General features: G+C 46.9%; 63 protein-coding genes (1 of these 63 only partly in view). 46 read left to right on the top strand and 17 right to left on the bottom strand.

The features are described 5' to 3' along the window. On the top strand, positions 1–1,068 hold the 3' portion of the coding sequence (locus tag AAIH57_RS23180) for an erythromycin esterase family protein (protein WP_430023156.1). The gene continues 324 nt to the left of window position 1, outside the view; only the last 1,068 of its 1,392 coding nucleotides appear in the window; the start codon falls outside the window, past its left edge; the stop codon is at positions 1,066–1,068. Between the two features lie 232 nt (positions 1,069–1,300). Here AAIH57_RS23180 and AAIH57_RS23175 read toward each other — a convergent pair whose 3' ends face one another. Beyond that, positions 1,301–2,263 carry an NAD(P)-dependent alcohol dehydrogenase gene (locus AAIH57_RS23175; protein ID WP_430023155.1) on the bottom strand — a complete coding sequence of 321 codons (963 nt, stop codon included), beginning with the start codon at positions 2,261–2,263 and terminating at the stop codon, positions 1,301–1,303. A gap of 110 nt (positions 2,264–2,373) precedes the next feature. Here AAIH57_RS23175 and AAIH57_RS23170 point away from each other — a divergent pair, with 110 nt between their 5' ends. The 7 genes from AAIH57_RS23170 to AAIH57_RS23140 all read left to right on the top strand — a co-directional run bounded on the left by AAIH57_RS23170 (position 2,374) and on the right by AAIH57_RS23140 (position 8,109). Next, a complete protein-coding gene (locus AAIH57_RS23170; protein WP_430023154.1) occupies positions 2,374–2,946 on the top strand; it encodes a Crp/Fnr family transcriptional regulator in 573 nt (190 codons plus the stop codon). Between the two features lie 269 nt (positions 2,947–3,215). Beyond that, positions 3,216–3,914 (top strand): response regulator transcription factor, encoded by a 699-nt coding sequence (locus AAIH57_RS23165; RefSeq protein ID WP_430023153.1) that lies wholly within the window; start codon positions 3,216–3,218, stop codon positions 3,912–3,914. A 3-nt stretch (positions 3,915–3,917) separates the two neighbouring features. Beyond that, positions 3,918–4,856 carry a sensor histidine kinase gene (locus AAIH57_RS23160; protein WP_175394995.1) on the top strand — a complete coding sequence of 313 codons (939 nt, stop codon included), beginning with the start codon at positions 3,918–3,920 and terminating at the stop codon, positions 4,854–4,856. Positions 4,857–5,035: 179 nt separating this feature from the next. Continuing rightward, positions 5,036–5,950 (top strand): ABC transporter ATP-binding protein, encoded by a 915-nt coding sequence (locus AAIH57_RS23155; RefSeq protein ID WP_175394994.1) that lies wholly within the window; start codon positions 5,036–5,038, stop codon positions 5,948–5,950. A gap of 7 nt (positions 5,951–5,957) precedes the next feature. Continuing rightward, entirely contained in the window at positions 5,958–6,656 is a 699-nt protein-coding gene (locus tag AAIH57_RS23150) for an ABC transporter permease (RefSeq protein ID WP_430023152.1), read from the top strand. A gap of 393 nt (positions 6,657–7,049) precedes the next feature. Next, on the top strand, positions 7,050–7,616 hold the full coding sequence (locus tag AAIH57_RS23145; RefSeq protein WP_430023151.1) for a sigma-70 family RNA polymerase sigma factor: 567 nt from the start codon (positions 7,050–7,052) through the stop codon (positions 7,614–7,616). Further along, positions 7,606–8,109: a DUF3600 domain-containing protein gene (locus AAIH57_RS23140; protein ID WP_175394991.1), complete on the top strand. Its 504-nt coding sequence runs from the start codon at positions 7,606–7,608 to the stop codon at positions 8,107–8,109. The genes AAIH57_RS23145 and AAIH57_RS23140 overlap by 11 nt, the downstream gene beginning before the upstream one ends. A gap of 202 nt (positions 8,110–8,311) precedes the next feature. Here AAIH57_RS23140 and AAIH57_RS23135 read toward each other — a convergent pair whose 3' ends face one another. After that, the gene (locus AAIH57_RS23135; RefSeq protein WP_430023150.1) at positions 8,312–8,725 is read right to left on the bottom strand and encodes an Lrp/AsnC family transcriptional regulator; all 414 of its coding nucleotides are present in this window, start codon (positions 8,723–8,725) and stop codon (positions 8,312–8,314) included. A gap of 139 nt (positions 8,726–8,864) precedes the next feature. Between AAIH57_RS23135 and AAIH57_RS23130 the strand changes: the two genes are divergently transcribed. The 5 genes from AAIH57_RS23130 to AAIH57_RS23110 all read left to right on the top strand — a co-directional run bounded on the left by AAIH57_RS23130 (position 8,865) and on the right by AAIH57_RS23110 (position 12,761). After that, positions 8,865–9,629 (top strand): MBL fold metallo-hydrolase, encoded by a 765-nt coding sequence (locus AAIH57_RS23130; RefSeq protein ID WP_430023149.1) that lies wholly within the window; start codon positions 8,865–8,867, stop codon positions 9,627–9,629. A 61-nt stretch (positions 9,630–9,690) separates the two neighbouring features. Next, positions 9,691–10,878 (top strand): MFS transporter, encoded by a 1,188-nt coding sequence (locus AAIH57_RS23125; protein WP_430023148.1) that lies wholly within the window; start codon positions 9,691–9,693, stop codon positions 10,876–10,878. Positions 10,879–10,903: 25 nt separating this feature from the next. Further along, the gene (locus AAIH57_RS23120; RefSeq protein WP_430023147.1) at positions 10,904–11,416 is read left to right on the top strand and encodes a GNAT family N-acetyltransferase; all 513 of its coding nucleotides are present in this window, start codon (positions 10,904–10,906) and stop codon (positions 11,414–11,416) included. Between the two features lie 395 nt (positions 11,417–11,811). Beyond that, entirely contained in the window at positions 11,812–12,207 is a 396-nt protein-coding gene (locus AAIH57_RS23115) for a VOC family protein (protein ID WP_430023146.1), read from the top strand. Positions 12,208–12,236: 29 nt separating this feature from the next. After that, complete coding sequence (locus tag AAIH57_RS23110) at positions 12,237–12,761, top strand: DinB family protein (RefSeq protein WP_430023145.1); 525 nt, start codon at positions 12,237–12,239, stop codon at positions 12,759–12,761. Positions 12,762–12,932: 171 nt separating this feature from the next. On the opposite strand, the gene AAIH57_RS23105 is transcribed toward AAIH57_RS23110, so the two are convergent. From AAIH57_RS23105 to AAIH57_RS23095, 3 genes are all read right to left on the bottom strand, one after another. After that, complete coding sequence (locus AAIH57_RS23105) at positions 12,933–13,214, bottom strand: GNAT family N-acetyltransferase (RefSeq protein WP_175394990.1); 282 nt, start codon at positions 13,212–13,214, stop codon at positions 12,933–12,935. A 2-nt stretch (positions 13,215–13,216) separates the two neighbouring features. After that, complete coding sequence (locus AAIH57_RS23100) at positions 13,217–13,459, bottom strand: (4Fe-4S)-binding protein (RefSeq protein ID WP_413036724.1); 243 nt, start codon at positions 13,457–13,459, stop codon at positions 13,217–13,219. 412 nt (positions 13,460–13,871) lie between these two features. After that, positions 13,872–14,504 carry an FMN-dependent NADH-azoreductase gene (locus AAIH57_RS23095; protein WP_430023144.1) on the bottom strand — a complete coding sequence of 211 codons (633 nt, stop codon included), beginning with the start codon at positions 14,502–14,504 and terminating at the stop codon, positions 13,872–13,874. A gap of 133 nt (positions 14,505–14,637) precedes the next feature. On the opposite strand from AAIH57_RS23095, the gene AAIH57_RS23090 reads away from it, so the two are divergent. Continuing rightward, on the top strand, positions 14,638–14,997 hold the full coding sequence (locus AAIH57_RS23090; protein WP_175394988.1) for a winged helix-turn-helix transcriptional regulator: 360 nt from the start codon (positions 14,638–14,640) through the stop codon (positions 14,995–14,997). 187 nt (positions 14,998–15,184) lie between these two features. Here the strand turns inward: AAIH57_RS23090 and AAIH57_RS23085 are convergent, their stop codons facing one another. Continuing rightward, complete coding sequence (locus AAIH57_RS23085) at positions 15,185–17,134, bottom strand: ATP-binding protein (RefSeq protein ID WP_430023143.1); 1,950 nt, start codon at positions 17,132–17,134, stop codon at positions 15,185–15,187. A gap of 1 nt (position 17,135) precedes the next feature. Then, the gene (locus AAIH57_RS23080; protein WP_430023142.1) at positions 17,136–17,849 is read right to left on the bottom strand and encodes a response regulator transcription factor; all 714 of its coding nucleotides are present in this window, start codon (positions 17,847–17,849) and stop codon (positions 17,136–17,138) included. Positions 17,850–18,054: 205 nt separating this feature from the next. Here AAIH57_RS23080 and AAIH57_RS23075 point away from each other — a divergent pair, with 205 nt between their 5' ends. Continuing rightward, on the top strand, positions 18,055–19,413 hold the full coding sequence (locus tag AAIH57_RS23075) for an ABC transporter substrate-binding protein (RefSeq protein ID WP_175394985.1): 1,359 nt from the start codon (positions 18,055–18,057) through the stop codon (positions 19,411–19,413). Positions 19,414–19,634: 221 nt separating this feature from the next. Here the strand turns inward: AAIH57_RS23075 and AAIH57_RS23070 are convergent, their stop codons facing one another. Continuing rightward, positions 19,635–20,696 carry a substrate-binding domain-containing protein gene (locus tag AAIH57_RS23070; protein WP_430023141.1) on the bottom strand — a complete coding sequence of 354 codons (1,062 nt, stop codon included), beginning with the start codon at positions 20,694–20,696 and terminating at the stop codon, positions 19,635–19,637. 232 nt (positions 20,697–20,928) lie between these two features. Between AAIH57_RS23070 and modA the strand changes: the two genes are divergently transcribed. From modA to AAIH57_RS22970, 20 genes are all read left to right on the top strand, one after another. After that, entirely contained in the window at positions 20,929–21,801 is an 873-nt protein-coding gene (gene modA / locus AAIH57_RS23065) for a molybdate ABC transporter substrate-binding protein (protein WP_430023140.1), read from the top strand. Further along, positions 21,798–22,481, top strand: a complete 684-nt coding sequence (gene modB / locus AAIH57_RS23060) for a molybdate ABC transporter permease subunit (RefSeq protein WP_430023139.1) — start codon at positions 21,798–21,800, stop codon at positions 22,479–22,481. The genes modA and modB overlap by 4 nt, the downstream gene beginning before the upstream one ends. Positions 22,482–22,802: 321 nt before the next feature. Next, positions 22,803–23,135: a hypothetical protein gene (locus tag AAIH57_RS23055; RefSeq protein ID WP_430023138.1), complete on the top strand. Its 333-nt coding sequence runs from the start codon at positions 22,803–22,805 to the stop codon at positions 23,133–23,135. 274 nt (positions 23,136–23,409) lie between these two features. Beyond that, positions 23,410–24,249, top strand: coding sequence for a transporter substrate-binding domain-containing protein (locus tag AAIH57_RS23050; protein ID WP_430023137.1), 840 nt, complete (start codon positions 23,410–23,412; stop codon positions 24,247–24,249). 25 nt (positions 24,250–24,274) lie between these two features. Next, positions 24,275–25,018: an amino acid ABC transporter permease gene (locus AAIH57_RS23045; RefSeq protein ID WP_175395065.1), complete on the top strand. Its 744-nt coding sequence runs from the start codon at positions 24,275–24,277 to the stop codon at positions 25,016–25,018. Between the two features lie 4 nt (positions 25,019–25,022). Further along, positions 25,023–25,733, top strand: coding sequence for an amino acid ABC transporter permease (locus AAIH57_RS23040; RefSeq protein WP_175394979.1), 711 nt, complete (start codon positions 25,023–25,025; stop codon positions 25,731–25,733). Continuing rightward, complete coding sequence (locus AAIH57_RS23035; RefSeq protein WP_430023136.1) at positions 25,730–26,482, top strand: amino acid ABC transporter ATP-binding protein; 753 nt, start codon at positions 25,730–25,732, stop codon at positions 26,480–26,482. The genes AAIH57_RS23040 and AAIH57_RS23035 overlap by 4 nt, the downstream gene beginning before the upstream one ends. Before the next feature lie 121 nt (positions 26,483–26,603). Further along, the gene (locus tag AAIH57_RS23030) at positions 26,604–26,891 is read left to right on the top strand and encodes a nucleoside-diphosphate sugar epimerase (protein ID WP_175394977.1); all 288 of its coding nucleotides are present in this window, start codon (positions 26,604–26,606) and stop codon (positions 26,889–26,891) included. 23 nt (positions 26,892–26,914) lie between these two features. Beyond that, a complete protein-coding gene (locus tag AAIH57_RS23025; protein WP_175394976.1) occupies positions 26,915–27,253 on the top strand; it encodes a restriction endonuclease subunit S in 339 nt (112 codons plus the stop codon). Next, complete coding sequence (locus AAIH57_RS23020; RefSeq protein WP_430023135.1) at positions 27,250–27,549, top strand: hypothetical protein; 300 nt, start codon at positions 27,250–27,252, stop codon at positions 27,547–27,549. The genes AAIH57_RS23025 and AAIH57_RS23020 overlap by 4 nt, the downstream gene beginning before the upstream one ends. Before the next feature lies 1 nt (position 27,550). Next, on the top strand, positions 27,551–27,892 hold the full coding sequence (locus AAIH57_RS23015; protein ID WP_413036703.1) for a hypothetical protein: 342 nt from the start codon (positions 27,551–27,553) through the stop codon (positions 27,890–27,892). Between the two features lie 254 nt (positions 27,893–28,146). Next, positions 28,147–29,241, top strand: a complete 1,095-nt coding sequence (locus AAIH57_RS23010) for a CgeB family protein (protein ID WP_312884234.1) — start codon at positions 28,147–28,149, stop codon at positions 29,239–29,241. A gap of 50 nt (positions 29,242–29,291) precedes the next feature. Next, positions 29,292–30,431, top strand: a complete 1,140-nt coding sequence (locus AAIH57_RS23005) for a CgeB family protein (protein ID WP_430023134.1) — start codon at positions 29,292–29,294, stop codon at positions 30,429–30,431. A gap of 19 nt (positions 30,432–30,450) precedes the next feature. Further along, the gene (locus tag AAIH57_RS23000) at positions 30,451–32,046 is read left to right on the top strand and encodes a glycosyltransferase family 4 protein (RefSeq protein ID WP_430023133.1); all 1,596 of its coding nucleotides are present in this window, start codon (positions 30,451–30,453) and stop codon (positions 32,044–32,046) included. A gap of 14 nt (positions 32,047–32,060) precedes the next feature. Continuing rightward, positions 32,061–33,152, top strand: a complete 1,092-nt coding sequence (gene wecB / locus AAIH57_RS22995; protein WP_430023132.1) for a non-hydrolyzing UDP-N-acetylglucosamine 2-epimerase — start codon at positions 32,061–32,063, stop codon at positions 33,150–33,152. Continuing rightward, complete coding sequence (locus tag AAIH57_RS22990) at positions 33,145–34,131, top strand: polysaccharide biosynthesis protein (protein ID WP_430023131.1); 987 nt, start codon at positions 33,145–33,147, stop codon at positions 34,129–34,131. The genes wecB and AAIH57_RS22990 overlap by 8 nt, the downstream gene beginning before the upstream one ends. Beyond that, positions 34,128–34,955 (top strand): dTDP-4-dehydrorhamnose reductase family protein, encoded by an 828-nt coding sequence (locus tag AAIH57_RS22985; RefSeq protein ID WP_175394972.1) that lies wholly within the window; start codon positions 34,128–34,130, stop codon positions 34,953–34,955. Before AAIH57_RS22990 ends, AAIH57_RS22985 begins: the two co-directional genes overlap by 4 nt. After that, positions 34,937–35,878 (top strand): NAD-dependent epimerase/dehydratase family protein, encoded by a 942-nt coding sequence (locus AAIH57_RS22980; protein WP_430023130.1) that lies wholly within the window; start codon positions 34,937–34,939, stop codon positions 35,876–35,878. Before AAIH57_RS22985 ends, AAIH57_RS22980 begins: the two co-directional genes overlap by 19 nt. Continuing rightward, the gene (locus AAIH57_RS22975) at positions 35,875–36,591 is read left to right on the top strand and encodes a glycosyltransferase (protein WP_175394970.1); all 717 of its coding nucleotides are present in this window, start codon (positions 35,875–35,877) and stop codon (positions 36,589–36,591) included. Before AAIH57_RS22980 ends, AAIH57_RS22975 begins: the two co-directional genes overlap by 4 nt. A 161-nt stretch (positions 36,592–36,752) precedes the next feature. Beyond that, the gene (locus AAIH57_RS22970) at positions 36,753–37,469 is read left to right on the top strand and encodes a glycosyltransferase (protein ID WP_430023129.1); all 717 of its coding nucleotides are present in this window, start codon (positions 36,753–36,755) and stop codon (positions 37,467–37,469) included. A gap of 226 nt (positions 37,470–37,695) precedes the next feature. Here the strand turns inward: AAIH57_RS22970 and AAIH57_RS22965 are convergent, their stop codons facing one another. Together AAIH57_RS22965 and AAIH57_RS22960 are read right to left on the bottom strand one after the other, a co-directional pair. Continuing rightward, positions 37,696–37,866 carry a hypothetical protein gene (locus AAIH57_RS22965; RefSeq protein WP_175394968.1) on the bottom strand — a complete coding sequence of 57 codons (171 nt, stop codon included), beginning with the start codon at positions 37,864–37,866 and terminating at the stop codon, positions 37,696–37,698. Beyond that, positions 37,863–39,101 carry a glycosyltransferase family 4 protein gene (locus tag AAIH57_RS22960; RefSeq protein WP_430023128.1) on the bottom strand — a complete coding sequence of 413 codons (1,239 nt, stop codon included), beginning with the start codon at positions 39,099–39,101 and terminating at the stop codon, positions 37,863–37,865. The genes AAIH57_RS22965 and AAIH57_RS22960 overlap by 4 nt, the downstream gene beginning before the upstream one ends. A 179-nt stretch (positions 39,102–39,280) precedes the next feature. Here AAIH57_RS22960 and AAIH57_RS22955 point away from each other — a divergent pair, with 179 nt between their 5' ends. Further along, positions 39,281–39,640, top strand: coding sequence for a hypothetical protein (locus tag AAIH57_RS22955; RefSeq protein WP_175394966.1), 360 nt, complete (start codon positions 39,281–39,283; stop codon positions 39,638–39,640). Between the two features lie 66 nt (positions 39,641–39,706). Here AAIH57_RS22955 and AAIH57_RS22950 read toward each other — a convergent pair whose 3' ends face one another. After that, positions 39,707–40,780 carry a glycosyltransferase family 4 protein gene (locus AAIH57_RS22950; protein ID WP_312884232.1) on the bottom strand — a complete coding sequence of 358 codons (1,074 nt, stop codon included), beginning with the start codon at positions 40,778–40,780 and terminating at the stop codon, positions 39,707–39,709. Positions 40,781–41,148: 368 nt separating this feature from the next. On the opposite strand from AAIH57_RS22950, the gene AAIH57_RS22945 reads away from it, so the two are divergent. The 6 genes from AAIH57_RS22945 to AAIH57_RS22920 all read left to right on the top strand — a co-directional run bounded on the left by AAIH57_RS22945 (position 41,149) and on the right by AAIH57_RS22920 (position 47,026). Next, a complete protein-coding gene (locus AAIH57_RS22945) occupies positions 41,149–42,177 on the top strand; it encodes an ABC transporter ATP-binding protein (protein ID WP_430023127.1) in 1,029 nt (342 codons plus the stop codon). Beyond that, positions 42,174–42,890: an ABC transporter permease subunit gene (locus AAIH57_RS22940; RefSeq protein WP_175394963.1), complete on the top strand. Its 717-nt coding sequence runs from the start codon at positions 42,174–42,176 to the stop codon at positions 42,888–42,890. The genes AAIH57_RS22945 and AAIH57_RS22940 overlap by 4 nt, the downstream gene beginning before the upstream one ends. A 4-nt stretch (positions 42,891–42,894) precedes the next feature. Further along, positions 42,895–44,289, top strand: coding sequence for a GldG family protein (locus AAIH57_RS22935; protein ID WP_430023126.1), 1,395 nt, complete (start codon positions 42,895–42,897; stop codon positions 44,287–44,289). Continuing rightward, the gene (locus AAIH57_RS22930) at positions 44,286–45,293 is read left to right on the top strand and encodes a DUF4340 domain-containing protein (RefSeq protein WP_430023125.1); all 1,008 of its coding nucleotides are present in this window, start codon (positions 44,286–44,288) and stop codon (positions 45,291–45,293) included. Before AAIH57_RS22935 ends, AAIH57_RS22930 begins: the two co-directional genes overlap by 4 nt. A 196-nt stretch (positions 45,294–45,489) precedes the next feature. After that, positions 45,490–46,545 carry a YhcN/YlaJ family sporulation lipoprotein gene (locus tag AAIH57_RS22925; protein WP_430023124.1) on the top strand — a complete coding sequence of 352 codons (1,056 nt, stop codon included), beginning with the start codon at positions 45,490–45,492 and terminating at the stop codon, positions 46,543–46,545. Between the two features lie 256 nt (positions 46,546–46,801). Further along, complete coding sequence (locus tag AAIH57_RS22920; protein ID WP_017692532.1) at positions 46,802–47,026, top strand: helix-turn-helix domain-containing protein; 225 nt, start codon at positions 46,802–46,804, stop codon at positions 47,024–47,026. A 192-nt stretch (positions 47,027–47,218) separates the two neighbouring features. Here AAIH57_RS22920 and AAIH57_RS22915 read toward each other — a convergent pair whose 3' ends face one another. Next, positions 47,219–47,428, bottom strand: coding sequence for a hypothetical protein (locus AAIH57_RS22915; protein ID WP_246310796.1), 210 nt, complete (start codon positions 47,426–47,428; stop codon positions 47,219–47,221). A 175-nt stretch (positions 47,429–47,603) separates the two neighbouring features. Next, positions 47,604–47,864, bottom strand: a complete 261-nt coding sequence (locus AAIH57_RS22910; protein WP_175394959.1) for a hypothetical protein — start codon at positions 47,862–47,864, stop codon at positions 47,604–47,606. Between the two features lie 697 nt (positions 47,865–48,561). Here AAIH57_RS22910 and AAIH57_RS22905 point away from each other — a divergent pair. From AAIH57_RS22905 to nagA, 3 genes are read left to right on the top strand one after another with little or no spacing between them, the layout of a single operon-like run. Next, positions 48,562–49,425, top strand: a complete 864-nt coding sequence (locus AAIH57_RS22905) for a MurR/RpiR family transcriptional regulator (RefSeq protein WP_175394957.1) — start codon at positions 48,562–48,564, stop codon at positions 49,423–49,425. A gap of 3 nt (positions 49,426–49,428) precedes the next feature. Beyond that, a complete protein-coding gene (nagB, locus tag AAIH57_RS22900) occupies positions 49,429–50,157 on the top strand; it encodes a glucosamine-6-phosphate deaminase (protein ID WP_175394956.1) in 729 nt (242 codons plus the stop codon). Continuing rightward, complete coding sequence (gene nagA / locus AAIH57_RS22895; protein WP_430023123.1) at positions 50,154–51,386, top strand: N-acetylglucosamine-6-phosphate deacetylase; 1,233 nt, start codon at positions 50,154–50,156, stop codon at positions 51,384–51,386. The genes nagB and nagA overlap by 4 nt, the downstream gene beginning before the upstream one ends. A 323-nt stretch (positions 51,387–51,709) precedes the next feature. Here nagA and AAIH57_RS22890 read toward each other — a convergent pair whose 3' ends face one another. The 3 genes from AAIH57_RS22890 to AAIH57_RS22880 are packed head-to-tail and all read right to left on the bottom strand — an operon-like array spanning position 51,710 to position 54,381. Then, a complete protein-coding gene (locus AAIH57_RS22890; protein WP_175394954.1) occupies positions 51,710–52,342 on the bottom strand; it encodes an acetyltransferase in 633 nt (210 codons plus the stop codon). Beyond that, positions 52,342–53,478 (bottom strand): DegT/DnrJ/EryC1/StrS family aminotransferase, encoded by a 1,137-nt coding sequence (locus tag AAIH57_RS22885; protein WP_175394953.1) that lies wholly within the window; start codon positions 53,476–53,478, stop codon positions 52,342–52,344. The genes AAIH57_RS22890 and AAIH57_RS22885 overlap by 1 nt, the downstream gene beginning before the upstream one ends. 36 nt (positions 53,479–53,514) lie before the next feature. After that, positions 53,515–54,381, bottom strand: a complete 867-nt coding sequence (locus tag AAIH57_RS22880; protein ID WP_175394952.1) for a glycosyltransferase family 2 protein — start codon at positions 54,379–54,381, stop codon at positions 53,515–53,517. A 203-nt stretch (positions 54,382–54,584) separates the two neighbouring features. On the opposite strand from AAIH57_RS22880, the gene AAIH57_RS22875 reads away from it, so the two are divergent. Continuing rightward, positions 54,585–56,114, top strand: coding sequence for a glycosyltransferase (locus tag AAIH57_RS22875; RefSeq protein ID WP_175394951.1), 1,530 nt, complete (start codon positions 54,585–54,587; stop codon positions 56,112–56,114). A 105-nt stretch (positions 56,115–56,219) separates the two neighbouring features. Here AAIH57_RS22875 and AAIH57_RS22870 read toward each other — a convergent pair. Next, positions 56,220–56,475 (bottom strand): hypothetical protein (locus tag AAIH57_RS22870; protein ID WP_430023122.1); only part of this gene is annotated, 256 nt, incomplete at its 5' end.

Genomic DNA, 56,475 nt, shown 5'->3' with positions numbered 1-56,475 from the left:
GAAGAACTGGGGTATAATGTCATCGCATTTGAATCGAATCTAGCCGATACCGCTGCTGCGTATGCTCAAATACATAATATGACGCCAAAAGAATTGATGAAAAGCACAGTCTTTGGTGTATGGCAGGTAGAAGAGAACTTACCCTTATTCGAATACATTGCACAACAAAGTAGTACGGAACATCCGCTTATTTTGACTGGATTTGATTCACAAGGTACGACCGAGTCTTTTATTGAATTTGTTGAAGAGTGGTTTGCAAAGGTCGATAAAAGTAAGGCTAAAGCATTTGCACAAACGGAACGTTGGTATTTAAAGCTTAGCATGATGAATGAAGTAGATGATTTTAATATTCAGAAAGAGAAAATTAAAGAAAAATACATTACATTTCAAAATTTTGTTAGGGAGAATAAGGTTGAATTGAGTAAAACTTATAGAGATCAGCCCAACCATATATCTTTAATTGAACGAGTTCTACAAAACAGAATAGATATGCTGGATAATTATCATCCTCATATCGTAAATCTGCTAGCTGGGGTAGACCCCGAGAAACAAATAAAACTGGGGAATTTTGAACGAGACCGCGTTATGGCGGATAATGTAGCTTGGCTTGCAGAAACCGGATATCCCGATGAAAAAATTATTCTGTGGGGACACAACTATCATTTGCGTAAGCATAATTCGACAATGATCACAGAGCATAACGGATACGATTTTGATAATAACCCATACCCGACCATGGGGGAAATGCTTCCATACTCACTTAAACAGGCTGGTTATGTTATTGGATTATATGCATATGAAGGCAGCGCTAATAAAAATAATCGAGAAGAAGAGCAAATCATACCTCATGAAAAAGATAGCCTCGAGGATATTTTGGCTACTGAAATGGGTGCAGCCCGGTTTATCAACATGAAGGACAAGGAGTTAAGTCCAGCAACGGAATGGATGTATACACCTCGTACTGCCAAAGCATGGGGAGTTTTAGATGAAAAGATGATTCCCCGTGATCAGTATGATGCAATATTGCTTATTCATAAAATTCATCCCTCAAATTTAATAGAAAAATAGAAAATAAGCTACCAGTTGGATTGCGTATAACACTTCTTGAGTTAGTTATAAAACCCTTAGTATATCAAGATGGTTGTAGAGTTAGTTCCTTCTTTTCTACGCTAACGGGAAACGATAGCTCCATAATACAAAGGAGGCAGCCGACCATTATGATCGACTGCCTTTGTAAAGCTAACGGACAGAATAGTTTGAGATCATTTGTGGTTACCGTATCAAGGGGTACCAATTTGATTTATATCTGAATGATCACGTTTCCTTTTTTACGTTCGGTCTCTACATATTTGTGGGCATCTGGCAGACACTCCAAAGGAAATCGACGATCGATTACGGCATTCAGTGTGCCATTGTTAGTGAGTTCCATGAGATACTTCAAATTCGCTTTGTTTTGCATAAGCCCTGCAGTGGCAAAGATAACCCTTTTTCCTTTAAACAAAGATGTCCACATCATCTGCATCAGGGTCGATAATTTCATCGCAGTAGTCAGATACATTCCCATGGCCGTAAGCACGCGCCTACATTCCATGAAAGATCGTTTGCCTACAGCATCAAAAACAATATCATAAGTTTTATCTGACTTCGTAAAATCTTCCACCATATAATCAATAACGAAGTCTGCCCCTGCTTTTTTAACCAGACTTTCGTTCTTGCCAGAGCAGACACCGGTTACCTCAGCACCAAAGAATTTCGCCAATTGCACAGCATAAATACCGACAGCGCCTGAGGCACCATTAATCAGCACTCTCTGTCGTTCCCGCAATTTTGCCTTATCTCTCAGAAATGTTAATGCGGTGGCGCCTCCGTCACAGACGCCGACGGCGTCTTCGAAGGTAATATTGGCGGGTATGACGGCAAGAGGACTGTCTTCGGAGAGACACTTATATTCGGCGAAAGTACCGAAATTTTTGACGCTCATTCCCAAGACACGATCTCCTGGCTTAAATTGCTGTACTTCCTTGCCGACTGCTTCGATCACCCCAGCGAATTCAGTTCCTCCTATTGCATTTTTTGGCTTGGTCAACCCATATAACAGTTTAATCATAAACGGATTACCTTTGCGGAATGCGCAGGCCGACGGCCCTACTGTGGTAGCTTGAATACGTACGAGTAGTTCCTTGCTTGCAGGCGACGGTTTCGCGATTTCTTGCAATACAATCACTTCCGGTGGACCATACGAAATTTGAACCATGGCTCTCATGGTAACCCTCCTCAAGATAATTTTACGGTAACAGACATTTACATAAGGCTCTTGGCGTAAGAAAATGGATAGGGAAAGTAAAGGCGAGAAGGTGGTGAAGATGAGAGACAATGAAAGACATCCTGTACAAATACCTGTCAAGATGGACTTCTCTTGATCAGAAAGATCAGCAAGCCATAGTGAACGAAATCCGTACGGAGGAGTATCCAAAAGGAACCGCTCTCTTTAATCAAGGAGATAGCCCTACAGCATGTTATTTCATCTTGAAAGGCTGTGTAAGGCAGTATTCAATTGATGAGGATGGCAGAGAGGTCACGTCTAATTTTTATACCGAAGAGCAAGCCATCGCGATTTTCAATCATCATAAGCCAGATAAGTCTTCCAATTACACTTTCGTATGCGTAGAAGATTCAGTTATGGTGGTTGGCGATCTGGATAAGGAAATGGACATGTACACGAAACATCCTCAATTGGAATCCATGACTCGCAGAATGATGGAGGAGAATTTTGGACAGGTCCAGAATGAATTTGCTGCTTTTATTGCTTCTTCGCCGGAAGAACGCGTCAAGACACTCTTAAATAAACGCCCCTCACTAATCGATCGGGTACCCCAGCATCAACTGGCTAGTTATCTGGGTATTACTCCAGAGTCGCTAAGTCGAATTAAGAAGAGGATCCTGTAAGAACTTAACTGGTTCGAACACCATTATTGTATCCAGAGGGATGTTTCCTTGCATTGACTTAAGTCAACAGACGAGACTTTATACAGGAAGGGACCTCCCTCGCAGGCTCCTTTAAACTTGCCGTTTAAGACAGCGGACCCACAGATCCCCATATTGATCACTAGAATAAGCCAATTTGTGCCAAAATTGAAAAGCAAGCTATTGGTTTTGGGACCGCAATTGAACCGTGAAGTGAAATGGATCAGAGCATGCTCAGGAGGTCTTAGGATATGGAAAAACGCATTCTGCTCGTTGAAGACGACAACGACATCAATCTGTTAATTGAAAGCCAGCTAAAACAGGATCATTATAGCATTGCATCGGCACGAGACGGCGAGGAAGCACTCGCGCTTTTTCAAAAAGAGAAATTCGATCTGATCCTGCTCGATTTGATGCTCCCCAAGGTAAACGGCATGGAGCTGCTCAAACAGATCCGAGAGACCAGCAAAGTTCCTGTCTTGATTATTTCTGCGAAAGGCAGCGACCTAGACAAGGCCATGGGCCTTGGGTTTGGCGCGGATGATTATATAAGCAAGCCGTTCTCCATGATCGAATTGACAGCCAGGGTTCAGGCGGCCATTCGTAGGGCAACGTTATACGCGGAAACGGAAAGCAAACCTGCCGAGCAACCCGTTATTACGTTTAAGGATCTCATTCTGGACTTGCATTCGTTCTCCGTAAAAGTAAAAGGAAAAAGCATGCCGCTCACTGCCAAGGAATTCCATATCTTAAAACTGTTCCTAACCCATCAGAGCAGGGTGTTCACCAAGGAGCAAATCTATCAACTTATTTGGGAAGAAGATTATTACGGGAATGAGAACGTAATAAATGTACATATCCGCAGACTCCGGGAGAAAATCGAAGAGGACCCGTCAACTCCGCAATACATTCGGACAATTTGGGGAATCGGATATAGAATGGGGGATTAGCACATGGTCCTTCTTTTATCCGTCATTATTGCCGTATTGGTTGCAATTATTGGAGTGCTATTCTATAGAGAAAAGAAACGAAATCTAAGTCTCCTGGAGATTACGAATAAAATATCCGATATTTTGAATCAGGATACGGCCGAGAAAGTGTTAGTGCCCACAGGCGACCATGCCGTTAGGCAGCTGCTTACACAAATTAACCGTCTGCTGGATAACAAACAGAAGGTATTTGCGGACTATGCAAGAACGAAGGACAGCCAAAAGAAAATGATCTCGAACATGTCTCATGATTTGAAGACGCCGCTAACGGTCATTCTCGGCTACACGGAAAAACTGAATGATAAAAATGCGTTAACCGCGCAAGAAGAAGAGAAAGTCATTCAACGGTTGAATACAAAAGTAAACAGTCTGATCACCTTGCTTAACCAATTTTTCGATCTTGTCAAAATCGAATCGGAGGATTATGATATCCCGCTTAGCAAAATATCATTGAGCGAGGTTTGCCGGAACAGCGTTCTTGAGTTTTACGACCTGCTGGTTTCCAGAAATCTTCGGGTTGAAATAGACATTCCGGAGCTGCCCTTTTATTTTCATGGTAACAAGGATGCGCTGCATCGAATATTGAGCAATCTAATATCAAATTCCATTCGGTATGGAAGCGACGGCGGTGTGTTCGGGTTGACGGTTCGGGAAGAAGGGGAGTATGTAGCCGTAGACGTGTGGGACCGGGGCAAAGGGATTGCAGAAATTCATCAGGAACGCGTATTCGAACGACTCTATACCCTGGATGATGCACGGAACCCGCAATTCCAGGGAAGTGGGCTGGGACTCAGTATTTCCAAGCGCCTAACGGAAGAAATGAACGGATGGATCAGTCTAAGCAGCTCGGAGCCGTACCAAAAGACCATTTTTACTTGCAAATTCAAGCAATTAACCTACTAGCGATTCATCCAAGAGATGTTGTTCTTTTGTTCAACGTCTCTTTTTATTTCAGCCGCAGCCCTTTTCAATTCATTCTTAAGAAACATGTAAGGAACGGGAAAGGAATAAGTCCATTCTCTGATCTAAGATAGAGATCAATAACAAATGAAATCAAATTGTGAACACAGGTGGTGGTCCTCATGAATTTCATTATTCAAACTACGGATCTGAGCAAAACCGTAAAAGGGAAATCCATTGTATCGCGTGTCAATCTAAATGTGAGAAAGGGTGAGATTTATGGTCTGTTGGGTCCTAACGGCGCAGGTAAAACAACCATCATGAAAATGCTGACAGGACTCGTTCTACCGACATCCGGTGCGATTATGCTGTTTGGCAAGAAATTTTCAGAAGCCTCGAAAGAGGGCCTCAAGAGGGTCGGGAGCATTATTGAATACCCAATATTTTTCGAGCACATGACGGCCATGGAGAATCTCCAAATTCATTGCGAATACTTGGGTTATTACGATAAGACAGCTATACGTCAAGCTCTGGATCTGGTCCAATTGGAAGGGATCGAAGATAAAAAAGTGAAGGATTTCTCGCTTGGCATGAAGCAGCGTCTTGGCATTGCCAGGGCCGCCATCACCAAGCCGGAATTGATCGTGTTGGATGAACCCACGAACGGACTGGACCCGATCGGCATTAAAAACATGAGAGATTTGATCCGAACGCTGAACCAGGAATATGGGATTACGTTTGTCCTGTCCAGCCATATCCTAGGGGAAATTGAGCTGGTGGCCGATAGAATTGGCGTCATTCAACACGGTCAATTGGTTGACGAAGTCACATTGTCCGATATTCGAAGCCAGCGTACCGGTTATATTGAACTTTTGACCTCGAATGTGCAGAAATCCGCCTTTTTACTTGAGCATGAGCTTCGAATATCCAATATCAAAATCGTCCAAAATCAGCGAATCCGCGTGTATGATACGGACGTATCGACCAGTCAAATTACAAAGCTGCTGATTGAGCATGAGATTGAAATCGAGGAGATCCAAAAAGTTAACAGTACACTGGAAGACTATTTCTATCATCAAATTCAGGGAAAGGAATGAATCCGATATGCTGAAATTAATCGAGCTGGAATGGAAGAAGCTGGAGCGTAAGAAAGTGATTGGTGAAGCGATTACGTACTGGCTTATACTCATGTTCTTGCCGATATTTTTTCTCAAGGTTGTTTTTGCCGATATGCCAAGCGTTCGTTTTGGAGAGAGTTATGCTGCGGCTCTGGACCTGATGATAGCCATGCAGATGGGGTTTATTTTGTTCGGAGCGTCCCTGATCAATCATGTATTCATTGAAGAATATAAGAATAAGACGATAGCTCTTTCATTCGGATACCCATTCAGCCGAAAAAGACTTGTTATGGCCAAGGTGGTATTTATTGTGTTGGCGGTTTTCATCGGTACGTTGGTGTCCTTTGGAGTTAGCGGTATTGCGACCTTTGCGCTCAACCAGGTTATGGAGGTTATTCCGGGAATGCCAACGGCAGCTGACCTGACGAACTATGCGATCCGAATGATTATACACTCCATTGCCGCCGCACTTGCCTCATTAATTCCGTTATTTTTGTTCGGAATTTGGAAGAGGGCGGTCATTCCGACAGTCATTTGTGCCGTCTTCCTGATGCAGTTTCCTAATTTTCTCGGGCTGCTGCGAATTACTTTGAGTCCGGACTTTCTATATGTCATTTTCAGTGTATTGGGTGTGGCAAGCGTTATTTTATCCGTAAAGTTCGTAAATAAACTAGGGGATTTGTAACGAAAGAATGTGGTGTGATGACGATTGAAGTAAACTGTTTTGCTGTCTAATGGAGAAACACTGAGTTATAGAGAAAAAACTGGTACGGAACCCTGCCATTGATTCACGGAGATATGCGGCGTTATGGAGCAGTGGGATCGATAAACGTTAGATCAATAAAGATAAAGAGGCAGTTGGTCACTAGAGATCGACTGTTTTTTTGTTAAAGAACATTTTCTACATATACATCCTTGTCGATGGTTTTCTCCATATACACATACATTTGCAGGGAATAATATTGACACAGAAAGGCTAATACAAAGGACTACTTAACAAAAAAAGTTATTACTTATACTGAACCTTTTTCCCCACGGGAGCGAATTAAGAATTGTAACACGTTCAGGAGGGGCCCCCATGAATGATAAAGAGTTAATCCTATGGCTTGAAAAAGCAGCGATTGGCGATGAGTCGGCATTTCAGCTTGTCTATCAGGCGACTCACCAAGACGTCTACCGGACGGTTGCTTTTCTTGTCAACAACAAACAGGACATTGAGGAAATCGTAAATGAAGTTTACATGCACATGTGGCGGTCGTATCACAAATACGATACGAACCGGCCGTTCCGGTTTTGGTTGCACGGGATCACTATCCGTCTTGTCCAGGATTGGAAAAGAAAGACCTGGCGGCGAATTCGTCTCTTTGAACGAAATCGCCAGATGACTTGTGAACAACCGTTCGACTGGACAGACAAAGCTGTTCTGCAGTCCGAAATGCAGCATGAGCTCTTCAGCCTTGTCCGCCAGTTATCGTACAAACTTCGTGTAGTTGTCATACTCCACTATTTTCACGACTATAACCTGGAAGAAATTGCGGACATGCTGCAGATCCCCGTTGGCACAGTTAAATCCAGGCATCATCTGGCGCGGAAAGAACTCCGCAAACGATTCGAAATGACGGGAGGAGACGCTTATGTCCATTGACAAGGAGTTACGTGAAGAGCTTCTTCAGGTGGCCGATTCGATGCACTGTCCACCCGAGTTGTATGGACGTGTCAGGCAGTCCTACCAACACTATGTTAATGAGAAGAGAGGGAGATCTCCTATGAAAAAACGCATGCTCGCAGGTATTGCCGCAGTAGCCATTCTAATTCCGTCTGCCGCATTTGCTGCTTCCTATCTGGCCGATGATATTTTTGGTTCTTCTTCGATTATTGAACAGCACGGTGGTACACAAGAAGACTATCAAGAGATTGAAGGGATGCTTCAGGCAGCAAAAGGCAAGCTCACAGAGGACGAGTTCAAGGAATATATGGAACTGACAAAGCAGCTGATGCAATTAAAGCTGAAGATCACAGATGAAAATGGGGTCAGTCATGAGGAGAATTTGACCAGAGAAGAGCAGCGGCAGTTTGAGCAACTCGGCTTAAAGCTGACCCCGTACTTCGAGAAGATTAACGGTACTGCCAAGCCGTAAGAAGATGAAGCAGGGATCGGTCCGATGTGGATTGGGGCCCGATTTTTACACATTATGCGTATGGAAATAACGGGAAACGAGAGCGTGATAATACCAAGAAAGCAGCAGATCAACATGATCGGCTGCTTTTATTCAACTAACGGGAAGGTAAGTTTAAAAACCTTCTTATTCTCAGAAATACAATTTCTTTGTACGTTTTTGTTTACAAGGTTTTATCGATTACAATGGATAATTTGTAGTTAGCATAATCGTTTAACTCTAATAAAAATTGGTTTAACGCTTCATTGCTTGGAAACCTACATTCAAGAAGATAGCATCCATCACCGCTTATTTTGTAATTATTTTGGATGTGATCCTCTTTAGAATGAATGAACGAAAGAAAAGGTTGATGGTGTGTAGCTTTAATATAGATATTTAGAAATGCATACGTAAAACATCCTAATTTTGCGTGATTAACTTTAATGCTGTATCCCTCTATAACTCCAGTATCCTCAAGTTTTTCTACCCGGGCTGCTGCTGCAGGTCCAGTTAAGTGAACTCTTTCCCCTAATTCTTTCATCGTAATTCGGCTATTTTGACTCAGCTCTTCAATAATTCGTTTATCTGTTTGATCCAAATCAAGCGCATCTCCTTTAAAAATAAAGTAAAAAGACAAATACACTTTATTTAATCTGTGTATTTGAAGGTTGCAACTAGTATAAACTTATCATTGTCAACAAACAAAATAAAAAAAGCAGAAGGAGCATTATATAAATATGCACATTCAACAAGTTCGAAATGCAACAATCATTGTTCGCTATGCAGGTAAAAAGTTCCTAGTCGATCCGTTACTCGCGGATAAGGGTCTTTATGATCCATTCCCGGCGGGGATCAGAGAGGATTTGAGAAATCCTATAATTGATTTGCCAATGTCTGTTTACGACATCATTAAGGATGTTGATGCTGTTATACTGACTCATTTGCATCTAGATCACTACGATGATATTGCAAAAGCAGTGCTTCCAAAAGGCACTAAAGTTTTTGTACAAAACGAAGAAGATGCCAAACAAGTGGAAAGTGACGGTTTTCAACAAGTAGAAGTACTTACTGAAGATACGCTTTTTGAAGGTATTCAGTTAATTAAAACAAAAGGTGAGCATGGTAGAGGGAAAGATTTAATAAAAATGATGGGGCAGGTATCTGGTGTTGTCTTCAAACATGCCAACGAGAAGACGTTATACCTAGCCGGAGATACTGTATGGTATGAAGGTGTCGAAAAAGAAATCATTTCCCACACGCCTGAGATTATCGTGTTGAACGCTGGAGATAATAGTTGGCATGATTTGGGCTCACTTGTAATGGGCAAAGAAGATGTTTACGAGGTGCATAAGGCGGCCCCTAACGCCAAAATTGTCTCAGTCCATATGGAAGCAGTTAACCACTGGACATTATCTAGAAAAGAACTAAAAAGCTTTGGAGAAGAAAAGGGATTCACCTCTAGTTTATTAGTTCCCGAAGACGGCGAATCGTACACTTTTTAGTTTGCACTAGCTCACTTGCATATCAAGTATTTACCAAAATCTACAGACAGGAGAATATGCTGTGAACCAAACGAATCCTAAACTGTGGACTAAAAACTTTATTATTCTTTCGTCTGTCAATTTCATTATGACATTAATTTTCTTTTTATTAAACGCGACAATCACTCTTTATGCAATTAATGAATTTGATGCGTCAACCGGCCAAGCTGGGATTATCGCAGGTATTTTTATTATCGGTTCATTATTAGGGCGTTTGTTTACAGGGCGTCTTATACATTCCAAAAAAATCTTGATGACCAGCTTGTTTTTATTAATTTTAACAACGTTACTTTATTTCGTTCATCTTGATGTTAACTTTCTCATATTAAATCGGCTTTTAAACGGGATCACAGTGGGTATTATATCTACAATTGTGAGTACGGTTGTTGTATTTAGTCTTCCTGCATCACGAAAAGGTGAAGGGATAAGTTATTTTGCCATTAGCACTGCCTTGGCCACAGGAATTGGTCCATTTATTGGGTTAGTTTTGAGTCAAAACTCAAACTTTGATATGATTTTTTCTTTAAGTCTATTGCTTGGAATTTTTAGCTTAGTAATCGCATTTTTTTTGAAGTTTCCCGCAACGTACAAGACTGAGAAGAACAATAAAAAGGGAATAAAAATCTCTGACTATGTTGAGCCAAAAGTAATACCGATAGCAATTATTATTTTTTTCATGACTTTTTGCTTTTCTGGCATCGTTTCATATTTAAATATTTATGCTTTGGAGTTAGGGTTAATAGACACAGCAAGTTTCTTCTTTATGATATATACTGTTTTTGTCTTAATATCGCGACCTTTTACAGGGCGAATAATGGACAAAAAAGGAGCTAACATTATCATATATCCGGCTCTTATTAGTTATGGAGTAGGAATGCTTCTTTTAAGCTCTGTTAACAGCAGCTTTACATTGTTATTAGTAGGAGCATTAGTTGCTCTGGGATTTGGTAATATTTCTTCCATTACTCAAGCCATAGCCATCAATTTAGCTGAACCTCACCGAGTTGGCGTAGCAACTGCGACGTTCTTTATATTCTATGATTTAGGTAACGGATTTGGCCCATCTATTATCGGTTTGTTCATTCCAGCTACAGGATATAGTGGTTTGTATGTAATACTTGGATTAATTGTATTAGCAACACTTTTTCTATATTACATGTTGTATGGAAAGAAAGAAGGTAAACTTCAAAATCAAGTGGCAAACTATTGAGCACAAAATAGAGTGAGGAGAATTTATGACTGTAGTATTAAAAAGAGTTAATAACGAGAACATGGATGAGATAAAAAAAATCTATGATGATTCGTTTCCAGTAGAAGAGATGGTCCCATATAATAAATTGGTAGAGATAAACAATGATACCGACCATTTGTTTTATGGAATATATGATGATGACGCGCTGGTAGGAATGAATTATCTAATTGTAAAAAACGATATGCTTTACATTTTGTATTTGGCAATTAGTAAAGCATATCAAAATAAAGGGTACGGGAAAGCAGTTGTTCATGAGATAAAAAATAAATACTCAAACTATCGGATCTGCCTGAATATTGAAGAAGTTAACCCTAAATTTCTTAATAATAATCAAAGAATTAAAAGGAAAAGTTTTTATCAACTCTTAGGTTTTGAGTCTCAGGATTACTTGTTTTTAAATTATGAAGCCGTAGCTTTCGAAACGATGTCAATAAATGGGGATGTATCCTATAAAGAAATTCATGCGTTATTCGATTATTTTAAAAAGCTAAAATAGACTGAAGAATAACACGGACGGGTAGCATGAAAAAATACTCAAATGAACGGTATCTAACTGTAAATATGTTGATGGTGTGTGCATATTGGGGAAAGATAGTATGCACACTTTACTATATTTTCTTGATATCATGATGAGGAAAAAAGTCAGATCATTAAACAAACGGGAAACGTTAATTCAATAATACAAAGAAAGCAGTTGATCAAAGTGATCAGCTGCTTTTGTTCAAAAACGGGCAGGTTAGTTGAATAAGAACGTCGAAAACACATATGGCATACAGAAAATTCCAACCAAGCGAAATAGAGTTACTGGATGTAGAAAGAAGGAACGAACAAGCAAGCTACCTACCGTAATGATTCGAGAGTCTACTAATAAATGATAGGAGTGGATGTAGAATGGGGATAACTGGCTGGGTGAATAAAATTACCGAAATCACATTATTTGTGGAAGATCTGCAGCGGTCGAAGAAATTTTACCAAGAGTCGTTTCAGCTATTAATCCAATACGAAGACGAAAACTGTGCAGTATTTGATTACGGAAATACATGCATAAATCTTTTAAATCAATCAAATGCCCGAGAATTGATTGATCCGGCTAAGTTTGGTGGTGTCGAGAATGGTGCAAGGTTCCTGTTTACAATCCAAGTGCCCGACGTTGACCGGGTATGCAACGAGTTGGAAATGCGGGGCGTTACATTGTTAAATGGGCCAATAACGCGTCCTTGGGGGCGGCGGACTGCTTGTTTTGCCGATCCTGACGGGCATATTTGGGAGATTGCGCAGGTGCTTTAACGACTATGATGTGATGGGGGGGAAACCGTATGTTAAAAAGTGATTCTCTGGCTGTTATCGAGCAATATAAGCGAAGACTGGCTGGATATACAATAGACCAGTTGCGGTATAAATCCCAGGAAGACGTTTGGTCGATTGGACAAATGTATATTCACGTGATCGATGTGGCGGAAGAGTACATCGACCATATTCAAACTTGTGCGATGGCGACACAAGAAAAACTTGGAGGTAAGACTGAAGTCGGAACGAAGGCGTTTATCGAAAAAGTGTGGCCCGATGTCCGTGTGAAACTTGAGGAACCAGTCAACAGGACCTGTAACCCCAATAGTAAGGAAGAGATCATAGCCGGTTTGGAGCAGGTGTTAAAAAAAATAAGATACTGGGAGGAACACGTTGGCGGAACGAATCAGGCTTGCAAGGTGTGTCATGGCTGGTTTGGCTGGCTTAACGCGCGTGAATGGTTTGAGATGATTGGCATGCACAGCAGGCACCATTTACGTCAAAAGGCAAGATTGGAAGAGAAGCTTGTGGAGGCAGGCTTATGTAATAGTTAACTAAATTAACGGGAAACATTAGTTCAATGAAACTAGCGGCCGTCTATTACTCTATTTATCTCCTGACAGTACGGAGATTATTCACAGATAAGAGAAGAGCCTGAGGAGGAAGAAGAAATCTCGTGCTTTCAGGCTCTCTCTTTATTATTGTCCTAATTATATTATTAGTGATTACTTGTGGAGAACATCAGCGTATTCGGAGATACGCTCGAATCGTCCCTTGGCAAACGGGCATAAGGGTAAAATCTTAATATTGTTTTGCCGCGTGTATTCCACCATAGCTTGGATAAGTTTATCGCCAAGCCCTTGTCCTCGGTAAGCATTTTCGACAAAGGTGTGATCAATTATGTAAAGCTCCGGGCTTGAGATTACATAGGTCATCACCGCAGCAATGCCGCTGTTATCTCGAATGAGAAATCTTTTATTGTCGGTATCATGTTCTGCAATATGCATGTTTATCCCTCTTTCTCTGTTAAGTATTCACCGTCCAGACGTCTATACGTCAGTGCTCCGCTTGGACATGTGTCAATATGCCGGGCAATTGCTTCCGTAGTGTCAGCATCGGGATTAACCCAAGGACGCTTGCTTAAATCAAAAACATCAGGGAGACCTTTTACGCAAATACCGGAATGAATGCATACCTCCGAATTAAACATGACCTCGATATCTTTACCGTAGTATACTTTCTGCTTACTCATCACTTCTTCACATCTTTCACGTTTGAGTTTGTTTAAATACCAAGATCCATTTTGGGTGACAATCAGTACATTATCCGCTTTTGCTTTTCTTTAAAGTCGACAACCGACTGGGATCGTCTTGGCTCTTGATGTCCGAATTATAAAGAGGAATCGTTGGTAAGTCAACGTGATGAACTAATTCCGAACGATAATGAAGTAAAGGGTGATTAATGGAATAAGTGGTAGTTCACATTACAGCTAGAAATGTAATCCTATTAGCTTAATATAAGACAAGAAAGCAGCTGATCAAAGTGATCGGCTGCTTTTGGTTCAATTAACGAGCAGAATCCTTCCAGATATGCCAATCATCATCCGACTGCACCCGAAAGTGTTTTGACAATGGATCTGAATTCATTGAAGACGAGATGAACGATCAGAAACGTTTGGCAACTTCCTTTGCTTTTGCAATGGCTTTTTCCTTAATAATTGGTGCTTGCTCTAATGATGCCGTTCCCTCCACAAAAATTGCCTCAATAGATTGAATTCCATAGAAATGTAGTATCTTTTTTAGATAGCTGTATCCCATTTCAATCGGAGCAAGCGGACCTTCCGAATATATGGATCCGGAAGCTTGAATGTGTAATACTTTTTTGCCGGACAACAGACCTACAGGGCCATTCTTCGTATATTTGAAAGTCTTACCTGGAATTGAAGTCGAATCCGTGTATGCTTTCAGAACCGGTGGGATCGAGAAATTCCACATAGGTGAGACGTACACATACTTATCGGCAGCCACGAATTGGTCAATAATCGCTTCATGACGAGCTACTTTTGATTTCTCAGCATCCGTCAATTGATCAAAAGAAGAACCTGATCGAATCTTTTCCCAACCGCGTAAGACATCAGCATCGATATCCGGAATGTTCTCTTGGTATAGATCTAAATAAACAACTTCATCTGATGGGTTTGCCTCACGGTATGCTTCAATAAATTCGTTCCCAACTGCGAGGCTATAAGATGACTGAGCATCAAGAGGATGTGCGGTGATGTATAATACGGTTGACATGGTTTAAAACTTCCTTTCTGTAATTGAATTAAATACACTTTCTGGATTAATCATATCGCATATATACTTTTTGTGAAGTACGCACACTCATGTGGTATAGTATTAAAAAAGGTACTGTAACGGAGGAGAACACATGCAAAAGAACCCTGCCCAATGTCAATTCGTTGTGGCGCTGGATTCAATTGTCGGTAAATGGAAGCCGATGATTCTTTACCATCTATTTCAAGGTGAACCTTTGAGGTTCAATGAATTAAAAAGATTGCTGCCCGATATCACGCAAAGGATGCTTACGCTCCATCTGCGCGAGTTGGAGGGGGAAGGGATCGTCAAGCGGGTCGTTTATCCTCAAGTCCCTCCGAAAGTGGAGTACTCCATCACGGAATACGGTATGAGTCTTTCTCCGATTTTGGAAACCTTACATCAATGGGGGAAGGCCCATATCGAGAGAAAGCAGCTCAAAAATGCGGAAAATGAAGATACGAAATCGGACTAGCGTTCATTTTGTCAATATTATTCAGTAGACGATAAAGTCGCTAATGCAGCGGCTTTTCGTATTCTTAGGTTAACCAGTGATAACTGGTTGGCCTTTTTTGTTACTCTAATCCTCGAAGTAATGCAAAAAGGATCAACCAAAAAGAAATGGTTGATCTCATCATACGATCGGGCAGTATAGCTTAATGTCATTCTTTAGAAACCGTATCATCCAGCAATGGCGCGCTTTGACCGTTGGCTTTTCGTTCATAATTTTTCTTCACAGGAATTTCGAAGCTCCAGTCTCCTTTGAGCAGATCCTGCTGAGCCGGGTCATTGGACAGGACTAACTGGTTTACGTTGATTTTCAACAGGAACTGGTCTGGAGGTGGCAAGGTCTCGATAAAATGAAAATTGAGGGTGCCGTTTTTGGCCAGCACTACACCTGGATCCGTGGCGATGCCAGGAACCGCCTTTATCGTTGAAGGGTCCAACATAAACGTTGGCTTGACCGATTGTTTCGCCCACTGCGACTCCGATATCTGGCTAGAATGTTTCATGGAGTATTGGATAATTAGGCTCTGGCCGTCGAAAATGTATCTATGAATGAGCAGTGTATAACCTTTGTCTGTTTTACCGGTGATTAAAGTCATCTCGTTATTCCCGCTTGTTGGCATCAGCGCTGAATCGTCATTTTCAGAGAAGATGGAAGGCAGCTTTACCACGAGATTGGAGGTAAATGAATTCTTAACGCTGAATAGTACTACCGCGCAGACGAGCAACAAGATCATGGGTACAGCAGCTATCCTGGAGTGAGACAGGCGCCGAAGCCAAGGAGACGTCCTTTGTTTCGGTGCAAGGCCTTGTTCCGGGAGCACGGTCGGTATCCGCTTGATTTCGTTATGGACTTCTTCCGTAACCGCCACTTGGATCTGATTGGGTCCAAATATCGATAACCGTGTCTCAAACCAGGTTGCCTTTTTGCTGCTGTGTGCAGTGATACCCCCTCCGTGTACCTCGATAATACTTTTCGTGATGGCTAGACCGAGACCGGTGCCCCCGGTCTGTTTCGACCTGGAGTTCTCTACCCGGTAAAAACGGTCGAAAATAAAAGGCAAATCCCGTTCCGGAATGGGGTCTCCATAATTTTGGATCCGCACAATCAGCATGTCTTCATCCTGCGCGACATCAATATCGATATATTTGCCTGTCCGTCCGTACTGGATGGCATTCGCGATAATATTTTCATACGCCCGTACCAGCAATCCTCCATCCGCTTGGGTCTTGAATTCTCCTTCTTGTATATTCAGTCTGATTTCCATACCTGCGTTCTCCGTGATCGGCACGAATTCCTCGGCAAGCTGACCGATTAACCCGGCGATATCGAGCTCGCTCAGTTCCAGAGGCATACCGTTGTTAATACGCGTATACTCAAACAGTTCGTCGATTAATCGCCGAAGCGACAAAGATTTCTCATATGCGATGTTGACGTAATAACGCATCTCCACTTCATCCTGATACCGATCCTTCTCGATGACTTCGAGAAAACCGAGAATCGAGGTTAAAGGAGTTCGAAGGTCATGAGATACTCCGGTAATCAGATCGTTTTTGGTCTTTTCCGCCTTGCGTTCCTCCGCGATCGAATGCTTCAACTGCATGCTCATCTGGTTGATGCTGAGCGCCACCTCTCCCAGTCGATGATCGGCAATTTCCGGGATTTGATGCTCGAACTGCCCGCTCGCAATCTCCTCCAGACCGCGTGTGATTTCCACAAGATAATGATCCCATTCGCTGCTCAATTGATTCATACTCTCCGCGATCACGCTTAACTCATCCTTGCCCCTAACCCTGACAACCTGCCCGAACCGTCCTGCCGATATTTCCTGCAATCCTGTGTTGATTTCACGTAAATCCCGAACCAAACGGAGGCTGGCAAGGAAGAAAGTGATGGGGAACAGAACGATACCGGTTATGATCATCACACGAACGGATCCCGCGTACTCAATGAACCAATTGATTGGGACAGCCACGTATTCAATTTTTTGCAGCGCTCCCGCCATGACATACCCCAAAAAAATAGCTGCTGCTGTTAAACCCAGGCTTGCAACAATGATCAGCATTAATCTCCAACGAATCGTATACAGCCACTGTGGTTGCATCCTACTCACTCCTTGCTTTTAAATCGCTTTCGATTTTGTATCCAATCCCCCATACGGTTTTAATGATCCGCGGTTCGCGCGGGTTAGATTCTATCTTTTCGCGGAGCTTCCGGATATGTACCATGACGCTATTTTTTGACTCCATAAAGGGCTCATTCCAGACCTCTTCGTAGATGCGATCCATACTCAGCACCGTCCCTCTATTAACTGCCAGCATGTGAAGAAGTGCGAACTGGCGGGGAGTCAATTTGATTTCCTGCTGATCGACCTTTACCGTATGGGACGCAATATTAATGATAACGTTTTCGATATGTATTTCGTTTGCGTTAGCCGCGACGGCGTTGAATTGGTTCATCCTTCGAAGCTGTGACTTAATGCGTGCGATCAGCTCGAGTGGGTTGAATGGCTTAGTTACGTAGTCGTCGGCGCCGATACTGAGGCCTGATATTTTATCGATATCTTGGCCTTTAGCCGAGAGCATGATGATGGGGATAGAATTCGTTTCTCGTATTTTCATACATGCTTGCAGCCCGTCCATCTTGGGCATCATTAGGTCAAGTACAATTAAATCGATTGGTTGGGACTGCAGAACCTTCAGCGCTTCCAGGCCATTAGACGCTTGCAGGAGCTTGTAGCCTTCGTTATTGAAATAAATACTCATTAATTGAATGATTTCCGCTTCATCATCCACCATCAAAATCGTGCTTTCTGCCATAGTTCCTCCCTTAATTCTTGTATCTTTCTTACATTGAAGAGCAGCACGATAATTATAAGCGATATTTCTTATGCATTGAATAACGTCAGCATTATTTAAGGAAATGATAAGAAGTCCGGTAGTTAGATGATAAGCTTTGACCTCTATACTTAGTTCAACACAAGCGAATAATCGTTTGAACAACAAATGGGTGGAGGTTTTATTTTTGAAACACAATGTATTACAGAAGGCCATGCTTGTTAGTCTTAGTGTTATGTTAATTGGTATTTCAGCAGTTCTTAGCCCAGGTAAACAGGTTTCCGCAAATGCGGACAGCGAGGCAGATGCGAAACGAACTTTAAAAGTATTGTACTGGAACGAAGACGATTTCAACATGACGTATGGAGATTTGTTTAGTAAGAAGTACCCGAATACAAATATCGAAGTCGTTGCACCTTCAGGTATGGAAGCGATTAAGGATTACAACGGGGCTATCCAAAAGTATTCACCAGATCTGGTTATGCTCCCCCCATACCATTACCAACAACTGTCTAAAGATAAAAAGTTGGTCGATCTAGAACCGTTAATTAAGCGAGATGCGTATGACACGACAACATTATATCCTGGCCTGCTTGATGAATTGAAGGAACAGGGCGGTGGCAAACTTTATGGCTTAAGCCCAAAAACGGATTCGTACGCCCTTCTGTATAATGCTGATTTATTTAAAAAGTACAATGTTAAAGTACCAAGTGATGGAATGACGTGGGAAGAGATATTAAATCTTGCTAAGAAATTCCCTACTAAAGGAGATAAGAACTCCCGAATTTGGGGCCTGAGCTCCTTTGGATCCAGCAATTTGGTCATGGATATCGCCAGAACAGAAGGGTTAACGTACATGGATCCAAATACGCTAAAGGCTACTGCGAATACAACTGCGTGGAAAAAAGCCTATCGTCTGGCGAGCGAGGCAACGAAGTCCGGGGTACTTGACGAATGGATCAGTCTGTCGGGCAAAAGTTACTTGGAAAGTAGCTCGTTCATTATGGGACGATCTGCTATGAAAGTAGCCTCGATTAGTCAGCTGCAGTCCTTACAAGCAGCAAAAAGTGGTGTGAAGAATTATAAACCTTTCACGCTTGGTATTGCTGCCGGCCCTGCGGCTAAGGATCGAGAGTCAACAGGGAACTTTTTCATTAATGAGATATTCGCAATTCCAGCAGACGCAGCTCATGTTGATGCCGCTTGGGATTTCATCAAATATTTTAATGGAGATGACTATGCTACCGAATACTATAAGCCCAATAACTCGAATAATAGTATCGGTGCTCCTCTATCTCGCATGGTTAAGGAGTACTCTGGTTACAAATTGGATGCGTTCTATAAATTAAAACCTAATCTGGATTCATCGATAACAAATTATGCTCTCATGAACAAGTCACCAAATTTTGAATTAAGATTTCGTTCGATTCTACTTAAAGAACTGACACAGGTAGTAAACGGGAAGAAAACATTAGACAAAGCAACTGCTGCTATTCAATCCAATACCCAAGCTGTTGCTGATAAATTGAAAAAGGCTCTGAATTAATTCCGAACATAATGAAATAAAATGAGTTTAATGGATTAAGTGGTAGGTAGCATAAAGGCCACTAATGTGATCCATTAAGCTAGCGGGAAACGATAGCTAAATCAAATTAAGAAAGCAGCTGATCACGTGATCAGCTGCTTTTGTTTACCTAACCAGTCGTGCATGTTGAGGTATTGGAAGCATAAGTGTGTTTTTTGGCAAACGTATTAGGTTGAGTCACATTATATTTCATACAAAATTTGGCCTGTACGGGATACATCATAACCTTCGAACGCTTGCAGCTCCTGCCTGAATTCCGGAGATTGGAGGATGCGCAGTACCGAGTCAGTCCACGCTTCATTACCCGGCTTTTTCAACATAACCAGATCATAGCGTTCCTGAGTCAGTGGAATGAAATCAACCTGGCCGACCAGACGAGCAGCCTTTTCAATGCCAATTCCCACATCAGCCTCACCGGAACTGACCTTGGCGGCCACACCCATATGACTGGTCTCCTCCATGTTATACCCGACAAGACGGGAAGAAGGGATGCCATGCAGGCGAAGCTGCTCATCAAGCAATACACGAGCTCCGGAACCTTTCTCGCGGTTAGCCAAGCGGAGATCAGGCTGATTCAGGTCTGCCCAGCCTTGTAAGCCACGTGGGTTGCCGCGCCCTACATACAGCCCGGCCGGCCTTGACAGCAGGTTCACGACGACATACGACCAGCCAATCAGAATTTTGCGGATGTAGGGCAGATTATATTCGCCCGTGTCACCATCGAGCAGATGAGTGCTGACCAGATCGGACTCACCGCGGTACATCGAGATCAGTCCGTCCAGGCTTCCCATGAAAGAACGCAGTGGACGAATGTCCCGTGTTTGCTTCTCCATATGGCGCATCAGAATATCCAGACTCACATCCTGACCGGTAATGACCACATGGCGAGCCGCATGGGCTATTGGAGAATCCCCGGGTACAACGTGGGAAGCTTCGGATGTCGGTCTGGATAAAGGAGCAGAATTGTCAGATAAATGTGCAGCTGCAGCATTACCGGATTCGCGGGTTTCGGCTACCGATACGGCTCCTGAGGGATGGCTTAAAGCGGGTCGTTGGCCCCCTGGGGATTGCAGCTGCTTGGAACGCCGTTTGTACGCTTCCAGATCGGTCGCATCAATTCTCATTTGTTTGCCGACACGGTAAGCGACGAGGTCTCCCTTTTTGATCAGATCATACACGGTCAGTTTGGAAATTTTGAGCAGCTTGGATATTTCTTCAGTGGTATAGGATTGCTCCTCTGTCATATGTGAAGATCCTCCTTCAGGATGGAAAAAGCATAAGCATATATGTTTTCGTTCATCAACATCATTCATCATTTGTTAAATAGGATGGTGTAGTCTCTTGTACTATACCATTAACTGCAGGACAGTATAAACTAGACCTTCCTATTTGATTGATCTTATGTATAATGAAATATAATTAATTATAACTAGTTATAACCAAACATAACGTGTTGAGGGATCTGGAGGAGAAGAAATGAGAAAAAGGATAGGATACATACTGGGAAGCATGTCCCTCGGACTGGCACTTGTATTAGCGGGGTGTGGTGCTGGCACGGATAGCGCGGATTCATCTACGGCAGTTAAGCCGGTGTCCTCGGCACCAGTGACATCAGGAGAGGGTTCTTCGGGAGAGAATACCGAGCCGCAGGAAACGGTAGAGTTAACAATCTCAGCGGCAGCCAGTCTGACCGACGCGATGAAAGAAATCGAGACCAACTATGAGCTGGCCCATCCTTATATTGAACTCAACTTTAATTTCGGGGCATCGGGAGCTTTGCAACAGCAGATTGAACAGGGGGCACCTGCCGATATTTTTGTATCAGCGGCAACGAAAAATATGAATGCTCTGGTGGACGAGAACCTGATTGCACCTGCTGACCAGAAGAATTTGCTGCAAAACTCACTTGTCGCGATTGTTCCGGCAGATCGTAAAAATGCAGTAACCAACGAGAAGGATTTGACGGCCGATTCGATCAAAACCGTAGCTATCGGGATTCCGGAAAGTGTTCCCGCAGGGACATACGCGAAGGAAGCACTGACGAATGCGAGCTTGTGGGATCAGCTCGAAAGCAAGCTGGTGCAGGGCAAGGATGTCAGACAGGTTCTGCAGTATGTAGAGACGGGTAATGCAGATGCCGGATTTGTGTACAAAACGGATGCAATGACTTCGGATCAGGTGAACATTGCGTTTGAAGTGGACAAGAACAGTTATACACCGGCTAATTATCCGGTAGGCATTATTGAAGGAACGAAACACCGGACAGAAGCAGAACAATTTTATACGTATTTGCAAACGACTGAAGTGCTGGATGTATTTGCGAAATACGGATTCTCTGTTCCGGAATGAATGTGAATGAGATCGACTGGACGGCATTCTGGTCACCTGTGCGCCTTTCCCTTCAGGTAGCTTTGTTGTCCAGCGTAGTTGCAGCCGTACTCGGCATCGCTGTGGCCTGGAAGATGTCACGCCGCTCATTTCGGGGCAAAGTTGTTCTGGAAACCGCGTTTATGCTGCCGCTCGTACTTCCGCCCACGGTAGTCGGGTTTCTGTTACTCGTTTTGCTGGGGCGCAAAAGTGTGCTGGGACAATGGATTGAAGCCATTTTCTCGGCGCCGGTCATCTTCTCCTGGTGGGCTGCAGTGATTGCTTCGGTGGTTGTTGCTTTCCCGTTGGTATATCAGACCATGAAATCCGGTTTCAGCGGTATTGATGGGGACCTGGAGGATGCGGGCCGATCGATGGGGGCGAATGAGTGGCAGGTGTTTCGCTACATTTCGCTGCCGCTTGCCGGACGTGCGTTAATGACTGCTTTCATATTGGGGTTCGCTCGTGCACTTGGGGAATTCGGAGCCACGCTAATGATCGCAGGAAATATTCCTGGTAAGACCCAAACCATACCTACGGCAATCTATGTTGCAGTGGATTCGGGCAATCAGACCATGGCGTGGGCATGGACGGTTTCGATTATTATCATCTCATTTATTATGCTGCTTCTAACGAGACAGCCACACCATGATAAGGCCTGAACGGATGCAAGGCTGATATTGAGAAATGGAATGCTAAAACCCGCCCAAAGGATGTTCCTTAAGGCGGGTTTTATGTTATAACAGCCAGTTATTTCGAGTGGAATATCTTAGATTTGTGGAGTCATTTTATCATAATAAGGCTTCCAGGAATATATAACGCCAATTCAATCTGTCTATATGTGAATTGAAAACTCCGATGCACAAAAAAACCGAAAAAATTCCCAAATTTCGTACTTTCAACCCTCGCCTAAAGCAGCCCTTTTCCTGTAAAATAGAAGTAACTGATTCCAGCCAAGCACTGAAATAAGGAGAGAGACGACAATGAATACTAAACCTGATTGCGGCGTATCGTTGCAAATCGACGATTATCTGGATCTTTTGCATTTTGCCATCCAAATTCAGGATCAGGAATGGCAGCAGTCCCTTATCCACCAGCTCAAGATATTTCAGCCGATGGCGGAGCAGCAGCGATCACCAGAAGAGGAATTGTGGACACGGCTGGATTATATCAACAGCAAATTGACAGGGCTGTGCAACCAGCTGCATGCAGCACACACCCAAGATGAACGCGACAAATTTGAAAAACGAATTGGCCTTCTGCAATCCCAGCGGCTGGAAGTCGCACGTAAAATCAAATGGGCCAGTCGCAGATAGATAAACATCATGAATGGGAAAAGCCTTTTCTCCGCCAGACCGGTTGGGAGAGGCTTTTTTTGATGGAATGGGTTGTGGAGAAAGTTTCAGCATAGAGAAGTTCTATAAGGATATCAGGATGTCCTATTAGGCTTCATATTGCCTCAGGATGACTCGCGGTGATATTCTGTGTTCAACCTAATTCCGACTATACAAGTATGAATGGTTAGTTAAAATTCGGAGGCATGGGAGTACACATCATATCGGCTGTAACAGCCTGTGGAGGAGATCGGGAATGGCTAAAAAACGGGGGATTCATCCATTCCGGACAGCTTTGCTGTTCGTGACCATGTTGGCGGTGCTGGCAGGATGCAGCACAGGCAGCGCTTCAAATGAAGCAGATACCACATCTGCATCCGGTCAAGATAAAGTAAAGAAAATTATCGTGGGTACAGGTACGCAGTTTCCGAATGTTTGCTTCATTGATGAGAATGGCAAGTTGACAGGATACGATGTTGAATTGATTCGCGAGATTGATAAACGGCTGCCCGAGTATGAGTTTGAATTCAGTACAATGGAGTTCAAAAACCTGCTGTTAAGTCTGGAGACGAAAAAAATTGATCTGATCGCTCACCAGATGGAAGTCAATGAAGAGAGACAGGCCAAGTTTCTGTTTAATGATGAAGCCTATAACATTTTCCCCAATAAAGTGGTCGTGAGTGAGAAGAACAAGGATGTGAATTCCATCGAAGATCTTAAAGGTAAAAAACTGATTGTGGGTGCTACGAGCAATGCGGCTGTACTCGCTGAGAAATGGAATGCAGCGAATGGAGGCGAGATTGAAATTGTCTATTCCGGAGCAGGGGAAGATACGAATACCCAGATCAAAACCGGCCGGGTGGATGCCACCATCAGTACACAATTTGCGATCGATTATCAGAACAAGGTAGTTGATGCCCAGTTAAAAACGGTAGGGGAGGCCCTTTCCAACTCGAAAGTGTACTTCATCCTCAACAAAGACGAGCAGGATCTCAAAACCAAAGTGGATGAAGCCCTCAAATCCATCAAGGAAGACGGGACATTAAGCAAACTGAGTACTGAGTGGCTTGGAGCGGATTATACGGTTGAAGAGTAGCTAGGAGAAAGGTGTGCAAGCGGTAATGGGAAAATCATTTGATCTATCCTTGGTTCTGGACTTCATCCCGGAACTGCTACGGTATTTGCATATAACACTGATTGTACTGGGCGGGTCCATTGTGCTTGGACTGGTGGGTGGTGTGCTGCTGGCGGTTCCCAGGCTCTACCGGATTCCGGTACTGAGTCAGCTCGCTACCCTGTATGTATCTTTCATGCGTGGCACACCGATTCTCATCAAGCTGTTTCTGGTCTATTACGGTCTACCCGAATTGCTCAAGCCAGTGGGCATTGATCTGTCCAGAACCGACCCGCTGCTGTTTGTCATCGTGACCTATGCACTGAGTGATGCTGCCTCCTTTGCAGAGATATTTCGGGGAGCGGTTCGCAGTGTCGATAAGGGCCAGACCGAAGCTGCTTATGCAGCGGGCATGACCACGTTCCAGTCTTTCCGGCGGATCGTTGTCCCTCAGGCACTCATCGTGGCTTTTCCCAATATGGCGAATACGCTGATCGGTTCGCTCAAGGACACATCACTCGCTTTTTCCATCGGTGTCATGGATATGGTGGGCAGGGGGCAAACGCTGATCTCGGCTACGTCACATGCGCTTGAGGTATATATCAGCTTGTCGGTTGTTTATTATGTCATTGTCATTGTACTTGAAAAAGGATTTGCTCTTGCTGAGCACAGACTGCAGCGTCATGAACGCAAGAGAACGGTACACAAGCCAGCGGTCAGGGCTAAACGCCTGAAACGAATAGCGGGGTGAGCATATGTCCATTGATCTCCAGTTTATCTATACATCTTTTTTTCAAATTCTGAAGGCACTGCCGCTGACGCTGGTCATTACGATTGTCCCGTTGATTGCAGGTTTTGGAATCGGTCTTGCCACTGCGCTGATTCGAATCTACCAGGTTCGCTGGATTCATCCTGTGGCAGCCTTCTACGTGTCCTTTCTGCGGGGTACACCGATGCTAATGCATTTGTTTCTGATCTATTACGGCATACCGATGATTATTGACAAACTGGCTGCCCGGTACGGGTGGGCCTTTCAATCCGCCTCCATCCCCATTCTGGTGTTTGTGTTAATTGCCTTCTCGTTGACGGCTGGAGCATATATGTCCGAGATTATCCGTTCGGGTATCCTCGCTGTGGATCGTGGACAGATGGAGGCTGCACACGCTGTTGGCATGAGCACTTCACAGGCGTTGCGGCGCATCATTCTCCCTCAGGCCATCGGTGCTGTACTGCCCAATCTGTGCAGCATGTTTGTCGGGTTTCTGCATGGATCAACCCTCGCCTTCACGGTTTCTCAGATGGACATTCTCGGCAAGGCAGATGTCGTTGCATCCGTCAGTCTGAAATTTCTGGAGGCCTTCATTGCAGCAGCAGTCATTTATTGGGGGCTGACCGTCATCGCGGAACGGATCACAGCTCTGCTGGAACGCCGGGTTGCCATCTATAGCAAAGGAGGGGTTTCATGATTACATTGAGCAATATCCACAAATCATTTGGCAAGCAGGAAGTATTGAAGGGCATTGATCTGACTGTGGAGCAGGGGGATGTCGTCGCCATTCTTGGCCCCAGCGGATCTGGCAAAACGACATTGCTGCGCTGCGTAAACTTTCTGGAGCGTGCGGATGAAGGCAAAGTACAGATCAACGGTGTCGGCGTGGACTGCAAACATGCGCGCAAACACGATATTGTGCAGATCAGACGGAAAACAGCCATGGTTTTCCAGCATTATAATCTGTTCAAACACAAAACGGTTTTGGATAACGTCACGGAAGGACTGATCATAGCGCAGAAGATGTCCAAAACGGACGCGCGTGCACGTGCTCTGCGTGTGCTTGAACAAGTAGGACTTTCAGAAAAAATCAATGAGTATCCCAGTATGCTGTCTGGCGGACAGCAGCAGCGTGTCGGGATTGCTCGTGCGCTGGCTCTGAATCCCGAAGTCATTCTGTTTGATGAACCGACCTCTGCACTGGATCCGGAGCTGGTCGGTGAGGTACTGTCAGTCATACGCTCGATCGCCCAGGAGGGGATTACCATGATCGTCGTTACCCATGAAATGGGTTTTGCACGTGAAGTGGCGAATCGGGTTGTGTTCATGGAAGGGGGCCATGTGGTTGAGCAGGGTACACCGGAGGAGATATTTTTAAGGCCCAAGCAGGAACGAACGCGCCAATTCCTGAGTCGATACTCCTCCGACTGGAGTTATGTCATTTGACGATATAGGCGCAAGCTGGAGTAACTGACGATCCCGGCCCGGCATATGCTGTAGCAGGCAAATGCTGATAGGCCGGGTTTTTCTATGGGTGAAGCAGGCCGTGACGGTAAGGAGGAGGACCATGCAGAGCAAAGTTGATGAAATACTCACACATATTGCACACTCACACCAGCAGCTCGCACGAGTATTGGATGCCAAACGCCAGATCGCTGTGCGGATGTCTGACATTATTAATCATTTGCCGGATATCGAACCGGAGCTGGATGGCGTTGACGGTCTGCTCGATAGCTCTGGACAAATCAACAAAAGCATCATCTCCTACTTGGGGGGACTTGCAGATCTGGAAGAAGCTGTTGCCGAAACGCTGACTCAGGTCATGCGGGAGATGGCAGGACAAGAGGAAGAATAAGCCCGGAAGGCGGGTGAGAGAACATGAGCAGAGAACAAAGTCTCATTCTGATGCTGGATGCTGCAGCCAAAATGCAGTGGAACATTGCACTGATTTTGGAGGCCAAAGCGGTTGAGGCCGAGAAAGTCCGGAATTGGGCGCTGAATCATCTGAACGGTGAAGCATTTCTAACCCATGGTGATCAGGTGTCAGAGCCGCTGAAAATGCATGACCAGCTGGTCGAAATGCTGGAAGGGTTAACCCGGATGGAAACAGGACTCTGCAACAATTTGAAAGCTGTGATGGTAGATAACCGTGCTGAAGAAGGCGGGATGGACGGAGACATGTTTGGCGGCATGGATCTTGGAGATTTGGGAAAATGAGTCTGCTGCAGCGTGAGCAGGAAGTTAAACTGGCCCTTATTGAGTCCATTGCACACAGCCAGCAGGCACTGGCTCGTATTCTGGACAGTGTAGCCAGTGTAACCGCTCATTCGGAAGTATCTGCCCGCAATCTGGCCGAGAACATTCGTCTGCTGAGTCGGTATCAGGAAGAAATGTCCCGTATGGTTACGGGTATCAGGCTGGCGCGAATCCAGCATGGGGAGCCTGGCTTGCCGTGGCTCAAAGACCCCGAATATGCGATACGTATCGTTCGGGACATACAGGAGGAATGTTGATATGTTAAGAAAGAAGAAATTGCGGCTTAGAACCAAAAGAGCTTTGCTTGCCCGTGGTGCACGTCTGCGCAAAATCAGAAAGCTGCGTGCCCTTAAGGGCAAACGTGTCCTGCACAAACGCACGCTTAAAGGACGTAGTGCGTGGCTCAAAAAAAAGAAACGTACGGTACGACGGCACCGGAGTCCGAAGCCCGTACAACCAGTCGTCCCGGCTACCCCTACCGATCCGAACCCGGACAACGCGTACAGTCAGGGGTACAACGAGGCGTACAACGAGGGATTCAACGCGGGTTTCGCCAAGGGATTCGAGGACGGACATCAGCTGGCGTACAAGGCACAGTAACCGGATAGAACTGCATCTCGGTAAACCAATAGATGCGGATGCGAACATAGGACGCCCGGGGGGACACTTCCCTCCGGGTTATTTGTTTGGCCGCAGAAGCGGACATGCCCGTGCAGGCCGATGTGGAGGGCAGACGCCAATTTTGCGCCTTGCAGGACACCCGTCCATGATGCATCTGACCCCGGGGCATATCCTTTAGAGGGAAGACCAATCTCGGGGAGAATCTGAATGGAATCTCCTGAAAGGAAGACAGGGTGAAGGATGTGGCAAAAAAACGACACCGACCGCTCTCGGAAGCAAAGATAGCCTACCACAGTGGATATGCTGAAGGCCGCAGATTCGGCGGCTGTCAGGCCATGATGGAGCGAGTGCAGATGTTTGAGCCGACCCTGCGGGATATGAAAGTATTGTACATTCCGCAAGGGTTTGATGCCATCGATGAAGGTGTCATCATAGCATTGCAGCAATCTGTACGCGAATGTGTTGTTGGATCGCCGGCAACCATGCTGCAGGATGCGAGCCAGCACAGACCGGATATCGTGCTGGTCATGAATGGATTGCATGTTTTTCCTGCAGATCACCTGGAGCAGGTGAACGGGATACGGGCACTCGGTATTCGGACAGCGGTATGGTTTGTGGATGATCCGTATTTTACCGAAGATACAGCGACCATTTGCAAGCATTATGATCTGGTATTCACTCATGAAGAAGCGGCGGTGCCGTTTTATGAGGGGAATGGTGCGAGCAGGGTCATCTATATGCCGCTCGCCGTGAATCCTGGCATGTTTCAGCCACGCCGCATTGCTCCGCAGCATCAGTATGATATTTGTTTTATCGGCACGGGCTTCTGGAACCGGATCGCCTTGTTCGATGAGCTGGCCCCCTTTCTGGCGAACAAAAAAGTATTCATTGCCGGCGGCCAGTGGCAGCGGCTGACACGGTCGGATGTACTCGGTCCGTTTATCCATGAGGGATGGATTGATCCAAGTACGACCGTTGATTATTACAATGGCGCCAAGATTGTCATTAATATTCATCGGACCTGCGAGAATGGTGAGGACAATCGCAATACACATCACCTGGAAGGTCGGTCCATTAATCCAAGAACGTATGAGATCAGTGCTTGTGGCACCATGCAAATTACAGATGCGCGTGATGACTTGCCCCGCTTTTACCGGCCGGGTTATGACATTGAGACGTTTACGACAGCAGCCGAACTGGAGCGCAAAATCAAATATTACCTGCAGCACGAGGAAGAACGGCAAGCCATGGCCTGGCGGGGGCTGCTGACTACGCTGAACCAGCATACGTTTACCCGCCGGATCGCCCAGCTGCTGGAACATGTATAGAGCCAACCCGTAATACAGCGAACTTTATCATAAACAAGAGGAGTGGCGGTATGTCTATCAAACACCGTAAAAAGAGGAATTTTCATGCGCCAGTACTCAGCCTGGCTGATCAGGCCCGCAAAAACGGGCAGCATGCCGGTTATGATGCAGGCAAGGAAGAAGGATATCTGCGCGGGCGTGCCAACTATATTGTCAATTGTGCACAGGAACCTTTGCCTTTCCGGCAGCTCCACGTCCTGTACGTCTCTTCGGGTAAAGGATTTCCTTATTCCCCGCTGGATGAAGCGATTATGGCCACCCTGCAGGGCATGGTCGCTCAGGTAACATTGTCCGATCCACGGCAGCCGGTTTCTGAAATTGCGCTGCAAAATCGGCCCGATCTGGTTCTGGTACTGGATGGCATGGATATTCCGCTTGAGCATATTGATGCGATTCGCCAGGCAGGCATTCCGACCGCAATCTGGCTGACGGACGATCCGTACTACACGGATATGACGATGGAGCGTGTTCATCATTTTGACCATATCTTCACACTTGAGCTGAATTGTGTCGAACTGTACCGTCAGAGTGGCTGTGCATCCGTCCACTACCTGCCGTTTGCAGCGTTCACCAATCACTACTTTCCCATTACGACTCCTTCCCCGCTGCACCGGGACGTCAGTTTTATCGGATCGGCCTACTGGAACCGGGTGTACTTTTTCAACCCAATCATGGCTCAGATCATGTCACACAATACCGTGTTTAATGGCATCTGGTGGGACCGTCTGCCAGACTATGAAGCCTATGGCGAGAAGATTGAACATGGACGCTGGATGAGTCCGCAGGAAACCAATGATGTATATAACGGCACCAAAATTGTCATTAACCTGCACCGTTCCCACGAAGACGATTCCGTCAATAACAACCATCTCAAAATACCACCAGCTTCCCCGAATCCAAGAACATTTGAAATCTCGGCTTCCGCAACATTACAGCTGACCGATGCGCGTGATGACCTGGCGCGGTTCTATAAGCCGGGTGTGGAGATCGAAACATATTCCTCTCCCCAAGAGCTGCTCGATAAAGTTGAATATTACCTTAGCCACGAGAAGGAGCGCCGTGAAATAGCCCTTCGCGGACTGGAACGGACGCTCAAGGATCACACGTATGGCAGAAGAATTAACGAAATGCTGACGATTATATTCCCTTAATTTCCGGTCGGGAGGAGGTGTGCACAGAGCCCTGCATAATGTTCATGCAGTGGTCCGTGCAGCCATGGCGACTAAACCGAAACTGATGTTGTTTTCCCATGTGTGCAATACCCGGAGTATAACGGGAGCGGAGAAACTTTTGCTCCATTTTATGAGGGAAATGGGCTCAATCTTCGACTGCGTGCTTGTTGCCCCGCAGGAAGGCAAACTGGCCGGACTTGCGCGGAGATTCGGCATACAGGTCAAAATCTGCTCTCTGCCGATGCTTCACGGTGTGTACACACCCTACCAGGGCATTGCAAATGATGCGGAACTGCTTCGCCACACACCGGCTTACCAGGATGTGGTTTCCCTGATCAGGGAAACCTCGCCTGCGCTGGTATTAACCAATACCTGTGTGAATGTAATGCCTGCTGTAGCAGCCAAAGACCTGCAGATTCCGGTGATCTGGAAGATTACGGAGATTATCCAAATCAATGATCATACCGACGAGGCTGTACAGATGATAAACCGGTATTCGGACTGGATTATCGGCATATCCGAAACCGCTGTTGCACCTTTCAAACATGCGGGCATGACCGGGAAGCTGACGGTTCTCCCTCCAACCTGGGATCCGTCACTGCCTGCCCCGGACCGCTGGTTGCATTTGCGTGAACGCAAGCGCAAGGAGCTCGGCTTCAGGTCCTCGCATGTCTGTATCGGCTATATCTCTTCTTTTATATATGATGCCAAGGGGCTCAAGCCTTTTGTTGACATGGCTCTGCAGCTGTGTGAAACCCATTCACGAGCCAGGTTTTGGATCATTGGTGCGCCAGCAGATAAAAAGTATTATGACGAATGCGTGGCACGAGTGAAAAAGTCAGGATATTCCCGCAGATTCACCTTTACGACTTTTGAAGAAAATGTATCTCTTGCGTATACGGCAATGGATATGGTGGTTATTCCGAGCATGGTGAAAGAAGGCTTTGGCATGACCGCGCTGGAAGGCATTTATTTTGCCAAACCGGTTATTGCCTTTGCCCAGGGTGGGTTGTCGGAATTGCTTGAAACGGTAGGCAGTGGCGGATTTCTTGCTCCACCGGGGGACAGCAATGCACTTGCCGCCTTGGCGACAACATTGCTGAACGACTCGGAGCTGGCGTCCGATATCGCCTGGCGGGGGCGGGCAGAAGCGGAACGATTGTATGGAATCGAAACCTACAGGTCCGGCATGCATACGATGGTGACACAGTGGTTACTGCGGTTCCCCGGTTGGTTCCCCTACATTCAGGCACCGAATGGCCCGGTGTACACCTGGGGAGAAGGGGGATTACGTACCGTACTTGCATTGAATCCAGGGGCAGTCAGAGCACTTTTGTTCCCCCTGTCCGTGATTCAGGCATTACCCATCTCCCCACTTCCGCCGCTTGCCATCGGCGATCCTGTACCCGCTGATGTGGTTCAAAAGCATACCGCCAGCCGGATTGGCAAACGGAAAACAAGAGCAAAAAAGCGAATCCGGAAGGCAACTCATAAAAAGAGAAAGCATCTGTACAGGGCGAAACCAACGGCTCGCAAGCGTACGTCTGCCAAGTCAAGGCGCCGGGCGCGCCGGAAAGGTTCCAATACACGATGAAGGCAGGGATTACGATGAAGATCATGACGGTGCTGGGCACGAGACCGGAGATTATTCGGCTCAGCCTGATCATTTCCAAGCTGGACCAGTACGCGTCCAAGCATATTCTTGTGCACACAGGACAGAACTTCACGGAAAGTCTCAGCGGTCAGTTTTTCAAGGAGATGGGCCTGCGTGCGCCAGACTACGTCCTTCAGGACGAAGCGGCCACGCTGGGCCGCCAGTTATCCTCTATGTTCACACAGATGGAAGACCTGCTGCTTCAGGAAAAGCCGGATAAAGTGCTGCTGCTCGGTGATACCAACAGCGCACTGTGTGCTGTGCTGGCTGAACGCATGGGCATTCCCGTCGTTCATATGGAAGCGGGTAATCGATGCTTCGATCTGGATGTGCCTGAAGAGAAAAATCGCAGGGTCATTGATGCCATATCGACCATTAACATGCCATACACCGAACAGAGCAAAAAGCATCTGGTCAGTGAAGGTGTGCCCAGCCGGCGAATTGTGCTGACGGGTAATCCCATCTATGAAGTGATGCGCCATTATGACGCACAGGTGAATGCCAGCAAAATCCTGAAAAAGCTGAAGCTGAAGTCCGGCCAGTACTTTTTGGTCACAGCCCACCGGGCAGAAAATGTGGATCATCCACCTCATCTGATGGAGATTATGAAAGGTCTGAACCAGGTTGCGGAGGAACATGGCCTCCGGGTGATCTGCAGCATTCACCCCCGCACGGCCATCCGGATTGCAGAGCATTTGCAGCTGGAGATGCACTCCCTCGTGGAATTTCACGAGCCGTTCGGATTTTTTGACTTCGTCATGCTGGAGCGTCATGCACGCTGTGCACTGACGGACAGCGGTACCGTTCAGGAAGAATGCTGCATCATGGGTGTACCCACAGTGACCATGCGACGGACAACCGAACGTCCGGAAACGGTGGACTGCGGCAGCAACGTAGTCTCCGGTCTCGATGCATCCCGTATTGCGGGATGTGTGAAGGTCATGACAGAGATGGCAAATGACTGGGAGTGCCCGCAGGGTTACAAAGCAACGGATGTATCCAGTAAAGTGGTCAAATTTCTGCTTGGAGGGAAAATACATGTTTGAAAATAAACGCATTCTCGTGACAGGCGGTACTGGATCATGGGGGTATGAACTTGTGGCTCAGCTGCTGCCTCAGCAGCCGAAGGAAATTATCGTTTACTCCCGTAATGAATCAAGCCAGGTGGCGATGAGCCGCGAGTTCGAGGACCCTCGTCTTCATTTCCGCATTGGTGATATTCGCGATAAGGAAGCATTAACCGCTGCTTGCCAGCAAGTGGATTATGTCTTCCATCTGGCGGCGCTCAAACACGTACCTGTATGTGAAGATCAGCCTTATGAAGCGCTCAAAACCAACGTGATTGGAACCCAGAACGTGATCGAGGCTGCCATTGAGAATCAGGTTGAAAAAGTGATCTACATCTCGACCGACAAGGCGGCTAACCCATCCAACTTCTATGGCATGACCAAGGCGATCGGCGAGAAATTAATCGTATATGCGAATCTGCTGCACAGCAACACCCGGTTTGTGACGGTGCGCGGTGGAAATGTACTCGGTACCAACGGCAGCGTTGTGCATCTCTTCAAAAACCAGATCCGCCAGAAAGGTCAAGTGTCCATCACGGACATGAACATGACCCGTTTCTTCCTTACATTGAAAGATGCAATCACGTTACTGTTCAAGGCTTCCGTGGAGAGTGTAGGCGGTGAGATTTTTGTCATGACGATGCCTACGTGCAAAATTGTGGACCTTGCAGAAGTGCTGATTGAAGATTCCGGTGTGGAGAACGTGGCCATTGTGGAGCGCGGCACCCGGCCAGGTGAGAAAATCCATGAAATTCTGATGAGTGAATTCGAGAGTATGACAACCGTTGTGTACGACGAACAGTACCTGGTCATTCTCCCTACACTGGGTATACCGGGACTGCGTGAACATTACACCAACTGCCCTCCTGTTTCTTTTAGCAGCTTCAGTTCTGAACATCAGTTGATGACGAAAGAGGAGATTCGCGACATTTTGAAACGCGGAGGATTTCTGTCATGAAGCTCCTGATACTTGGTGGAAACGGAATGGCCGGCCATGTTATGGTCGACTATTTCCGCCGTCAAGGCGTGCACAGTGTCTTCTACACTACCCGGGACGTGTCCGACCCGAATGGTCTGCTGCTGGATGTGAACGACAGTTATATGGTGGATCGGCTGGTGGAAGCTGTGCACCCGGATGTTATCGTTAACGCGGTAGGTGTGCTGAACAGCTTCGCAGATGAAGATAAAATTACCGCGTATCACATTAACGGCTTCCTTCCGCATCGTTTGCGGAGGGTGGCCGATACGATCGGTGCCCGACTGATTCACATCAGCACGGACTGTGTCTTCAGCGGGGATCGTGGCTCGTATACGGAGAACGATGTCACGGATGGAACGTCAGCTTACGCCATTACCAAGGCACTGGGCGAAGTTCATGACCCGGGACACCTGACGATCCGTACCTCCATTATTGGACCGGAAATCCGGAAGGGCGGGATTGGTCTGATGCATTGGTTTATGTCCCGCACGGGTGAAGTGGGCGGGTATACGCGCGTTTTCTGGAATGGAGTGACTACACTTGAACTGGCAAAATGGGTGGATCATTATCTGGCGTCACCCGTCAGTGGCCTGATCCATCTGGCACATCCTGCACCTGTCAGCAAACACGATCTGCTGCTTCTTTTCCAGCAGACCTGGAACAAGCAGGATGTGAATATTGTGCCTGATGACAGTCTTGTGCAGGATCGCACTCTCGTTTCCACACGCGAGGATGTGAAGACAGACCTTCCGGATTATTCTACGATGCTGAAGGAGCTGGCATTATGGATGGAGCAGAGCTGACTGGCAAGAAAGTGCTGATTACGGGTGCCTCCGGTTTTACCGGACGGCACGCTGTGACCTATTTTACGAGCGTCGGTGCCAAGGTTGCAGCCGTGGTGAGGCGAGCAGGCGTGCATTCGTTTGGCGAAGACGTTGCCGTGCACGTCTGTGACCTTAACGACAAACAGCAGGTACGTCATCTGATTGACGAGGTGCAGCCGGATTATGTGCTGCATCTCGCGGGCAAAAATTCGGTCCCGGACTCCTGGTCGGATCCGCTGCTTGTACTGGAGACCAATGTGATGGCTGTGCTGTATTTGCTGGATGCTCTCCGGAGCTGTCCGTCCGCACGGACCGTCATTGTAGGTTCCCGCTTGAAATACACGGCTGAACCGGGCCGAAACCCCGAACCGCCGCACCCTTACAGTCTCAGCAAAGCGCTGGAGGAGATGGTGTCCTTGTCCTGGATGTCCCTGTTTGGTCAGCAGATCATGCTGGCTGAGCCGGGAAATCTGATCGGTGCCGGCCCCTCCACAGGCATCTGTTCGCTGCTCGCACGGCATGTTGCTGCCTGTGAACTTGAGGGCAAAAGCGAGGCTTTTCGTCTATCCGGGCGGGATAATACACGAGATTTTCTGGATGTACGGGATGCGGTCAGAGCCTATGCCACGCTTCTTGTGCATGGGACCACGGGGACCGTTTATCCGGTTGTTTCGGGAACGGAACGCAGTCTGGGTGAAATCGCCGATACCTTGCTCTCCATGACGGAGGCAGAAGTGCCTGTCCGCTGGGATGGAGCTTCTTCAGGTCCGGATGGGGCTGGCAAGGAGGAGGAGTTATCGCTGCTGCGCAAGCTGGGATGGAAGCCCCAGATTCCGTTTGCTCAATCTCTCCAGGACATTCTAAGCGATGTACGCAGGCAGCAAGGAGGAAATGCTGAATGAATCCAAAAGTGTCGGTTGTCATTCCATTCTACAATTGTCCTTACGTGCCGCAGGCGGTTCAAAGCGCAATAAACCAGACGTACACCAACGTAGAAATCATTGTGGTGGACGATGGCTCCACTAGTCATGCGGAGCTTCTCCAGCCATACCTGCCCCAAATCTATGTTCTTGGCAAGAGCAATGGCGGCACAGCCTCGGCTCTTAATCACGGTATCCGACATGCGTCCGGAGATTATGTGGTCTGGCTTAGCTCGGATGATTTCCTCTATCCGGATAAAATTCGTTATCAGGTGGAGTTCATGCAGCGGGAAAATGTGCTTGCCTCACATACCAACTTTCATTACATTAATGAACATTCCGCGGTTACCAAGCTGCATGGCGGAGCGGAACCGATGTCCGAGATCGAATGGCTGCGTCGCTTCGTAAGTGGCAATCCCGTCAATGGTTGTACCGTCATGATCCGCAAGGATTTGTTTGGTGCTGTAGGTCTCTTCGATGAGCTGCTGCCTTATACTCATGATCTGGATCTCTGGCTGCGCATTCTGCTGAACGGGCATCGCTTTCCATACCTGAATGAACCTCTTACGGCATACCGTTGGCACGGCGGGATGGGGTCGGTGCGTCATGCAGAGACCATCGGCAAGGAGGCCTCCATGGTCTGGTCCAGATATCGGGAACCTTTGCTGCAGCGAATTGCGGCTATGGGTGGTTAAAGAGACGGAGTAACTCTGACGGAGGGGTTATGGGATATAAGATGCCCATAATGCCCTCTGTATTTATTTTCTATCACAAATGCCCGCGAACTGAAGGCCGGGTCCTCATATGATAAGGGGAACAGTTTTTGCAGAGACAGGCGGAGAAAGGGGAGGCCCGGATGGAGCCTAAAGTTTCAATTGTCATTCCGTTTTACAATTGTGCTTATATTGAGCAGGCTGTTCACAGTGCTCTGAACCAGACATATCCTCATATCGAGGTCATTGTGGTGGATGACGGCTCTACGCAGTATGTGGAGAAGCTGGAGCCGTTCATGGAGCGCATCACATATATTCGGAAAAAGAATGGTGGAACGGCCACAGCATTGAATGAAGGAATCAAGCGGGCGTCGGGGGACTATTTCGTCTGGCTCAGCTCCGATGATGTGATGCTGCTGGACCGTGTGGAGAAGCAACTGAAATTTATGCTCAACGTAAAGGCTTCGTTCTGTCATGGGGCCTACCACTATGTGAATGCAAACAGTGAATGGATGGATACGGTGCAGCCTGAAGTAGGCAGCCGTCTGGAGATGCTGCAGGTGCTGATGGAAGGTTGTCCTATTAACGGCTGCACCGTGATGCTGGAGATGGATGCATTTCATAAGTTCGGCATGTTTGACACCAAGTTCCGTTATACTCATGACTATGAGATGTGGCTAAGACTGTTTCCGGTCTATGAACTGTTCTATTTCAATGAGCCTCTGATGTGTTATCGGGTTCATGATTCGATGGGAACCAAAAGACACTTTGAGGCACTGAAAGCGGAGATGGAACTGGTTCAGGCCAAACATCGGCCGATTCTGCTTAATCTGCTTCAGGTCGGCGGTTATTGGCAGTAACAGTTGGAACGATGGAATGAATGACCTCATCTTAAATAGAGTAGAACAGAGAGCATGCCATCTGGCCATCCCGTGTTATGGGGTCAGTTGACATGTTCTTTTTCTTCATTTTATCGCCTTCAATGGAAATAACCCTCTTGTACCAAGAGGGCCAGGATGATCCGTATTATTGTTACAAGTAGGTCCAGTTCAGCCCTCTACATGTCACGTATATCTTGAACATAGATCAATCATTGGAGCTCATAATAGCCATGGCTTCCGGGTCAGGCAAAGTGTACTCTTGGGGCAGCTTCTGTACTAAAGCATTCATAATCGCGTAGTCCACTTCAATATGTGCCGTCGAGACAGGGACGGAGAACCACCCATTGTATAGATCACTCGGTACAAGCAGTGTCATAGCCGATGACCTCCTTTTTGAATCGCTTCTTGGTAAACCTGTAACGTTCGCAAGCCCATCTCCTCAAGGGAGCGATGCTGTTCCGCCCAGGCCTTGGCCTGTGCACCTACCCGTTTACGGGTGGCATCATCCTGCAAAAGGGCATTCAAGAGTGCGCTCAGGGAATCTACATCCTGGGGCGGAACGACCCAACCGGTATGTGCAGGCTCGACCATCTCTGGCATGCCTGCCGTGCCACTTACAATAACAGGAAGTCCGGCAAGCTGGGCTTCCGTTACCGAGAAGGGCTGCGTATCCTGCAGGCTGGGTTGAACATAAATGTCGGCACGGCGCAGGAACGAAGGAATGTTGTCCAACTTGCCCCAAAATACAATGTCGTCTCTGATGCCAAGATCATTGGCCTGGGAACGCAGATCCTCCATTAGATTCCCCTCTCCCGCAATCCAGCAGACCCAATCGGAGCGCATATGCTTCAGGCTGGCCAGAGCCTTTATCAGTACATGAACGCCTTTGATAAACTCCAGCCGGCCTGTGAAGGCAATGACCTTTTTATTTGCCGGCGGGCGCTGACGGAACCGGACCGCTGCCTGGGCACGGTAGGCAGGAAGGTCGACAGCATAAGGAATAAGGCGGAATTTCTCTTCAGGAACCTGCAGTGATGTCAGTGTACTCTTGATCCAGCGGCTGGAGACCAGAATCAGCTCGGATTGTGCAGCGCTCCGTTGCTCCAATGAGAGGAAATAACGCCCTCGTTTGGATTGTAAATACGCAGGGAGTGTGACCTGCGGGTTGGAATTCTGTGCATCGTAAAAAGCTTCGCGTGCGAGTGCCCCGTGATAGCTGGTTACCATGGGGGTGTTATTCTTCAGAATCCGTTTCATCGCCACAGCTGCAACGGGATCCTGTGCGTGAATGATATCGTACTGATCTACACCCAGATAGGCAGCAGCCATTTCAAATGCATATCGGTTCAGTTCGTAGTACGCCAGAAGAGGGTCAGCTGTGAATTGTGGCAGATCGGTGGGATTGAGCTTGGCTTGCAGCATGGGCCAAACGTTATCCTTGGAAAATGTCCGATTCAGGTTGCGTATATAGACTTCATTTTTCGCGCCGTTTGTTCCCATAATATCGACCTCGACGCCAAGTGTAATCAACCTGTCAGCGAGCTGTTTTACATAGGTCCATATGCCTCCCATATGTGTAAGCTCCCAGTAGGTAACGAGCAGAACTTTCATAAGTACCTCCTTGTCACGGCCTGCACAGGCGGTTCTGCTATCCTTGTATTCTATGAAAGAAGCTGTGCTGAAGGCCGGGCAGGGAGGTACATCTGTCAAAAATGGGTGTATGCAACTGGCATAGGATGAGAGACTGCATAAAATACATACAGGTCGTACAAAGCAGAAGGAGGCGCAATGTGGGTGCATATGTAATGGAAGTACATGAGGGCATGCTTCAAACTGCTGTTCCGATTAAGTACGTAGATGTAGAGGTTGCATTCGTAGGTGATGACGGGGCGGATGTATATGTCGGCGGGATCAGCCCAACCTGTGGAGAGTTGTATCGACATATCTTTCATATTGGAGCAGAGTCGACCGGTAGCAGCCGTAACCACATCATTTATGACCTGAACGTTTCACCGTTCATGTGGCAACTGCGAATCATCAGCAATAAAAGCAGGCCCTATCATCTGGCGGTGCGGGTATACTGCCGAAGTGCTTGTGGGCAGACGCTGGGTGTGCTCTCCGAGCATCAGATGATTAAGCTGGCAGACTAGAAAAAATAAATATACTAAACCAACCTAAGGCAGTTCAGGATTCCTGAACTGCCTTTTTTGCGGTGATCATGAGAAGATGCTTAGGGCTGTCATCATTTCCCGAAAGGAAACAGCATACCGATCTGGTGAGAATGAGGCAGTCATGTGCTCTCTGCCCTGTGCGCGGATAGATTCACGTAATTTTTTGTTGCGTATGAGTTCGACTGCTTCAGCTGCTGCTGCCTTTACGTTGCCCTGAGGATAAAATTTTCCCGTCTTGTTATGTGTGATAAAAGACCGTACGCCATCCGAATCAGTGCTGAGTACCGGGCAACCACAACTGATGGCTTCTGCGACCGCATATCCAAAGCCTTCAAGAAGGGATGTGGAGAGCATAATTCCACCGGAGGCTGCAATCATGGAGTAAAATGCAGGCATCTGGGAGTGAGGAACATTGATGAAAATGCCAATGCGATCCTCCAGTCCGTATTCAGCCAGCATGTGACGGAACATCACTTCGTCTTCGGGATTGGCCAAGCTGGGATCGTGAAACAGCCATAGTCTGGCTTTTGGGATTTTTTTTATGATTTTACTGGATATGCTCAAGTATTCACGCCAATTTTTGTTGTGTTCCAGCCGTCCAACCCAGGCCAGAACCGGGTAGGGTGGGGTGTCGACAGCGAGTGGAGCAAATGTATCGGTGTCCAGCATATTGGGGATAACAAACCGGTGCAGCCAAGGACAGATATGAATAAACATATCCAGCAAGTGATCGGTAGGAGGCAGAACAGCAGCATCACAGTGAGCCTGGAGGTAAGGGATTGCCATCTGGATTGTTTCCAGAGCCTGATCCCGCGTTCCGAGACCTTGGGCTTCAAATATAATTCTTCCCGTATATCCGAGTCCTCTCAATCGGCCAGGCATGCTAATGTCGGAGGTCACAATGATGGCGTCATAACGCTGACTGTGAATCAAAAAACGAATTTCCTCATCACTGGATGCGGTGAAGACCGGAGTGCCGCTGTTGTTCTGCAATCCCGAGCCTGTGTAGAGATATAATACATGCGCTTCAATGCCATGACGTTGCAGAACGGCTGTCCGCAATCGGTTCAAGGTATCCACGCCACCGCTTGGTACAAAAAACGTGAATAATACTTTCACACGGTTCACCCTCTGACTTTTGTGCAGGAACTCATACTCCTGAGCATTTTGCATAAATCCAATAAGCGACTTCCAATCTTCAGTATATAGATCGAAATGGTCCTATTCGGCTATATATTGTACCTGGAGCGAGTGGAATCGAATGATGCAAAATGCTGACTCCTGTATTGTATGGTACGTTGCCCCAATGCACAGGGTGTGGGTGAAACCTATGTTGTTCACATTTTAGACACAAATTTTTAATCTTTCTTTTAAGTGTCATTAAGCTGGGTTTAGGATACAACCCGTAAGATACAAGGAACTTCCCGTGTTGACCATCTGAATCGTTTGATGGCACACGGGTATTTTAACGGGAAAGGATGAATAATGTGCTCGAAGTGAAACAGGTCAGCAAAGTGTATGATGGACGGCACGGCGTGCATCAACTGGATTTCACAATGGAGCGCGGTGAGATTGTTGGTTTTCTGGGACCCAATGGTGCCGGCAAAACAACAACAATGCGCATGATAACCGGCTACCTGCAGCCTACCACGGGTTCAATTGCGGTGGATGGCCAATCGGTGCATGATCAAGGAAGGACCGTTCGTTCCAAGATCGGTTATCTTCCGGAAACCCCACCGCTATATCCGGATATGACGGTGCAGTCCTATCTGAAATTTGTCGCCAATCTTAGAGATGTTCCGGCACGTGAAATCAAACTGCGGGTCAGTGAGATGGTGAGCAGGCTGGGTCTTCAAGCACGGGAGAAACAATTGGTGCGCGGATTATCCAAGGGATATAAACAGCGTCTTGGACTGGCAGGAGCCATCATTCATAAGCCTGATTTGCTCGTACTTGATGAACCGACATCAGGACTGGACCCGAACCAGATTATTGAGATTCGTGATTTGATCCGGGAGCTCGGCGAAAATCACACCGTGCTGCTAAGCACGCATATTTTGCCTGAAGTAAGCACGCTATGCAATCGCATGTTGATCATTAATCAGGGACAGCTTGTACTCGACGGTTCACCACAACACTTCGGTTCATCAATGGGTGACCAGTTTAAGGTATCCATTGAAGTTAAGGCAACAGAGCAGCAATTACATAACTTGCTGGCACCTTGGGAGAAGGTGCGGAGTGAAGTCATTGAACCATCGGACGGAAAAAGCAGCACAGAGCAGCAGGAAACGGTCAGAATGCTGCTTACCGGAGAATCGCCAGACGATTTCCGGGAAGAGCTCTTTTACCTATTGTCAGGAGCTGGATTGCCCATTCTGGAGATGAGAAAGGAAAATCTCAGTCTGGAGCAGATCTTCCTGAAGTTGACTACAACGGAAACAGACGCTGAGTCATCCGATGTAAATGACATGAATGAAGAATCGGCGGTTTCCCCTACAGAGGAGGAATCCAAATGAGACGAATGATGGCTATTTGTAACAAGGAACTTCAGGCGTATTTTCTGTCACCAACGTCGTATTTCGCCTTCGCGGTTTATGTATTGATGACAAGTTTATTGTTCTACTCCAGTTTTGTATATTACCAGCCAAGTATCGTGGATTATCGTCTGGTTCTGGGTGATACCTTATCCATGCTGCTGTTTGTGGTGCCTTTATTGACCATGAGACTGGTTGCAGAAGAGTTCAGGCAGGGAACGGATGAGCTGCTGCTGACCTCGCCGGCTCGGGTGACGGAAGTGATATTTGGTAAGTATCTGGCCTCGCTGGCCATTCTGCTGGTGCTTATCTTGTGCAGTTTGGTCTATCCGTTCATCATGTCATTCTTTGGAGACTTGGACTTGACCTCTGTATGGCTGTCGGCGCTGGGGCTCTTTTTCTTAGGCGGAAGCATGATGGCAATTGGATTGTTTGCATCAACGCTATCCCAGCATCAGATGGTATCTGCGGTAGCTGGTTTCATTATTTTGCTCGTATTGTGGATGCTTGATTCATTTGCAGGCAATACCGGATCCACTTTACAGCAATGGCTTGATCCATTTGCACTGACGAACCGGTTTGACAGCTTCACGAAGGGGGTGCTCAGTGGTCCGGATATCTTGTATTATGTGACGCTGTCAGGCGTATTCCTGCTACTCAGCATTCAAATCGTGGAACGGAAGCGGTGGAGGTGAGAAGATGAAGAAATGGTTAAGTCATACTAACAGTACCGTGTTGTCTGTAGCGGTCATCGGCATATTTATTTTGCTTACGCTGTTTCTGAATTCACTTGGCGGATTCCAGCTGGATCTGACATCAAACAAACAATACACCTTATCGGACCAGTCTCTCACCGCGATCAAAAATGTGAAAGATGATGTCAGCATTAAGGTATTAACGGTTGAAAATGCTAATAATACCGTCTTGAACCGCGAAGTGACTGACATGGTTCAGGAGTATACCAAACGGAACAGCAAGCTGAAGATGGAACAATTTAATCTTACCCAAGAACCGACGCTTGCTTCGAAGTACGGCATTACAGGCAGTTCGATCGTCCTGGAACGGGGAGATCAGTACAAAGTCGTTGATATTGCCAGTCTGTTCACAGCAGTTGGGGATGGAAGTGATGGGTCATACCAGTTTACGGGGGAGGAAAAGTTAACACAGGCTTTGATGAATTTGTCCTCTACCGAAATGAAGAAAATGGTGTTCCTAACAGGGCATGAGGAACTGGGTCTGGATCAACTGACAACACTGCGATCATCCTTAGAGCAGAACAACATCACAACAGAAGAGCTGCAGCTGAGTCAGGCAGGAGTTGTTCCGGAAGATGCAGATGTACTTGCCATCATCGGACCGCAGCGTGACATCAGTGATGCGGAATTAAAAGCGATTCGAACCTATTTGAGCAATGGGGGCAAGCTCATGATGTCCCTTGGTTTTGTGGAGGATATGAAATCCAGCTGGAAAAACATCGATACCCTTATGGCTGATTATGGCGTTGTGGATGAGCATGCCGTCATGGTGGACAACCAGCAGGCCAGCACGATGGGGCCGTTATGGGTCGTGCCGGAGTATGGTACGCATGCCATTACCGACAAACTGTCGGATAGCAAACTGTACCCGATGTTATCCCTGTCCATTGCCCTGACGAGCAAGGAGCAGGAAAAGTACACCCTGTCGCCTTTGATCCATTCTTCGAATGATAGTTATGGCGAGACGAATATTGCAGGTTTGCTGCAAAATGAAACTGCAAATGATCCGGATCAGGATATTCAGGGTCCCGTTGAACTGGGATATGCAGCGGATACGACCGATGGCAAACCCAAAGCCGTAATTTTGGGGTCATCCATTTTCATGCAGGATTCGGAAATTGGCAATGGCGGGAACCGTGACTTTATTTTGAATACCGTCAATTATTTAAGTGAAAAAGAGGATGGAGTGACGATTCGTCCACGTGTGCAGGCTGGTTATGAAGTAGCCTACCTGGATGGTACGCAGGCCAGAACGATTTTCTTCGCTGCCATTGTGGGCTTCCCGCTCATCTTTGTTATCATAGGTGTAATCTTATGGTGGAGGCGCAGACGCGTATGAAAAAATGGTTCCCGACAGTTCTGGTCGTATCGGTACTGATTGGTGGCTGGGTTTATGCGGCCAATCAGAATTATTTTCGCGAAGAGGAAGCAGAGAAGGTGAAGTTGCTCGGCATTCAGTCTGACGACATACAGTCCATTACCATCCATGACCCGAGAACAGACACGACGGAAGCAGAGGCTTCTCCCTCTTCATCAGCGCAATTGGAACTGAAAGATGGCGTGTGGAGCATGGTGGAGCCCAAGGCATACCCGCTTAACGGTTATACAATCAGCAGCTGGCTTGAAGCTCTAAGCGGGGCAGATCAGGAACTGGTTGTGGAAGAGACACCGACTGATCTTGAGAAATATGGTCTGGGTTCGAGTGCAACACGTCTGGATATCAAACTGAAGGATAACCGTACAATCACTTTGACGATCGGTGGGCAATTGCCCGCAGATGACGCACGTTATGTGCAGGTGGATTCCGGCCCTGTCGTTGCTGTTCAGTCGGAAACGATTGGCAATATGGAGCTGACACGACGTGATCTGCTGGATACGACGCCGTTTAATCTCGATGAAACGAATGTCACCTCCCTGGAATGGGAAGGCGAAGCAGCTGCCTGGATGCTGAAGTCTGCTGCGGAGAACGGTGCTGCCGAGCGGACATGGACGCTGAATGGTGAGCCGATTGAATCCACAGATGCTGTATCTCTAATTGGCAAAATTAAAAACCTGTCCACTGCGGACGATGTCCGTAAAGCTTCGGAATTGAAAGATACGGTGCCGCGGTTTACACTTTCTGTGGAGCAGACTATAAATGGAGAGACCGCAACAGACGTCTATCGGGGGCTTACCCTTCCAGCCGAACCGAATTTGATCTATGTGATCACACCAGACGGTCAGTGGGCATACACCCTTCAGGCAGATACCCTGCAGGATGCGGAAAATTTCCCGGATACACTGAAGGCATCAGATACATCACCGGAAGCCACGGGCGAAGATTCCACGTCATCTGCCGAGTAGGCGCCGGAATGCGGATAGAAAGTGATAATGAAGATTTGTCTGTTTATAGAAAAGCGGTGCAGCACGTATAGGTGCAAGCACCGCTTTTTTCTGTTGATTTTTGCAGGCCCGGGTACCAAATCCTTTCAGCATATCGGAGAAACCAGAAGCGCATCCTAACGTTGTGACCTAAACCATACACATTGGAGGATGAGACATGCCAGCAGCCAAAAAGGCGAAAGCAATCAGCTTATCACTGTCTACAGCAATTTTTGTAATGGCCGGATTAACAGGTTGTGGTGATGGCCGGGATAACAACAATTTGCAAACCAATAATGCGGGCCAGGAAGTTAGAGGGCTCAATCGTTATGGTGTGGAGACCAATGGAATGGATGGAATTCGTGCCAAAAGTTATCGTATGCACAATGTCACTGACCTGAAATCCAGTGATGAACTGGCGAAACGAATTACCGAAATGAAAGAAATCAAGTCGGCCAATGTCCTGTTAACAGACCGTAACGCTTATGTTGCCGTCCGCTTGACAGACGGTCACGCTGGCAAGATGGATAGTCAAGCTAATGGGAACGGTAGAGGTAGTCAGAACAATACGATGAACGGCACGATGCGTAATCGTGCGAACGGAACCATGCGCAGTGAGAGCATGAACCAGGATATGGGTGGTATGCGTGTACATGCAGGCGATGGAACCAGGTCTCCCTACACGACTAGTGGTATCGCTCCCGGGTTGAACACAGGTTCGGCTACGGACCGCAGTCATATGGGGAACGACCGCAGCATTTATGGAACCATGGGTACCGGAACAATCGGCATGATGCGCGGGTTGACGAATACGGGCAGAGACCGCACGATGAGTGATGGCCGCTATGGTATGCAGAGTGAGGGACAGAACGCTGGGCAGCGCCAGGACAACTCGGATGACAACACGTCCGAAGAGATCAAAGGCAAAGTTGCTGCAAAAATCAAGCAATTTGCTCCGAATGTGGAGAATGTCTATGTATCCGCCAATCCGGATTTCGTTGATCATGTGCAGACATATGCCGATGATATTCGTAACGGAAAGCCGGTTAGCGGCATGATTGATACATTTCAATCGATGGTTGAGCGCATTTTCCCAACCAACGCAATGAATCAGCGCCGTGATGGTATCCTTGGTGATGGCATGTTGAACCGCAACCGCAATAACAATACTGATGGCATGATGAACCGTAATAATAACAATGATGGTATTATGAATCCTAATAATGGTCGGTAGAAAATAGATGAACAAATATGCCTTTGCGCAGATGGCAGCATCAGTGGCAAAGGCATATTTACTTTTAACAAACTGAATTTTGCAGCATGCTCAGGTTACATAACACGAACTGCTCATCCTATACCTATAACCAACAAAATGACTGCCCATTTTTTTCATAAAACTGAACCATCGCCCTTGACCTGACATAAGATGAGTTGACTGTATCCCCTTAACCTTGTTACACCAACACAACCCGAGCAAGGAGGGGTGAACATTGAAGGGTATCGATCATAAAAGCAAATTTTTGTTGACCCACCGTGAACGCGAAGTATTCGAATTGCTGGTTCAGGACAAAACGACGCGTGACATCGCAGGGCAGTTATTCATCAGCGAGAAAACGGTGCGTAACCATATTTCGAATGTGATGCAGAAACTCAATGTTAAGGGTCGTTCGCAAGCAGTTGTAGAGCTGATTAAGCTCGGAGAACTGAAGATTTGACGCGAATAACAGTTAGGAAGTTGAAGCAGCATGAAAGCCTTTCTCTATTCTTTATCATGAAGAATGGGGCAAGGCTTTTATGCTATTGGACTATAGCTTATTCAAATGGGATAATCGACTGTTCCGGGATAGAGAGCTGGCAATACAAAAATAAGCCATATAATGATAACCATCCAAAAGTTATCACTTGGCTTATGTTGACAATTGAATATCCATTAATTCAAAGTCGACTTTACAGGAGGCTCTAATCATAAAATCAATGCTAACAATACCGTCAAAGCCATAAGGTTCTTGAATTGAACCAAGTTGAATTGGGAAATCTCTCAAAGCAACATGCTCAATGCTAAGGTCGGGAATCTGTTGTTCATAGCAAATTTCGCTCGTTCCCCCCACTCCATACATTCGCTTTGCTCTTCCATTTATAAAATCAATGTGGATACCTAATTCAGCGAGTTTATCGGTATCAAAAACGGTGCCGCACAGCCTGTATCAAATAGAACGTTGTGCAATACGATGGTTTGATCATTTTGGGTCAAGGTTAAGGAAACGATAGGTAAACCATGCTGAAGTTGTATTTTCATGTACGCTGCCGTACTCCTGAGAAAAATTCCTCTACAGCTTCAACGTCGTTTCTGCTCGTATGGAATACATACAACTCACGTGTCGGGTGGAGCTTGTGCAACTCTTTATAGCCACTCCATGCTTCTTGCGGATTATCGTAATCCTGAATGACCGCCATATCCTCTAACTGACGTATACGGTTGCTGGAGCTTGCTTTGATTGCTTCAACCACTACAAAACGACCTGGATGCAATTCAGTGATCTCTCCCCATTTCATCGGCTTCACCTCGCTTGGATGTAGTATTTGTATTATAGCATAGTTACTCAAGGATGAAGGAAGTAAGCACGGCCCGAGCGAGTTTTTGAAGCGATATAAAGGTCTGGATTGAGTTTTCGAAAATGAGATGAGTTGAGCCGGAATTTATATGATTAAATTAAAGGAATGGAATTTATTGAACCTGCATTGAATTTATTTCAAAGTCTTCCTCTATTCTTGAACAAGAAGAAGGGGAAGGCTTTTTTATATCCTGAAAAGAAATGAACTTTCTACATCAAGTTATTCTCTCGAATAAATGATCTCCATTTTCCCTTCGAAAAAGGTAGGTAAAAGAGCTGCTCCAACTCCTCGTACCCGGTTTCATCCAGATGAAGGCAGAGTGCTTTTTTGGCGATTTTGGCGGCTGGTTGCGAAACGGATTTCCGACTTCCCGCTTTTCGCCTGACCGGTATGTGAAACTGCAGCAAATTTTCGAGGCGGTCCCAGCCTTCCCAGCTTAATCTTCCGCCACGTTTCCAGTCAATTGCTTATAGGGCATAATAGTTCCGGCCTCCGCTGTGCTTCACAGCAAATTCTCTTTTCAATAATGGCATAAACCCCTTGATTTGCAGATTGAGGTTGATTAAAATGAAATTATAAAAATTATTTTCTTAAATTCATATAAAAATATAAAAATTATTTTCAGAGGAGAATACTCATGGCAGCCATCATACATGCATTACAGCAGGAGCTGGATGGACTTCCATCGCAGGAAAGGCGAATTGCAGAGGTCATTTTGCAATCCCCGTCTGATATACCAGGCTGGACGATTAACCATCTCGCACAACAGAGTGGTACCAGTCCGGCTACGGTAACCCGCTTCTGCAAATCATTCCACTTCAAGGGTTTTCCTGATTTCAAAATGAAGCTTGCGGCAGAGCTGTCTCATTCGACCGACAAAACAGCCTATCAGGATATCGTGGCAGGTAACCCTTTGTCCAAGATTGTGGAGGCTATAGAAGCCAACCATCTTGCATCCATTGCGGATACCACCCGATTGTTGGATTTGGGCAGATTGGAACATGCGGTTCAGTTATTATGCCACGCCCGCCGCATTGACCTGTACGGTGTCGCCACTTCGTCGATTGTTACACAGGATTTCTACCAGAAACTTGTGCGAATCGGCAAAAGCTGTACCGCCTTCTCGGATTCACATATGCAGATTACTTCGGCTTCCTCACTGAGTGAAGGAGATGTGGCCATGGCAGTATCTTACTCGGGGGAAACACCGGAGACCATCGATGCACTGCATTGTGCCAAACAAGCGGGAGCCGCCACGATCTCGCTTACTTCTTATGGTAACAACAAACTTGCGGCAGTATCAGATATTCCGCTGTTCACGTCTTCGCTGGAAGAAGGCATGAGACGGGGAGATATGGCTTCCCGCATCGCGCTGCTGCATGTCATTGATATTTTGTTCACAGGCATGGTGAGTGCCGATTTCGACCGTTTTATTCCCAAATTGGAACAATCGTATCACAATGTACAATCCTATCGAGTTCAACATAATGGAGGTGCTTGAGAGATGAATATACGTATTTTTGAAAATGAAGAAGATCTGAATGCTACAGGTGCGGGCCTGATTGCCAGCTTGCTGCAAACGAAACCAAGGGCCGTGCTGGGACTTGCAACAGGAAGTTCTCCAGTAGGCATATATAAACAGCTCATTAACTTGTATCAAAAGGGGCTGGTGAGTTTCGCGCAGGCTTCTTCCTTCAATCTGGATGAGTATGTCGGGCTTCCGGTGGAGCATCAGGAGAGTTATCGCAGTTTCATGAATGAACAGTTGTTTCATCATATTGATATCGATCTGGCCAAAACCCATGTGCCGAATGGGCAGGCATCCGATCTGGACCAGGAATGTGCCATGTATGAACAGCGTCTGGATGATCGTGGGCCTGTAGACCTCCAGCTGCTGGGTATCGGACACAATGGTCACATTGGCTTCAACGAGCCGGGGAACGAATTGACGGGACGCACCCATGTGGTGGATCTCAAAGAAGAGACACGCAAGGCGAACGCCCGTTTTTTTGAAAGTATTGATGAAGTTCCTGCTCAGGCAATTACGATGGGCGTAGGTACGATTCTGAAAGCCAAACAAATTCTGCTGATCGCACGTGGCGAGGAAAAGGCAGAAATTATTCGCGAAGCCTTTATGGGACCCATTACAACCCAATGCCCGGCTTCCTTGCTGCAGTGTCATCCGAATGTCGTGGTGCTGCTGGACCGTGCCGCAGGGAGGTTGGTAAAATGAACCAGTCAAGTAAAGCCCATTTGGGAAAAGAGAGCGGCAGCCCCATTTATCTTCTTCGCGGTAAAATGGTACTGCCTGACGGTCTGGCGCAGGATGGCCTGCTCGCCTGGACCGAAGGGAAAATTGTGTACGCCGGCTCACCAGAAGGGCTGCCGGCATCAATCCATCGTGAGGCGGTATCCTTGCCTGTACCGAATGGGGGCGTTATTGTCCCCGGATTCATTGATATTCATGTCCATGGCGGCAATGGAGAGGATTTCATGGACGCGAATAAGGAAGTGCTGGACAAGATTACTTCATTCCACAGCACGCAGGGAACAACCGCCATGCTTGCAACGTCCATGACCGCTCCAAAGGACAGACTGGATCAGGTACTGGCTGAAGTGGATCGGTATCGTTCCGAGCCGATGCCGTTTGCACAGCTGGAAGGCGTGCACCTGGAAGGTCCTTTTTTCAGTCCGAAATGGCCTGGTGCGCAGAATCCGGAACATATTGTGCTTCCGAATGTATCGTGGCTGGAAGCATGGGAAAAACAATATCCCGGCTTGATCCGTCAAGTGACGCTGGCACCGGAGCGTGAAGGGGCACTGGGAGTCATTGCATGGCTGCGGCAGCAGCGGATTACGGCAGCATTGGGTCACACGGATGCCACTTACGAAGAGGTAGAGCGGGCGGTTGAAGCCGGGCTGCACCATGCGGTACATACGTACAATGCAATGACTCCGCTGCATCATCGTAATCCCGGAGCTGCGGGAGCGGTGCTGAGTGATCCGCGAATTAGTGCTGAGATCATTGCGGATGGCATTCACGTACACCCTGCAGCAATCTCGATTCTGGCCCAGCTCAAACAGTCTGCCGATCAGATCGTACTGATCACTGATGCGATGTCTGCTGCCGGGCTCGATGACGGAGAATATAAGATTGGCGACCTGCCTGTGATCGTGAAGGATGGCGTAGCCAGATTGAAAGACGGCGGCGCACTGGCCGGAAGTACACTGACGATGATTCGAGGTTTCCGCTATTTGGTACAGGAAGTGGGCATGAGCCTGAATGCTGCATCCCGTGCGGCCAGCCTTACCCCGGCGCGACTGCTTGGGATCGACCATCGTACGGGTTCCCTGGCTCAAGGGAAACAGGCAGATGTCGTTTTACTGAATGCGGAGCTGGAGATAGAAGGTGTGTGGGTGAAAGGGGAAAGGTTGCAGCATTCGTCGACTACTCGAACGTGAGGTAATAGGATGCCGATCATCTGAATCCAGGATTACAATAAACAAGCGTTGCACTGCAGAATTTTTTTCTGCTGTACAACGCTTGTTTATTTATTTCAGCATTTTGCATCATTCGATATTAACGCTCACGCGCACATTATGTAGACGAATAGAACCATTCGGTCTACATAATGCTGCTTGGAGGTCGCTTCATGGCAAGAAAATACTAGTACATCTGACCCTATTGTGTCTTTCTTTGCATTTTTTTGCGGAGAGAAGAAGGTTCCAATTTTGTTGCATCTCAAGGTGGATGTGATCCGCTGCTGAAGTTTACCGTTCTCAGATCATAGATTTTTTTTCACAACAGCAGGAACTCCTGCGGCCATGCAGTATTCAGGAATATCGTCCTTCACAAAGGCACCGCCACCTACGACGGACCAGTTCCCAACCTTTATTTTTTCCCTGACCGATGCTCCGATACCAATATATGCTCCGGCTTCGATAACCACGTTTCCTGCAAGGCAAACCCCGGGACCCAACGTAACATAGTCGCCGATAACTGAATCATGGCTGACACTCACGCTTCGATTCAAGATCACATGCTGTCCGATACGGATCTGTTCCGATATAACGCCCCCTTCAAAGATCATGCTGCCTGCTCCAATCACATTTCTCCGCGACCAACGGACATTAGGGTGGATTAATGGAGGGGCAAATCGAAATCCTGAACTTGCAGTTGTGAGGGCAAAGCGCCGCTTCAACGCCGGATCTCCAACCCCTGCGCATACAATCCCCACTTCATCCCTCAGCAGTTTGATATCAGCTAATGTCCCGAGAATGGGGAGGCCCTCCACGGTTAGCCCTTTCATATGTGGACGCTCGTCCAGAAGCCCGACGACTTTAATGTTTAATTCTTCACATAACCAAACAATTTCACGTGCGTGTCCTCCTGCCCCCCAAACAATTAGCTTCAACATCAGCTTTCAACCCTTTCTAATGTTGTGAGGGCACCAACAACTTTGCGTATATGATCTCTGTCCATTTCCTCCCATAAAGGCAGGCTGACAATATGCTTTGTCATATATTCGGTCATTTGGAGACTGGCATGGGGGCACGATTTGAACTGCTTTTGCTGGTGACATGCTGGCGAAAAGTATGTTCTGGCTTCAATGGAATTTTGATCGAGGCCATGAAGCACCTTCCGGTTTTCCAGAGAGGCGGGACTGAGAATAGGTATGAACTGGTGGACAACCGATCCCCGCAGCGTTTGCAGGGACCATCCATGTTCCAGCAAGCCTGCTCGATGAAACTCGTGAAGATAAAGCTCATGGATGGACTTGCGGTTGTGCTGAACTGTCCCAAAGTGATCCAGCGTGGCCAAGGCAATTGCAGCGGTGTATTCGGATATTTTGCTGTTCAATCCCGTAAAGACAGATTCCCGGCTTCGGGAGAAACCGAAATTGCCGGCCTGGCGAACCCGCTGGATCAGATCATGATCGGCACTGTACACGAGCCCTCCTTCACCCACAGCAAAGGATTTCGTCGCATGAAAACTGAAAACGACGGCTCCCGGGAATCCGGTGCCGAACTGCTCTCCTGTCTGTGCCTCCGTCGTGCCGAAGCTGGCAGCCGCATCGATAACAACCGGAATACCATGCTGAACCAAATCATGATACGGTGACAAGTCCATGGCGTTGCCAAAGGTGGCATAGGGTACACATACGGCAATCTGGTCTCCGAGATGCCTGACGGCATGCTCCAGCTGAGCACGATTTAACTCCCATGTATCGGGTTCAATATCAAGGAAGTAGGGCTCCAGTCCGCACCATTGCGCGGCCAGCGGCGTAGCTGCAAAAGTAAAACTTGGCATCAGCGCATACTTCCCTCCGGGGCGCTTGCTCTGAGCGATCGCCAGCATCAGGCCAACGGTAGCGTTATGCACCGTTACCGCGGATCCTTGGCCGTTAAAGCTCTCTTGGATGACCCGTTGCTCGAACTGTTGGTTCAGGGGACCGTAATTGGAATATAGGCGGGTTGATTCTATGGAGTCAACATAGGGAAGGAAAGCTTCTTTTTTTACGAGCTTGGGTCTTAAAAAAGGGATATCATACATGTTTCGTCTCCTTTCCTGGGCGGCAGGAATACAACCTTATCCATTTAACGATGACAAGAGGGCCTCGATTCGTTCCAAATCCGTATGGATTTGCGGACGCCCCTGAATGCTCAGTCGATACGCATGAAGAGCGCTTCGGAACAAGACGTCCGAATGCAGATATCCCTGATCACGGGATGCGATCACGATATCGAGCCATTCCGTCATGGATGTCCGAGTCAGCTCCTGGTTATTTTGACTTTGATGTTTGCGAAGACTGCTTAGACCATCGGCAATATACACTGCTTTGCCTTTGGAGAGCAGGTTAAGCCAAGAGGCGACGTCGTTCAGCAGGCTGTACTGCCTTCCATTAAATGTTCCGAATGGGTGAATCAGGTCCTTTTTGTGGAACAGGACGGTGGTGGGTTCACCAATCACGTTCAGGCAGCGGCTCAGCATGTGGTTAGCCAGATCGTAACCGTCCAAGATTCGGGTCTCTTCATATAATTTTCGCGATGCATAGATCGGTGGAAGAATCTCACCTTGTTCATTTATGATGTTCCTGTAGGAAGTGACAAGAGAAATATTCTCAAAATTTTGATAATAATAAAGCATTCTTTCGATCTTTTCCTTGTGGAATACATCGTCATCCATCAGATAGTTGACAAATAAGCCTGAAGCCAGATTAAAACACTTGTGCCAGTTACCCAAATAGAGGTTTTTATCGTTTTTGAAGTATTTAATCCGGACATCTTCATGCAGATAAGGCATCAGCATCTTCTGGACTTCATTGTTCGTGCTGTCATCGCATATGATGATCTCCAGGTTGGAGTAGGTTTGTTCCAGTACGCTTTCAAGTGCAATCCGCAGCGTGTCTGGGCGATTGTAAGCCGGGATGAGAATGCTTACGAGCGGGGAATTCATATTGATTCCACCTTTCTGGCGGTTAGTTAGGTCCTGAATGGGAAGGCAGGTTTCCTTGGCTATTGTGACGGTTTCTCAAGCAGCGAATGATTCGCCAGCACTACACATACATGTATATTACGCGGAAGATAAATGATGCAGGTCTGGTACATATTGCGCTCTTTTTTGTCATTTTTGCAATGAATTTGTAAAGGAGGACGAACATGTTGGTAAATGAAATGCCGATGCTGATGGCACATCTGTTTGTATCGGATAAGATACCAAAAGAGGAAATCAGCAACTTGACAGCAGAACTTGAAGCCGCCCACATCAAAGTGAGGCTCTATCAGGCAGACCAGCCTCCCGCCGGGATCCTGTTCCAGAAACCAAGGGTGTACGTATCCCTTGGCGAGAGTTGGGAACAATTCCCGGGTCTCTTCTCGTTGCCACCTCATGAGAAGAGACGCTGGCTTCATTACGGCTCGGTTGATGAAGTCAGCTCCACTCGGTTGATGTTTTGTTGGCTTAAAGCTACGGATCCGCTTCCCGAGAATAAAAACGTTCCTCCGTCCCAATTTTCTTCCAATACTCCGTTAATTTCCATATTCACGGCAAGCTACCGATCGGGTGATAAAATTCAGCGGCCTTACCAATCATTGTTGAAGCAGACCTATAGCAATTGGGAATGGGTCATTGTAGATGATTCAAATGATCAGGAAGACAATTACAGCCGGTATCTGATGTCACTGGAGGATGAACGTGTCCGGAGATATCGGCAGGATGCAAGTAACGGATATATCGGCTCGGTCAAGAGATATGCTGCAGGATTGTGTACAGGTGAAATTTTGGTAGAGGTGGATCACGATGATGAATTGATGCCGGATTGTCTTGAGAAAATTGTAAGAGCTTTTCAACAACACCCGGAATGCGGCTTCGCCTACGGTGATTGTTCCGAGGTGTATGCAGGAAGCAATAAGGCCCATTGGTATGGGTGGGATTGTGGGTACGGGTACAGCGTTTATTATCGGGTATGGCTGCATGATATGGATAGATGGCAAAATGTACAAAAGCATACAACGATTAACGGCAATACCATTCGTCATTTGGTCGGTCTGCCGAATCATCCGCGCGCATGGACACGGGATTGTTATCATATGGTCGGAGGCCATCGGAGCGAACTTCTCGTATCGGATGACTATGATCTGCTTGTGCGTACATTTCTGTGTACCCGGTACCTCTACATCCCGGATTTACTGTACATCCAATACCGTAATGAGAACGGGAACAATACAACGTTCACCCGAAACAAGCAGATTCAGGTACTAGTCAGGGAATTGAACCGAAGTTACCGGCAAAGGATCGGATTGAGATTAACGGAGCTGGATCTCCCGGAACTGCTTCCTTACAACCGAATCTGGCAGACATCTCCCCAGGATCCCGCCAGAAAATCGGGAAATATCCTTTTGGAGGACGCTGCAAGGGTCTCTGTTATTTTCCCGCTCCCCTATTCATGGACAAAGCCAGACTACACCCAGTTATACAGCACAATACAGAGGGGGAATGATAGCGGGTTCAAGGATATGGAAGTCATTGTTGTCGGTCAAATACCCGAGGAACTGGAAAAGTGCGCTTCCCTGGCTCCATCGGGAGCCATTCGCTGGTGGCCGATGGATCCACAGGATTCGTTAGACATCTGCATCCAATATGCCAAAATCATCGCTTCATGCAGGGAAAAGGTTGTTGTTATGCCCTGAGCCTATCAAAAACTAGAGAAAAGGGCACATGGCCTGGCATGCTTGCAAGAAGCGCCACGGTCATGTACCCTTTGCGGGAGATTGTTGTGTCCTAGTATTCAAAAATCAACAACATTTGAAGTTCATCTTATATTGGGAGTTAGGCAGGTCCTTGGTCACCCTGAGGTCCTTGGGTACCTTGAGGTCCTTGGTCACCCTGAGGTCCTTGGTCGCCCTGAGGTCCTTGAGTACCTTGAGTACCTTGAGGTCCTTGGTCACCCTGAGGTCCTTGGGTACCTTGAGGTCCTTGGTCGCCCTGAGGTCCTTGAGTACCTTGAGGTCCTTGGTCGCCCTGAGGTCCTTGAGTACCTTGAGGTCCTTG

The organism is Paenibacillus sp. MABNR03, from assembly GCF_050455445.1.
GTDB lineage: Bacteria > Bacillota > Bacilli > Paenibacillales > Paenibacillaceae > Paenibacillus > Paenibacillus xylanilyticus.
This window is presented reverse-complemented; position numbering and strand designations above follow the sequence as displayed.

What these genes read in the sequence shown, in the direction of transcription:
- AAIH57_RS23175 (WP_430023155.1), bottom strand. Translation starts at nt 2,263, where the DNA reads ATGAGAGCCATGGTTCAAATTTCGTATGGTCCACCGGAAGTGATTGTA.
- AAIH57_RS23170 (WP_430023154.1), top strand. Translation starts at nt 2,374, where the DNA reads ATGAAAGACATCCTGTACAAATACCTGTCAAGATGGACTTCTCTTGAT.
- AAIH57_RS23165 (WP_430023153.1), top strand. Translation starts at nt 3,216, where the DNA reads ATGGAAAAACGCATTCTGCTCGTTGAAGACGACAACGACATCAATCTG.
- AAIH57_RS23160 (WP_175394995.1), top strand. Translation starts at nt 3,918, where the DNA reads ATGGTCCTTCTTTTATCCGTCATTATTGCCGTATTGGTTGCAATTATT.
- AAIH57_RS23155 (WP_175394994.1), top strand. Translation starts at nt 5,036, where the DNA reads ATGAATTTCATTATTCAAACTACGGATCTGAGCAAAACCGTAAAAGGG.
- AAIH57_RS23150 (WP_430023152.1), top strand. Translation starts at nt 5,958, where the DNA reads ATGCTGAAATTAATCGAGCTGGAATGGAAGAAGCTGGAGCGTAAGAAA.
- AAIH57_RS23145 (WP_430023151.1), top strand. Translation starts at nt 7,050, where the DNA reads ATGAATGATAAAGAGTTAATCCTATGGCTTGAAAAAGCAGCGATTGGC.
- AAIH57_RS23140 (WP_175394991.1), top strand. Translation starts at nt 7,606, where the DNA reads ATGTCCATTGACAAGGAGTTACGTGAAGAGCTTCTTCAGGTGGCCGAT.
- AAIH57_RS23130 (WP_430023149.1), top strand. Translation starts at nt 8,865, where the DNA reads ATGCACATTCAACAAGTTCGAAATGCAACAATCATTGTTCGCTATGCA.
- AAIH57_RS23120 (WP_430023147.1), top strand. Translation starts at nt 10,904, where the DNA reads ATGACTGTAGTATTAAAAAGAGTTAATAACGAGAACATGGATGAGATA.
- AAIH57_RS23115 (WP_430023146.1), top strand. Translation starts at nt 11,812, where the DNA reads ATGGGGATAACTGGCTGGGTGAATAAAATTACCGAAATCACATTATTT.
- AAIH57_RS23110 (WP_430023145.1), top strand. Translation starts at nt 12,237, where the DNA reads ATGTTAAAAAGTGATTCTCTGGCTGTTATCGAGCAATATAAGCGAAGA.
- AAIH57_RS23105 (WP_175394990.1), bottom strand. Translation starts at nt 13,214, where the DNA reads ATGCATATTGCAGAACATGATACCGACAATAAAAGATTTCTCATTCGA.
- AAIH57_RS23100 (WP_413036724.1), bottom strand. Translation starts at nt 13,459, where the DNA reads ATGAGTAAGCAGAAAGTATACTACGGTAAAGATATCGAGGTCATGTTT.
- AAIH57_RS23095 (WP_430023144.1), bottom strand. Translation starts at nt 14,504, where the DNA reads ATGTCAACCGTATTATACATCACCGCACATCCTCTTGATGCTCAGTCA.
- AAIH57_RS23090 (WP_175394988.1), top strand. Translation starts at nt 14,638, where the DNA reads ATGCAAAAGAACCCTGCCCAATGTCAATTCGTTGTGGCGCTGGATTCA.
- AAIH57_RS23085 (WP_430023143.1), bottom strand. Translation starts at nt 17,134, where the DNA reads ATGCAACCACAGTGGCTGTATACGATTCGTTGGAGATTAATGCTGATC.
- AAIH57_RS23080 (WP_430023142.1), bottom strand. Translation starts at nt 17,849, where the DNA reads ATGGCAGAAAGCACGATTTTGATGGTGGATGATGAAGCGGAAATCATT.
- AAIH57_RS23070 (WP_430023141.1), bottom strand. Translation starts at nt 20,696, where the DNA reads ATGACAGAGGAGCAATCCTATACCACTGAAGAAATATCCAAGCTGCTC.
- modA (WP_430023140.1), top strand. Translation starts at nt 20,929, where the DNA reads ATGAGAAAAAGGATAGGATACATACTGGGAAGCATGTCCCTCGGACTG.
- modB (WP_430023139.1), top strand. Translation starts at nt 21,798, where the DNA reads ATGAATGTGAATGAGATCGACTGGACGGCATTCTGGTCACCTGTGCGC.
- AAIH57_RS23055 (WP_430023138.1), top strand. Translation starts at nt 22,803, where the DNA reads ATGAATACTAAACCTGATTGCGGCGTATCGTTGCAAATCGACGATTAT.
- AAIH57_RS23050 (WP_430023137.1), top strand. Translation starts at nt 23,410, where the DNA reads ATGGCTAAAAAACGGGGGATTCATCCATTCCGGACAGCTTTGCTGTTC.
- AAIH57_RS23045 (WP_175395065.1), top strand. Translation starts at nt 24,275, where the DNA reads ATGGGAAAATCATTTGATCTATCCTTGGTTCTGGACTTCATCCCGGAA.
- AAIH57_RS23040 (WP_175394979.1), top strand. Translation starts at nt 25,023, where the DNA reads ATGTCCATTGATCTCCAGTTTATCTATACATCTTTTTTTCAAATTCTG.
- AAIH57_RS23035 (WP_430023136.1), top strand. Translation starts at nt 25,730, where the DNA reads ATGATTACATTGAGCAATATCCACAAATCATTTGGCAAGCAGGAAGTA.
- AAIH57_RS23030 (WP_175394977.1), top strand. Translation starts at nt 26,604, where the DNA reads ATGCAGAGCAAAGTTGATGAAATACTCACACATATTGCACACTCACAC.
- AAIH57_RS23025 (WP_175394976.1), top strand. Translation starts at nt 26,915, where the DNA reads ATGAGCAGAGAACAAAGTCTCATTCTGATGCTGGATGCTGCAGCCAAA.
- AAIH57_RS23020 (WP_430023135.1), top strand. Translation starts at nt 27,250, where the DNA reads ATGAGTCTGCTGCAGCGTGAGCAGGAAGTTAAACTGGCCCTTATTGAG.
- AAIH57_RS23015 (WP_413036703.1), top strand. Translation starts at nt 27,551, where the DNA reads ATGTTAAGAAAGAAGAAATTGCGGCTTAGAACCAAAAGAGCTTTGCTT.
- AAIH57_RS23005 (WP_430023134.1), top strand. Translation starts at nt 29,292, where the DNA reads ATGTCTATCAAACACCGTAAAAAGAGGAATTTTCATGCGCCAGTACTC.
- wecB (WP_430023132.1), top strand. Translation starts at nt 32,061, where the DNA reads ATGAAGATCATGACGGTGCTGGGCACGAGACCGGAGATTATTCGGCTC.
- AAIH57_RS22990 (WP_430023131.1), top strand. Translation starts at nt 33,145, where the DNA reads ATGTTTGAAAATAAACGCATTCTCGTGACAGGCGGTACTGGATCATGG.
- AAIH57_RS22985 (WP_175394972.1), top strand. Translation starts at nt 34,128, where the DNA reads ATGAAGCTCCTGATACTTGGTGGAAACGGAATGGCCGGCCATGTTATG.
- AAIH57_RS22980 (WP_430023130.1), top strand. Translation starts at nt 34,937, where the DNA reads ATGGATGGAGCAGAGCTGACTGGCAAGAAAGTGCTGATTACGGGTGCC.
- AAIH57_RS22975 (WP_175394970.1), top strand. Translation starts at nt 35,875, where the DNA reads ATGAATCCAAAAGTGTCGGTTGTCATTCCATTCTACAATTGTCCTTAC.
- AAIH57_RS22970 (WP_430023129.1), top strand. Translation starts at nt 36,753, where the DNA reads ATGGAGCCTAAAGTTTCAATTGTCATTCCGTTTTACAATTGTGCTTAT.
- AAIH57_RS22965 (WP_175394968.1), bottom strand. Translation starts at nt 37,866, where the DNA reads ATGACACTGCTTGTACCGAGTGATCTATACAATGGGTGGTTCTCCGTC.
- AAIH57_RS22960 (WP_430023128.1), bottom strand. Translation starts at nt 39,101, where the DNA reads ATGAAAGTTCTGCTCGTTACCTACTGGGAGCTTACACATATGGGAGGC.
- AAIH57_RS22940 (WP_175394963.1), top strand. Translation starts at nt 42,174, where the DNA reads ATGAGACGAATGATGGCTATTTGTAACAAGGAACTTCAGGCGTATTTT.
- AAIH57_RS22935 (WP_430023126.1), top strand. Translation starts at nt 42,895, where the DNA reads ATGAAGAAATGGTTAAGTCATACTAACAGTACCGTGTTGTCTGTAGCG.
- AAIH57_RS22930 (WP_430023125.1), top strand. Translation starts at nt 44,286, where the DNA reads ATGAAAAAATGGTTCCCGACAGTTCTGGTCGTATCGGTACTGATTGGT.
- AAIH57_RS22925 (WP_430023124.1), top strand. Translation starts at nt 45,490, where the DNA reads ATGCCAGCAGCCAAAAAGGCGAAAGCAATCAGCTTATCACTGTCTACA.
- AAIH57_RS22915 (WP_246310796.1), bottom strand. Translation starts at nt 47,428, where the DNA reads ATGTATGGAGTGGGGGGAACGAGCGAAATTTGCTATGAACAACAGATT.
- AAIH57_RS22910 (WP_175394959.1), bottom strand. Translation starts at nt 47,864, where the DNA reads ATGAAATGGGGAGAGATCACTGAATTGCATCCAGGTCGTTTTGTAGTG.
- AAIH57_RS22905 (WP_175394957.1), top strand. Translation starts at nt 48,562, where the DNA reads ATGGCAGCCATCATACATGCATTACAGCAGGAGCTGGATGGACTTCCA.
- nagB (WP_175394956.1), top strand. Translation starts at nt 49,429, where the DNA reads ATGAATATACGTATTTTTGAAAATGAAGAAGATCTGAATGCTACAGGT.
- nagA (WP_430023123.1), top strand. Translation starts at nt 50,154, where the DNA reads ATGAACCAGTCAAGTAAAGCCCATTTGGGAAAAGAGAGCGGCAGCCCC.
- AAIH57_RS22890 (WP_175394954.1), bottom strand. Translation starts at nt 52,342, where the DNA reads ATGTTGAAGCTAATTGTTTGGGGGGCAGGAGGACACGCACGTGAAATT.
- AAIH57_RS22885 (WP_175394953.1), bottom strand. Translation starts at nt 53,478, where the DNA reads ATGTATGATATCCCTTTTTTAAGACCCAAGCTCGTAAAAAAAGAAGCT.
- AAIH57_RS22880 (WP_175394952.1), bottom strand. Translation starts at nt 54,381, where the DNA reads ATGAATTCCCCGCTCGTAAGCATTCTCATCCCGGCTTACAATCGCCCA.
- AAIH57_RS22875 (WP_175394951.1), top strand. Translation starts at nt 54,585, where the DNA reads ATGTTGGTAAATGAAATGCCGATGCTGATGGCACATCTGTTTGTATCG.